The organism is Huintestinicola butyrica, from assembly GCF_025567215.1.
Classification (GTDB): domain Bacteria; phylum Bacillota; class Clostridia; order Oscillospirales; family Ruminococcaceae; genus Huintestinicola; species Huintestinicola butyrica.
Window position 1 is genome coordinate 183,408 of record NZ_JAOQKB010000003.1, and the last position, 57,671, is coordinate 241,078.

Annotated in this window: 47 protein-coding genes, 1 tRNA gene and 1 pseudogene (2 of these 49 cut by a window edge); 46 read left to right on the top strand and 3 right to left on the bottom strand. The window is 41.3% G+C overall.

What is annotated here, in order from left to right:
* The 41 genes and pseudogenes from OCV68_RS04975 to OCV68_RS05175 form a co-directional block, all read left to right on the top strand.
* Positions 1 to 266 carry the 3' portion of a TnpV protein gene (locus OCV68_RS04975; RefSeq protein ID WP_262571187.1) on the top strand. The gene continues 64 nt to the left of window position 1, outside the view, so the window shows 266 of its 330 coding nt (coding positions 65–330); its start codon lies beyond the left edge, outside the window; it ends in the stop codon at positions 264 to 266.
* Positions 266 to 1,054 carry a ParA family protein gene (locus tag OCV68_RS04980; RefSeq protein ID WP_262571189.1) on the top strand — a complete coding sequence of 263 codons (789 nt, stop codon included), beginning with the start codon at positions 266 to 268 and terminating at the stop codon, positions 1,052 to 1,054. Before OCV68_RS04975 ends, OCV68_RS04980 begins: the two co-directional genes overlap by 1 nt.
* Positions 1,055 to 1,089: 35 nt before the next feature.
* Positions 1,090 to 2,625 (top strand): ParB N-terminal domain-containing protein, encoded by a 1,536-nt coding sequence (locus tag OCV68_RS04985; protein ID WP_262571190.1) that lies wholly within the window; start codon positions 1,090 to 1,092, stop codon positions 2,623 to 2,625.
* A gap of 94 nt (positions 2,626 to 2,719) precedes the next feature.
* Positions 2,720 to 3,664 (top strand): hypothetical protein, encoded by a 945-nt coding sequence (locus OCV68_RS04990; protein WP_262571191.1) that lies wholly within the window; start codon positions 2,720 to 2,722, stop codon positions 3,662 to 3,664.
* A gap of 249 nt (positions 3,665 to 3,913) precedes the next feature.
* Positions 3,914 to 4,837: a hypothetical protein gene (locus OCV68_RS04995; protein ID WP_022473985.1), complete on the top strand. Its 924-nt coding sequence runs from the start codon at positions 3,914 to 3,916 to the stop codon at positions 4,835 to 4,837.
* Between the two features lie 5 nt (positions 4,838 to 4,842).
* A complete protein-coding gene (locus tag OCV68_RS05000; RefSeq protein WP_262571194.1) occupies positions 4,843 to 7,059 on the top strand; it encodes a DUF3801 domain-containing protein in 2,217 nt (738 codons plus the stop codon).
* A gap of 3 nt (positions 7,060 to 7,062) precedes the next feature.
* On the top strand, positions 7,063 to 7,671 hold the full coding sequence (locus tag OCV68_RS05005) for a hypothetical protein (RefSeq protein WP_262571196.1): 609 nt from the start codon (positions 7,063 to 7,065) through the stop codon (positions 7,669 to 7,671).
* A gap of 5 nt (positions 7,672 to 7,676) precedes the next feature.
* Positions 7,677 to 10,670 carry a type IV secretory system conjugative DNA transfer family protein gene (locus OCV68_RS05010; protein WP_262571199.1) on the top strand — a complete coding sequence of 998 codons (2,994 nt, stop codon included), beginning with the start codon at positions 7,677 to 7,679 and terminating at the stop codon, positions 10,668 to 10,670.
* Positions 10,667 to 11,065 (top strand): TnpV protein, encoded by a 399-nt coding sequence (locus OCV68_RS05015; protein WP_195308976.1) that lies wholly within the window; start codon positions 10,667 to 10,669, stop codon positions 11,063 to 11,065. Before OCV68_RS05010 ends, OCV68_RS05015 begins: the two co-directional genes overlap by 4 nt.
* Positions 11,066 to 11,347: a DUF6809 family protein gene (locus tag OCV68_RS05020; RefSeq protein WP_195308977.1), complete on the top strand. Its 282-nt coding sequence runs from the start codon at positions 11,066 to 11,068 to the stop codon at positions 11,345 to 11,347.
* Between the two features lie 122 nt (positions 11,348 to 11,469).
* Positions 11,470 to 11,748, top strand: a complete 279-nt coding sequence (locus tag OCV68_RS05025; protein WP_070101529.1) for a hypothetical protein — start codon at positions 11,470 to 11,472, stop codon at positions 11,746 to 11,748.
* Positions 11,741 to 12,031 carry a hypothetical protein gene (locus OCV68_RS05030; RefSeq protein ID WP_055163289.1) on the top strand — a complete coding sequence of 97 codons (291 nt, stop codon included), beginning with the start codon at positions 11,741 to 11,743 and terminating at the stop codon, positions 12,029 to 12,031. The genes OCV68_RS05025 and OCV68_RS05030 overlap by 8 nt, the downstream gene beginning before the upstream one ends.
* A gap of 216 nt (positions 12,032 to 12,247) precedes the next feature.
* Positions 12,248 to 12,496, top strand: a complete 249-nt coding sequence (locus OCV68_RS05035) for a helix-turn-helix domain-containing protein (protein ID WP_055163290.1) — start codon at positions 12,248 to 12,250, stop codon at positions 12,494 to 12,496.
* The gene (locus OCV68_RS05040) at positions 12,496 to 13,164 is read left to right on the top strand and encodes a response regulator transcription factor (protein WP_055163291.1); all 669 of its coding nucleotides are present in this window, start codon (positions 12,496 to 12,498) and stop codon (positions 13,162 to 13,164) included. The genes OCV68_RS05035 and OCV68_RS05040 overlap by 1 nt, the downstream gene beginning before the upstream one ends.
* A gap of 1 nt (position 13,165) precedes the next feature.
* Positions 13,166 to 14,173, top strand: coding sequence for a sensor histidine kinase (locus OCV68_RS05045; RefSeq protein WP_195308978.1), 1,008 nt, complete (start codon positions 13,166 to 13,168; stop codon positions 14,171 to 14,173).
* A gap of 100 nt (positions 14,174 to 14,273) precedes the next feature.
* On the top strand, positions 14,274 to 14,954 hold the full coding sequence (locus OCV68_RS05050) for an ABC transporter ATP-binding protein (protein ID WP_055163293.1): 681 nt from the start codon (positions 14,274 to 14,276) through the stop codon (positions 14,952 to 14,954).
* A complete protein-coding gene (locus OCV68_RS05055) occupies positions 14,954 to 17,458 on the top strand; it encodes an ABC transporter permease (protein WP_195308979.1) in 2,505 nt (834 codons plus the stop codon). The genes OCV68_RS05050 and OCV68_RS05055 overlap by 1 nt, the downstream gene beginning before the upstream one ends.
* Before the next feature lie 42 nt (positions 17,459 to 17,500).
* Positions 17,501 to 17,863 carry a hypothetical protein gene (locus OCV68_RS05060; RefSeq protein ID WP_195308980.1) on the top strand — a complete coding sequence of 121 codons (363 nt, stop codon included), beginning with the start codon at positions 17,501 to 17,503 and terminating at the stop codon, positions 17,861 to 17,863.
* 210 nt (positions 17,864 to 18,073) lie between these two features.
* Entirely contained in the window at positions 18,074 to 18,307 is a 234-nt protein-coding gene (locus tag OCV68_RS05065; RefSeq protein ID WP_262571203.1) for a hypothetical protein, read from the top strand.
* Positions 18,308 to 18,325: 18 nt separating this feature from the next.
* Positions 18,326 to 19,561: a serine/arginine repetitive matrix protein 2 gene (locus OCV68_RS05070; RefSeq protein WP_195308981.1), complete on the top strand. Its 1,236-nt coding sequence runs from the start codon at positions 18,326 to 18,328 to the stop codon at positions 19,559 to 19,561.
* 60 nt (positions 19,562 to 19,621) lie between these two features.
* Positions 19,622 to 20,242, top strand: coding sequence for a CHC2 zinc finger domain-containing protein (locus OCV68_RS05075; protein ID WP_195308982.1), 621 nt, complete (start codon positions 19,622 to 19,624; stop codon positions 20,240 to 20,242).
* Between the two features lie 16 nt (positions 20,243 to 20,258).
* Complete coding sequence (locus OCV68_RS05080; protein ID WP_227884716.1) at positions 20,259 to 21,524, top strand: virulence-associated E family protein; 1,266 nt, start codon at positions 20,259 to 20,261, stop codon at positions 21,522 to 21,524.
* Between the two features lie 252 nt (positions 21,525 to 21,776).
* Positions 21,777 to 21,965: a transposon-encoded TnpW family protein gene (locus OCV68_RS05085; protein ID WP_195308984.1), complete on the top strand. Its 189-nt coding sequence runs from the start codon at positions 21,777 to 21,779 to the stop codon at positions 21,963 to 21,965.
* Between the two features lie 39 nt (positions 21,966 to 22,004).
* Positions 22,005 to 22,955: pseudogene (locus OCV68_RS05090) on the top strand (VirD4-like conjugal transfer protein, CD1115 family); the annotation flags it as partial.
* A 38-nt stretch (positions 22,956 to 22,993) separates the two neighbouring features.
* Entirely contained in the window at positions 22,994 to 23,173 is a 180-nt protein-coding gene (locus tag OCV68_RS05095) for a hypothetical protein (RefSeq protein WP_262571209.1), read from the top strand.
* Positions 23,174 to 23,307: 134 nt separating this feature from the next.
* The gene (locus OCV68_RS05100) at positions 23,308 to 23,688 is read left to right on the top strand and encodes a hypothetical protein (RefSeq protein WP_262571211.1); all 381 of its coding nucleotides are present in this window, start codon (positions 23,308 to 23,310) and stop codon (positions 23,686 to 23,688) included.
* Between the two features lie 67 nt (positions 23,689 to 23,755).
* The gene (locus OCV68_RS05105) at positions 23,756 to 24,583 is read left to right on the top strand and encodes a hypothetical protein (protein ID WP_262571212.1); all 828 of its coding nucleotides are present in this window, start codon (positions 23,756 to 23,758) and stop codon (positions 24,581 to 24,583) included.
* A 13-nt stretch (positions 24,584 to 24,596) separates the two neighbouring features.
* Positions 24,597 to 25,004, top strand: coding sequence for a PrgI family protein (locus OCV68_RS05110; protein WP_262571214.1), 408 nt, complete (start codon positions 24,597 to 24,599; stop codon positions 25,002 to 25,004).
* A complete protein-coding gene (locus tag OCV68_RS05115) occupies positions 25,004 to 27,886 on the top strand; it encodes a VirB4-like conjugal transfer ATPase, CD1110 family (RefSeq protein WP_262571215.1) in 2,883 nt (960 codons plus the stop codon). The genes OCV68_RS05110 and OCV68_RS05115 overlap by 1 nt, the downstream gene beginning before the upstream one ends.
* Before the next feature lie 18 nt (positions 27,887 to 27,904).
* A complete protein-coding gene (locus OCV68_RS05120) occupies positions 27,905 to 30,895 on the top strand; it encodes a hypothetical protein (protein WP_262571217.1) in 2,991 nt (996 codons plus the stop codon).
* Between the two features lie 28 nt (positions 30,896 to 30,923).
* Positions 30,924 to 31,253 (top strand): hypothetical protein, encoded by a 330-nt coding sequence (locus OCV68_RS05125; protein WP_262571219.1) that lies wholly within the window; start codon positions 30,924 to 30,926, stop codon positions 31,251 to 31,253.
* Between the two features lie 13 nt (positions 31,254 to 31,266).
* Entirely contained in the window at positions 31,267 to 33,597 is a 2,331-nt protein-coding gene (locus OCV68_RS05130; RefSeq protein WP_262571221.1) for a DNA topoisomerase, read from the top strand.
* A 92-nt stretch (positions 33,598 to 33,689) separates the two neighbouring features.
* Entirely contained in the window at positions 33,690 to 35,156 is a 1,467-nt protein-coding gene (locus OCV68_RS05135) for a hypothetical protein (protein WP_262571223.1), read from the top strand.
* Between the two features lie 7 nt (positions 35,157 to 35,163).
* The gene (locus OCV68_RS05140; RefSeq protein ID WP_022475387.1) at positions 35,164 to 35,475 is read left to right on the top strand and encodes a hypothetical protein; all 312 of its coding nucleotides are present in this window, start codon (positions 35,164 to 35,166) and stop codon (positions 35,473 to 35,475) included.
* Between the two features lie 36 nt (positions 35,476 to 35,511).
* Positions 35,512 to 37,977: a diguanylate cyclase gene (locus OCV68_RS05145; protein WP_262571226.1), complete on the top strand. Its 2,466-nt coding sequence runs from the start codon at positions 35,512 to 35,514 to the stop codon at positions 37,975 to 37,977.
* A 66-nt stretch (positions 37,978 to 38,043) separates the two neighbouring features.
* Positions 38,044 to 39,288, top strand: coding sequence for a DUF3991 and TOPRIM domain-containing protein (locus tag OCV68_RS05150; protein ID WP_262571228.1), 1,245 nt, complete (start codon positions 38,044 to 38,046; stop codon positions 39,286 to 39,288).
* 16 nt (positions 39,289 to 39,304) lie between these two features.
* Positions 39,305 to 39,532 carry a hypothetical protein gene (locus OCV68_RS05155; protein ID WP_022473967.1) on the top strand — a complete coding sequence of 76 codons (228 nt, stop codon included), beginning with the start codon at positions 39,305 to 39,307 and terminating at the stop codon, positions 39,530 to 39,532.
* Positions 39,533 to 39,534: 2 nt separating this feature from the next.
* Positions 39,535 to 39,846, top strand: a complete 312-nt coding sequence (locus tag OCV68_RS05160; protein ID WP_262571230.1) for a hypothetical protein — start codon at positions 39,535 to 39,537, stop codon at positions 39,844 to 39,846.
* Positions 39,843 to 40,256, top strand: a complete 414-nt coding sequence (locus OCV68_RS05165) for a single-stranded DNA-binding protein (protein ID WP_262571232.1) — start codon at positions 39,843 to 39,845, stop codon at positions 40,254 to 40,256. Before OCV68_RS05160 ends, OCV68_RS05165 begins: the two co-directional genes overlap by 4 nt.
* Before the next feature lie 31 nt (positions 40,257 to 40,287).
* Positions 40,288 to 48,870, top strand: a complete 8,583-nt coding sequence (locus OCV68_RS05170; RefSeq protein WP_262571234.1) for a DUF6908 domain-containing protein — start codon at positions 40,288 to 40,290, stop codon at positions 48,868 to 48,870.
* A 320-nt stretch (positions 48,871 to 49,190) separates the two neighbouring features.
* A complete protein-coding gene (locus OCV68_RS05175; RefSeq protein WP_262571236.1) occupies positions 49,191 to 50,171 on the top strand; it encodes a tyrosine-type recombinase/integrase in 981 nt (326 codons plus the stop codon).
* Positions 50,172 to 50,217: 46 nt separating this feature from the next.
* Here OCV68_RS05175 and OCV68_RS05180 read toward each other — a convergent pair whose 3' ends face one another.
* From OCV68_RS05180 to OCV68_RS05190, 3 genes are all read right to left on the bottom strand, one after another.
* Positions 50,218 to 50,856 carry a DUF5710 domain-containing protein gene (locus OCV68_RS05180; protein WP_262571238.1) on the bottom strand — a complete coding sequence of 213 codons (639 nt, stop codon included), beginning with the start codon at positions 50,854 to 50,856 and terminating at the stop codon, positions 50,218 to 50,220.
* 414 nt (positions 50,857 to 51,270) lie between these two features.
* Positions 51,271 to 51,347, bottom strand: a tRNA-Met gene (locus OCV68_RS05185).
* Positions 51,348 to 51,486: 139 nt separating this feature from the next.
* On the bottom strand, positions 51,487 to 52,359 hold the full coding sequence (locus tag OCV68_RS05190) for a transglutaminase domain-containing protein (protein WP_262571240.1): 873 nt from the start codon (positions 52,357 to 52,359) through the stop codon (positions 51,487 to 51,489).
* A gap of 360 nt (positions 52,360 to 52,719) precedes the next feature.
* Between OCV68_RS05190 and OCV68_RS05195 the strand changes: the two genes are divergently transcribed.
* The 5 genes from OCV68_RS05195 to nusG all read left to right on the top strand — a co-directional run.
* A complete protein-coding gene (locus tag OCV68_RS05195) occupies positions 52,720 to 54,471 on the top strand; it encodes a 1-deoxy-D-xylulose-5-phosphate synthase (RefSeq protein WP_262571242.1) in 1,752 nt (583 codons plus the stop codon).
* A gap of 49 nt (positions 54,472 to 54,520) precedes the next feature.
* On the top strand, positions 54,521 to 55,858 hold the full coding sequence (locus tag OCV68_RS05200; RefSeq protein WP_262571244.1) for a family 43 glycosylhydrolase: 1,338 nt from the start codon (positions 54,521 to 54,523) through the stop codon (positions 55,856 to 55,858).
* A gap of 1,027 nt (positions 55,859 to 56,885) precedes the next feature.
* A complete protein-coding gene (gene rpmG / locus OCV68_RS05205; RefSeq protein ID WP_022473984.1) occupies positions 56,886 to 57,035 on the top strand; it encodes a 50S ribosomal protein L33 in 150 nt (49 codons plus the stop codon).
* A gap of 13 nt (positions 57,036 to 57,048) precedes the next feature.
* The gene (gene secE, locus OCV68_RS05210) at positions 57,049 to 57,315 is read left to right on the top strand and encodes a preprotein translocase subunit SecE (protein WP_022473983.1); all 267 of its coding nucleotides are present in this window, start codon (positions 57,049 to 57,051) and stop codon (positions 57,313 to 57,315) included.
* Between the two features lie 47 nt (positions 57,316 to 57,362).
* Positions 57,363 to 57,671 carry the 5' portion of a transcription termination/antitermination protein NusG gene (nusG, locus tag OCV68_RS05215; protein ID WP_022473982.1) on the top strand. It continues 228 nt past the right edge of the window, so the window shows 309 of its 537 coding nt (coding positions 1–309); its start codon is at positions 57,363 to 57,365; the stop codon falls past the right edge of the window.

A 57,671-nucleotide genomic window follows, 5' to 3' on the forward strand; every position in this document is an offset into this window, starting at 1 on the left:
TCAAGGACCACTTTCCCGCAGCATACCAGCGTATGCAGATGGATGGAACTCTTGAGGAGCATCTTGCATATACGCAGGAAAGCGTAAGCAATTACGTTGATATATGCGCCGAACGCTATAAGCAGACTGAAGAATACAAGCAGGCGGAAGCTGCTGATCCGATGGAAGCAATGAGATTGTTTAATATGACCGTTCTTGAAGCGGAGGAAGCTGCTTACAGATCATGGATAGCAATAGACGCATATGAAGAGGAGGACGATGAATAATGAAGATCATAGCTATCGCCAATCAGAAAGGCGGAGTAGGCAAAACCACAACAGCGGTGAATCTTGGCACTGCTCTTGAGCTTTCGGGAAAAAGGGTGCTTCTCATTGACCTTGATCCGCAGGCTAATATGTCTGCATATCTCGGATTTGAGGACGATGACAAAGCGACTATGAGTGACCTCGTAATGACAACGGCGAATAACTTTACGATGGGCGCTCAGAAGCGTGAAATGCCCTCTATGGACGAATGCGTTCGATACAGTGAGATCAATAAGGTACATTTCATTCCTTCTGATATAGGTTTGGCATATGCCGATGCGTGTATGATGCAGGCGGCTCAAAGGGAAAGCGTACTGAAATTCATTCTTTCAGACAAGGCTATACAGGAATATGACTATGTTATAATCGACTGTCTCCCCTCTCTCGGAATACTGCTCATCAATGCCCTTACTGCTTCAGACGGTGTGATAATTCCTGTTCAGACACAGAAATTTGCACTTGACGGACTGGATATGCTCAGTGAGATATATAATCAGGTAAAGGAAACTATCAATCCAAAGCTTGATATAACCGGAGTTCTTGCCACAATGGCTGATAACACAAATATTAGCCGCTCGGTTGTTGAGAAGCTTACAGAACGGTACGGCAATAAGATGTTTTGCACACAGATACATAAGTCGGTCGAAGCAGCCAACAGCTCAGAACGTATGAAGTCTCTTTGCCTGAACAAGACAAAGCTTGGAGAGGAATACAAGGCGCTTGCTACCGAAATAATGAGCCGAACATAAATATTCCCCACTGGGGAATAACAGGAGGCGATAAAATGCAGACATACATCTGTAAATGCGGAAAAACCTTTGAAAAGCCAACAACCGCTGATACCACAGGATATGTGCTTCAAGATTTCTCTCCGCAGCACGAATGCTACGGCTGTCCGTATATTGTTACAGTGAGAGACTGGGTTACACAGAAAATTACCAAACAGGAATGCAGGGCTACGCCTAAAATACAATACCGCTCATTTACGGATATAGGTACTGATGATAAAGATTTTAGGACTTGCTATCTTTATTCTCTTGACCTTGTATTTGTTAAAAGAGTCCTTAACTTTGTAAACAGCCTTGAAGGAGCTGAGAACCATAATCACACCATTCCTGATACATGGCGTGCAGCTGATTTTGAAAACAGCGGTCTGGCAAAATTCTTTATCAGCTTTCAGAAAAACAAGAAAGGAACTGCCGCACGGAGAGAAGTGATGCAGACGTTCTTCAATGCAGACGGTTTTCGTAAGAATACTTCAGAAGAAGACGAAAAAAATATCATTTTACAGCGTATCGAAATCGCCAAGGAAAATGCACAGGGCAGATGTGAGCCAGAAAAAACGGAGGAAAAGATTATGAAATTTGATGTTACGAGTATGCTTTCAAGCATACCTGCTACAGCGAAAACACTGTCTGTACAGGAAATTCCCATTGATTTGCTTGTCCCCTACGGCAAACATCCATTTACACTTTATACGGGCGAAAGACTTGACGATATGGTGCAGTCCGTTAAAAGCAATGGCATACTTACGCCTATTATAGTGCGTGATGCGGCAGGAAAGTATGAGATTTTGGCAGGACATAACCGCACCAATGCTGCAAAGATTGCAGGGCTTACAACTGTTCCTGCCGTTGTAAAAACCAATCTCAGCGATGAAGATGCCGAGATGTATGTTATCGAAACCAATCTCATGCAGCGTGGATTTAAGGATCTGTGTACATCAGAGCAGGCGGCTGTAGTAGCACTCAGACACTCAAAAATGTTTGATGAAGATAAGCTTAAAGCTATTCATGATGAGCTTGGAGCTATGGAAGCAGGAGCAGAAAAGTCAAAGGCAGACAGCAAGCTTGCTATGGTAGGTGAAGAATACGGTTTGTCGAAAAACACTATCGCTCGTCTTATCAGAGTTAATAAGCTGATCTCCGCCTGCGACAAATATAAAATCGCTATTGATACTAACAGGCTATCTGTCAGAGCAGCTTGTGAGCTATCATATATCAGATCCGTAACAGCCCTTAATGCCATATTTGAAAAGTATAAAGAGTTTGTTGTGATTGACAACATCTGGAATGATGTTGTCAAAATTGACATAAAGCTTGCGGCACAACTCAGAGATATTTTCGAAGGCTTTGACGACACACAGAAAGCTGCCGAGCTTGCTCTAAGAGCGATACAGAAAGTTGAAAAGCCCTCAAGGCCTAAATCATATAAGCTTTCGGCAGACACTTATAGCAAATATTTCAATGACAATGACACCGAGGAGCACATAAATTCGGTTATCCAAGCTGCACTGGAACAGTATTTCCGTGAGAAATAAGTTGACAGTGAAATAATGATATGGTATAATGTTTAAGATATAATCAATATCTTAGCTGACAATGCTACAAGATTCCAGAGTAAGGAGAACATCTATGACTAAAACAAAATTTATTGCAGTAGCAGCTGCTGTGTTACTGACCACCATGGCAACTGCCTGCGGAGACCAAAAAGCCAATACAGATACATCTTCATCTGCTGTAACTACTTCATCAGTATCAGAGTTGGAGAACACGGAAGCAACTCCCAAAGACATCACAGCAATAGATCCGTTTGACGGGTTAAATGTTGTCTTTAATGGTGATAATGGCAGCGGAACGGTGGAAATGGAATATACCGGTAATAATGCTTTTATTCGGGATAATGTAAGATTCCATTGCGATTCTCCGAACTCGACAAAACTTTCTAACGGAGATGTAATTTCTGTTTCAGCACGCTGTACTCCAAAAGATCTGCAGGAAAACAACCTGGAATTATCTTCCACGGAAAAGGAATATACAGTAACTGAACTTGGCGGATTCGTTGAAGTGCCGGATGGATATGATTTCTCAGAAATAGATGCCATTATGGAAGATGGATTCTTAAGAGGCAAATGGGAAAATATGTGCGGCATAGGAAAGCTCATCAATGATGTATCTGATTCAGATAAAATAAAATGGCAGATAAATGACCGATCGTACTCCTTATATGAGAAAAAATTATATCTCAAAAATAATAACCCAGTTCCAAATTACTATTATATTTTTTATAAATTGGACTTTGAGTGTGAAAAGGTAGATGGTTACTATGTAGATAACCCTGATTCAGAATACGATTATGGAGATATCGTGCATTGGAAGGGTCTTGCAGTTGTACAGCTTGCATCTTTATATGCGGATAATCATTCATTGACCGTTAAATCCAATTTTGAAAATGATATCAACTCTTTAGACAGCCAGATAATTTATTTTTGTAAAGATGAAACTGCATTAGAAGACAAAATAAACGAAGAGATGAGCAATTATCAAAAAAAATTCGATGCTGTTTATGATGTAAAGTAATATGTTTTATCATTGGACTGCTGCATTTCAATATGAAGTGCAGCATTTTTTTATTGTTTTTTTCTAATTCAAAAAATCGCAATAGCAATAGAATGTTTACATAACTTTTACAATTATAAAAAAGGCAACTTTTTTGTCTCTTTTTGTCCGTTTTGGAATGATTTTGACTTATATTGGCATATTTTATCCGATTTGTCTTTTTTTTAAATGTGATATAATATAAATACACAAATTTGGAGGAAAAAAGCCATGAAAATAAAATTAGTTGCTTGCATATGTTGTGCTGCATTGTCGCTTACTGCTTGCATTGGCAGTAACGAAAATGTGTCCGAACAATCTGATTTATCATCGGAAGCAATTCAATCTACACTTGCAGAAACGGAGACCCCCGTATATGAATTTACCGAAAGCGACAAACTGGTAGCAAAATGGTTTTCGGAATATATCACTGATCCGGAAAGCTTTGCTGATATAACCGACTATCAATATTATGCACGCACTCTTAACCTGGAGAAAGATTACTTTCTTTCTTCTGATTTATGGCAGGTGTATTATAATCCTGAGATAAATCTTAACCGTGATATCGACTGCAAAGATGTTTATCTTATACGCATAGACCCTAATAAGCTAATGGATATCTATTCTGCCAGAATGGGAATGTCAGTAGATGAACTCTGCAAGGGGTTATCGGTAACTAAAGAGCAATTATATTATAATTGGGGATTTATGCCTTCCTCTATTGATTACGAAACAAAGCATAATAACGGCGAAGTTACGTACTCTGAAAAAGAATCAGAAATATTCGGGGCATTTAATGGCGAAAACCGTGTTAATGTGATGAAAACACATCTTCTCGAAGTGAGCTATGATGGGGATATATCTTATAGCAGTAATGTTTCAGATCGGCTGAAAATAAAGCGAAGAGATATGCTTCACGCATATTCAGATGATAATTATTTATACAGTTCTTACAGTGATAATGAAAAGTCAGCACAAATCACAGTAAACGGCATCGGAATACGTGCAGTTATTCCGCTTACCATTCCAAATGCCTGGAACAACGCAGAAACGGATCAGGCAATTACTCCTATGATAAATGTTTCGCCTTATGCTTACGGTTGTACAGATGCAGATATTATCCCTATTACTGATTATTTGAATATGGAGGATTGACTTAAATGATAGGTGAAGATGCAGTAAACAGCACTACGGCTATGCTTGAAAAACTTATGCAGATTATCCTTGAGATAATCAGAATGCAAAGAGACAGCCAGAGATATAATTCCCGTGAAGCAGCTAAATCATCTAAAGAGAATGCCAAACAGCCAAAAATAAAATTTGGCGAGATGAAAAAAACAGAATATAAAAAAATGCTCAATGCAGGAGATAAAATGCACCGAATTGAGGTTGATAAAAATCAGCTTGAAGGGCTGAATAAAATAGCCAAGGAGATAGGTGCCAAATACTGGGTTATGAGTACAGAAGGTAATACAGCTTCGGTAATTGTTCCAGAAAAGTTTTTTGTTCAAATGCAGGGAGCATTGGAGGAAGCTACCAAGTTACAGCTTACTAAATCGCCTCAGTCACTTGCTGTACATAATGGTGCAGAAATCATATCAGCTGAGGATATTGATATGGCTAAGGCAGTGCTTAGTTATCATGACATTCCGGCGGCAACCTTTAAAACCGATGGCGGCTACATGAATATTGTATCATCTGATTTTGACGGACAATATAAAGCGGCCATGCAGGAGATTTCAAGGCTGAAAGATGAGCTGAAAAATATTGATATTACAGTATTTGAGCAGACAATGCCATTTGAATATATAAATAAGCTTGACACAAAAATTATTGAAGCCACTCAGGAAATGGCACAATATATTAAATTAAATGTCCCTGAGGCAGAGCTGCTCAGGACAGAAAGCGGAGAAATTGCCGTTAAATATCCTGCTGCATCAGAAGCACAAATACAGAATTGCATAACAAACTATTCTAACGACATAGCAGCTGCACAGGACTATCAGGCTGTGATAATTGATAATACCATCAATATAAATCGGGATAAGCTGCTCATCAGCGAAAATACATCTGAATATTTTACAAGAGTGCCAAATACAGCAGGACAGGACTACATAAAAATAGCTAAAGACGATTCCACTCTGACCGATGGCAAAACCATATCTGCCAAGATAGATTATGATAAAACATATCAGATATTTGATAAAGACGGCAATCTTAAATCCGAATTGCCCGGTAGAGATCTTGCCGCAAAATATAATACAAAAAGTCGGTCTGCCAACAAGAAAACTGATATCAGGCGCTATAACAATGATTCGCTTGATCGAATTGAAGTATATAACGCCAAAGAAAATAAGCTTGTCAGAATCGGAATAGAAAATGTCGATGTGGTACGCAAAAATTTGCTTGATTGCGGGATAAGTCCATTTGCGGCCGAAAAACTTCTGGCAGATATAGATAATTCACTTTCAGATGATTATAAAGCCGTATTCAAATATAATCCGCCTTCTATACAGAACAGTTTCAGTGAAATAAAAAGCGATATGCTTGAACAGTATAAGGTGGCTGAAAAAATCAGCTCTGCTCAGCTGGTTGATGGCTTCAATGATACATTAGGTAAAAAATGCTGTGTTTTTGATAAAAGAACAAATGAATATATTCTCGTTCCCGCACAGGAAAATCGTTTAAAAGCAGCGCTGGCACAGATGGGCTACGATGTTTTACAGACAAATGTAATAGTCTCGGAGGCACAAAAATCTTACTCTCCAAGCGGAGCTACTCTTGAACGTGAAGATATTCACGCACAGAGTTTTGAGACCGGAAATGCGGAAGTCAGTGCATATAAGTTCTGTAACGATGAGCATGGAATTATACTCATTAAGCAAGAGATTACTGATACTGACGTATCTATAAAATATGCCGATATAAATAAGGATACTACACGTCCTGAAATTGAAAAAGCATTAAAGTCCGAATTTCATATGCAGGATGCGGCATCTATCGCAGAATTGCTGAACTGTATGGAAAAGGAACAGCTTATTTCCAAGGCAGTTTCCACCATTACTAAAGACGGCTTTGAGATCTCCCAGGTATCATCAGATTATTTGAAAATATCAAAGGATAGCTCCACTTTAATGCTGGATAAAAACAAGGTCGATATTAAGCAGCTTTCCAATGCGTTTGGAATAACAGAAAAACAGGCTGAGAAGCTTAGTAACAGTCTCAGTAAATCATTGAAAGCTGCCGATAGAAAAGAGAAAAGTCAGACCCTTAATGAGCTCAAAAAAGCTGCTAAAACGGCTTATGAGAATATCAATGCAGAGAAAAAAAACAATGCAGCAGAAAAAAATGTTTCAGTCGAAATTGACAGGAGATAAGCTATGTCAGAAAGTAAAAAAGGTTTTCCTCAAAAGAAAAAAGCATCTGATTTTATAATTTATGCTGTTATTGCAATAGTTCTTGCGGCTGTCGGTGTATGGGGCGGCTATGTTTTGCAGGAAACAGCCAATATGAAGGGCGAGGTAAATTTTCAAAAAGCATTAGACCGATCCGGAGACTATATGAATTTGAATAGCTTTCTTTTTGCTATTATATCAGCTTTGACAGATAACGGCATAGCAAAAAAAGGCGGAATGTATGGAGGAATGGCAGGACTTCTCGTTTTTACTTATCAGTTATCCAAAACCCCGAAGCGTTTTCACCGAAAAGGTGAGGAACACGGTTCGGCACGATGGGGAACTGATAAAGAAAAACTTATAGGCGGAGATGCAAATGATTTTTATAATAATGTCATTCTTGCTGATGATGTTTTCATTGTAGTAGATAGAAAAAAACGAGATATGAATGCACTGTCCCCTAAAAAGCGAAAAGCAGCAGAGCAAAAAAAAGAGCAGGAAAAAAAGCAGAATGAAATCAGACTTGCTAAACTGAAAGAAAATATAGAAGCTTATCGGCTTGAAAATTCCCCAGTGGGGAATGACAAGGAGTGATTGAAATGAGTGCTGCATATGAGATAAAAAATGGCAGACTGATACGTTGCAATATTTCTTCGGAAACTGTTGAAATTCCTGAAAATGTTAAAGCAATAGGCAAATTTGTTTTTGCTTTGAACGAAACCGTTAAAAATGTGATTTTACCTTCCAAATGTACTCACATCGACAAGGCTGCATTCTTCGGCTGCAAAAACCTTGAAAATGTGTCAGCTGAATACGTAGTATCTATTGGAGAATCAGCATTTGAGGAATGCAGCAAGTTGGAAAACATTTCCGTAGGCAGATGTCTTAAAAATATCGGCAAGTATGCTTTTGAAAAATGTTTTTTAATGAATATGATAGGTGCAAATGACAGCTATGCCGCAGAGTATGCCTATAAAAATGATATATTTTTTTATATATCAGGCAATGATGTAAGAGAAAATGAAGTAATGTCAATTGCCGATGTGGCAAAGATGAAAAAAGCAACTGAAAAGATAAAGCCGATGCTTAGTCTAAATACGCTTATTTTAGGCGGAACAGGAACAGGAAAGTCACGATTTTTCGTAAAGCCGAATCTGTTGCAATGCAATACTTCATATGTTGTTACTGATCCTTCCGCTGAACTGGTCGAATCCTGCGGTAAAATGCTAAAAAAAATGGGCTATGAAGTCAAAGTGTTTAATATAGACCATATGGAAAACAGCTGTAATTATAACCCTTTTCATTATATCAGGGACTATAACGGCAATATTGATGACAATGCTGTTATCAAAATGATAAAGACTTTTATGATGAATACCAAGGGCGATGGGGGCGGCGAGCAATTTTGGGAAGATTGTACGCAGATGCTTCTTTCTGCTATATGTTTTCTTCTCGTAGAAACAGCCACGGAAGAACAGCAGAATTTTTCCAATGTTCTTGATCTCATTCATAAGGCAAAGGTAATTGAAGGTAAGGAAGAGGAAAAGTCGGAGCTTGATCTGATGTTTGACAAGCGAAAAGAAGATGCACCAAATGCCTTATCTGTTCAGTATTATGATGAGTTTAAGCAGGCAGCAGGTGTTGTATGCTTTAAGAGACTTATTCATCACGATATGAGTAAGTCTCTTAAAACATATAAGGCTACAAAGCAGAAAGGAGACCCCATGAGCAAACAGAAAATAACCGCCCTATACGAGCGTTTGAGCCGTGACGATGAACTGCAAGGCGAGAGTAATTCCATATCCAATCAGAAAAAATTATTGGAGGAATACGCCGCACAGCAAGGCTTCACAAACTGTGTCCACTTTACGGACGATGGAATAAGCGGAACTTGTTTCGATAGACCCGGCTTTCTGGATATGATGCGGCAAGTCGAAGCCGGAAATGTGGACTATCTGTGCATTAAGGACATGAGCCGTCTGGGGCGTGACTATCTCAAAGTCGGTCAGATTATGGAGATTTTACGCCAGAGAGGTGTCCGTCTCATTGCCATCAATGACGGTGTGGACAGTGCCAGAGGGGACGATGATTTTACCCCTTTTCGTAACATCATGAACGAATACTACGCACGAGACACAAGCCGCAAAATCAAGTCCACTTTCAAGACCAAAGGCATGACAGGCAAGCATCTGACAGGGACGGTCATTTACGGTTATCTCTGGAATGAGACAAGAGACCAATGGATTGTTGATGAATATGCCGCCGAGGTTGTCAAGCGTATTTTTGCTATGACGATTGACGGCTACGGACCGTATCAGATTGCAAAGAAGCTGTCCGAGGACAAGATACTCATTCCCTCTGCCTACCTTGCACAGCATAACGAGGGCGTGAACAAAAACAAGACTTTCAAGGATGTGTACGGTTGGGGTTCTTCCACTATCGTCAATCTGTTGGACAAGCGTGAATATCTCGGTCATACCGTCAATTTCAAGACCCGAAAGCATTTCAAGGACAAGAAAAGCCATTATGTGCCGGAGGACGAATGGACGATTTTCGAGAATACTCATGAAGCCATTATCAGCCAAGAGACTTTCGACCTTGCACAGAAAATCCGAAGCAAGGTCAGACGATACCCCGATGGATGGGGCGAAGCTGCTCCTCTCACAGGCTTGCTCTACTGTGCCGATTGCGGCGGCAAGATGTATGTCCACCGCACTAACAACGGCAAGCGTATCTCTCAATACACTTGCTCACAGTACACAAAAGTCCCTTGTGGAACGCTCTGCAAGACACAGCACCGTATCAATGAAGATGTGGTATTGTCTCTTGTCTCCGATATGCTCCGAGCCATAGCCGAGTATGCAAAGCATGACCGAGCCGAGTTTGTCCGAGTGGTACAAGAAGCACAGTCCAGTCAGCAGACAAGCGAGGTCAAGAAGCAACGCACAAGGCTTGCTACGTCAAAACAGCGTGTTTCGGAACTGGAAGTTTTGCTCTGTAAAATCTATGAGGATAATGTATTGGGCAAACTCCCCGATGCCAGATATGCCGTTCTGGATGCACAGTACGCAAAGGAACAGGCGGCACTTACCGCCGAGATTGCAACACTTGAAAAGGCTGTCGGAGATTATGAGAAGCATGAGAAATCCGCAGACCGCTTTATCACTCTGATTGACAAGTATCAGAACTTCGACAAGCTGACAAATACCATGCTCAACGAGTTTGTCGATAAAATCCTTGTCCATGAGCGTGCCAGAAAAGGCAGTCGAGAGACTACGCAAGAGGTTGAAATCTTCTTTAACTTTGTCGGGCGTTTCGTCCCTCCGGCATTTGCTGAAGTGGAGCTTACGCCGGAAGAATTAGAGGAAATCCGCAAGCGAGAGGAACGCAAGGACAAACTTCATCAGAACTACTTGAAGCGTAAAGCCAGCGGTGCCCAGAAGCGTTATGAGGACAAAATCAAGGCGGCGAAGAAAGCCGAGATGGACGAAAAGAAAAATGCCATTCGAGCCGAGGACATTGCAAGGGGTGTGTTTATCCCTGTCAGCAATCTTCCGAAGCGAGAGCCACAGAAAGGAGCTATCACAGCATGAACGAACTGAAACCGAGAATCCACGAAAACGGCATTGACTATATCCTTGTGGGAGATTACTATGTGCCGGATTTGAAGCTGCCGGAGGAAAAGCGACCTATCGGGCATTGGGGCAGACTTCACAAAGCCTATTTGCAGAATTACCGCCCCGCCGTTTATAACGAGCTTGTTTTGTCCTGTCGGCTTCATTCTGTCCTTGCAGATCTGAACGAACAGGCAAATGACCGCTTCTCTCTGATTATGGAGCAGATGGCAAGAGCCGAGGGCGTGACCGAGCAGATGAAAGCAGATAATCAGATGTTGTGGGTGCAGTCCATGAACTCCATCCGCAACCGAGCCGAGGAAATCATCAAGCACGAAATGATTTACTGCCATTATAGCGGAGGGGGTGATTAAATGATTATGGAAGCGATTTTCGGCGGCGATATGTACCCATTGGAGAACATTGTACCGCAACAGGACGGCTACAAGGCAGAGGTCAAAGCCATTGCCGGCCTTATGGACGAACTGGCGAACAAGTTTTCAAAAGCCGACTTTTCCAAAGTGGAGGAACTTCATCAGCGAATGACGATTGTTCAGCAGTATGAAAGCACCGAGCATTTTAAATGTGGACTGTCCACAGGCTTGCTACTTATGAAAGAAGCCTATGAATATCCGCTCAACCCCAAAGAGGACTAAAAAAGTAAGGTCTGAACCCGACAATTTAATACCGTAATTCAAGCGGCAAGTGTTTCGTTCTTCGTGAAATGCTTGTCGCTTTTATTAACCTTAAATCTTAATCTTTCAAGGAGGAACCCACTATGAATATGAACATCAATGAAAAGAAAGCTCTTTACGCTTTTGGCTGTCCGAATCGAGAAGCGACCGTTCAACGCTTGCGTCTTGTGGCTGCACTTGCTCCCGACCCTGCGGCTAAGAAGCTGTTTTTCGCTCTGGCAGTCAAGTTGAATGACAAGGACTGTGACCGTTGGTATCGCTGTTTCTTCTACAACATGAGGGTGGAAATGGAACGCTTTGCTCACCACAAGTATGTGCCGGACAGCTATCCTGTTCCGATTATGGAGGGGCTTTATGAGTAAGCTGACGAAGTATGAGAAAGAAACAATCGTCCTGTTTAATGAAGCAGACGAAGAAGCTCATATCCAGACTTACAATGCCGGACTTCGGAAACGCCTTGAAGCGTTCAGCAAGAAGTACCCCGACCTCTGCCGTTTGGATATGAGTATGGGGCAAGGCGGTGTGTCCTATTGGATTGACAAGTCCAGATTGTCTATCCGCTTTCAGCCGCCCATGAGCGAGGAACGCAGACGAAAAGCAAGCGAATTGGCGAAGCAAAACGGTTTTAACGGTCAGAACGGATAATGTAGCTTTTCGGGTCTGTTTGCGGTCAAAATGTCGGGTCTGTACCCGATGTTTTGACTGTTACATATCGTCAAGGTATAAAGTCCTTACCTACCCCAAAAAGGAAAAGTATGCGTTACGGAGCTAATATGAACTACGAATTTACCGCAAGAGCGTTGATTTATTCACACTTGCGTGATATAATAATAGAATATGTAAGCACAAGGAGGGTAAGCTATGGCGGTAACATATAAAAAGTTGTTTCATTTAATGATTGACAAGGGTATGAGCAATGCGGAATTGATGGAACAGGCAGGTTTTAGTGCCAACATCATAACCCGATTGAAACGAGATAATTACCTTTCCCTTGACACCATCGAAAAGATATGCAACACACTCCATTGCGGAGTTGATGATATTCTTGAATTTATACCTAACGAAAAAGGCAATGATGCCAGAAATCCTTTCAGCAAGGAGAATACATGATGAGTAAATTATTATTAGTGGAGGATGACCAAAGTATCGTATCCTCATTATCGGACTATTTAGGAAATGAAGGGTTCAAAATCGAAAGTGCTTCCGGGCAAAAAGAAGCAATAGAAAAATTGGATAACGACCAATACGATATAGCCTTGGTGGATATTCAATTATCAAATGGAAATGGCTTTTCTGTTTGTTCTGCAATTAAAGAAAGAGGAACTATGCCGGTTATTTTCTTAACGGCGTCTGATGATGAATATAGTGTTGTGGCAGGACTGGACATGGGAGCTGACGATTATATCAGTAAACCATTTAGACCAAGGGAGCTTCTTTCAAGGATCAACAGCGTATTAAGGAGAACTAAGAACACGCAAAACATTATCAGCTACCATGACTTAGTTGTGGACACAAATCAAGCAACCGTGGTAAAAAACGGAACAGAGATTTTATTGTCTGCTATGGAATATAAGTTGCTGTTAGTCTTTTTGCGTAACAAAGGTATTGTCCTTTCTCGCAGAAGATTGTTGGAGCTTTTATGGGACACTACCGGAGAGTTTATCAATGATAATACGCTGACTGTTTACATGAAAAGGCTGCGTGACAAAATTGAAACCAATCCGCAGGAGCCGGAAATCATAATTACTGTTCGTGGGCTTGGCTATAAGGTGGGTTGATATGGACTTTATCAGAAATAAAGAAGTGAAAAGGCAAATTGTTGTCAGCAGTATTCTTATTCTATTTTGGGGCGGCATTGGCATTATCGTTGATAGCAAAGCTGTGTGGATTGTTCTGTCGGCTATCATTTCATCAAGTGCAGTTTCCCTCTTTTTTACATATCAGAGATACAAGAAAATTGCTGATTTTAGTTTGCATATTGATAGGCTGCTGCATGGAGATGAAACGATTTCTTTTGAGCAGTTTCAAGAAGGCGAATTATCTGTTTTACATGATGAAATATCTAAGATGACAAGACGACTTATTGAACAGGCAGAAGCTCTGAAAATGGAGAAAGGTAATTTGGCGAATGCTTTAGCCGATATTTCACATCAATTAAAAACACCTTTGACATCGCTGAATATCCTAAATGCTTCTCTGTGTAATGAGGAACTGACTGACGAAGAAAGGTATGAGCTGATCCGCAAACAGACTATGCTCTTATCAAGAATGGAGTGGCTGATAGCCACACTTCTGAAAATATCCAAGCTGGATGCAGGAACGATTACTCTAAAGCCACAGGAGATATACTTAAAAGATGTGGTAGAAAAAGCAATTCGTCCTCTGGAGATTGCGGCAGAATTAAAAATGCAGACAATCACGCAAGTGATTCCGGCAGAACTGAAACTTGCTCTTGATGCTGATTGGACTGCTGAAGCCTTGGGGAATGTAATTAAAAACTGTATCGAACATTCACCAGAGAGCAGCAGTATTGAAATCAAGGCAATAGAAAGACCTCTTTTGACACAGATCATTATAGCGGATAATGGAGCAGGTTTTCGGAAAAAGGATATACCGCATCTATTTGACCGATTTTATCAAGGAAGTGGCTCTACAATCGGTAATGCCGGTTTGGGGTTGGCTCTGGCAAAAACAATCATCGTCAACCAGGGCGGCGTCATCCAGGCGAAAAACCGGAAGTCAGGCGGTGCAGAATTTGAAATCTGCTTTTATCGGGGGACTGCTTAATGCAGACCCTTTTTAAGTGACATTTTTGTAATGAAAAAGTAATGAAGCAGTCACTTGGCTTTGCTATACTGAATTGCAAAAATATATGGAGGAACTTTTTATGGAAATATTAAGAGTAGAGAATATCTGCAAAACCTATGAAATGGACAATGCTCCTGTCCATGCTTTGTCAGATGTTTCTTTTTCCGTCGATAAAGGAGAGTTTGTTGCAATCATTGGAGCATCTGGGTCTGGCAAGTCTACCCTGTTGCACATTTTAGGTGGTGTTGACAGACCAACTTCGGGAAAAGTATTTGTGGATGGACAGGATGTTTATGAGCAAAACGAAGATGAATTGGCTGTATTCAGAAGAAGGCAGGTTGGGCTTGTCTATCAGTTTTATAATCTGATCCCGGTTTTGACTGTCGAGGAAAATATCACGCTGCCGATTCGATTGGATGGGCGTAAAATCAATAAGGAGCGTTTGAAAGAACTGCTATCCACGCTCAAACTGGTAAAGCGTAGAAAGCACCTGCCAAGTCAGTTATCCGGCGGTCAACAACAAAGAGTGGCAATCGGACGAGCGTTGATTAACGCACCTGCGATTATCCTTGCGGACGAGCCGACGGGAAATCTGGACACGGAGAACACAAGGGATATTATGAAACTTCTGCGTGAATCCAATGAAGTCTATCGCCAGACAATGATCCTGATTACCCATGACCGTGAAATCGCAATGCAGGCAGACCGTATTCTGGAAATTCAGGATGGCAGACTTGTGAGGGATGAGGTGATACGCTGATGAATATGATTTTCACGCTTACACTCAGGAATCTGCTGTCGAATAAAAAGCGTACCCTACTCACACTTTTAACCATTCTTTTGTCAATCAGTATGATAACCGCTATTCTCTGTGGGGGATGGTCGTTGGTTGATTTTTTGAAAGAGAAAGAAAAAGTGTATGGTGGCGATTATGACTACTACATGGAGGATTTGACTTGGGAGCAGGTTCAAGAGCTATATAGTCAAAACAATGTAGGCGAGGTTTCGCTTCTCCGCTTTGCCGGAAACAGTTTTTACGGGGAGAAATCCAACAGTACAATGCTCTCCGTTGGCGAGATTGACGAGAACTTTACCCAAAGATTTTCGTTAAATCAGTATTTGCTTGCGGGGCGTTTCCCGCAAGATGAAAATGAGCTTGTTATTTCAGAATCTTTTTTGAAGAAAAACAATATGAACACAGAGATTGGAGATACGATTTCTTTAACCCTTGGTTCAAGAATTTGGGATGAATATAATGCCCAGCTTTCCGGACTGACAAATTATAGGGGCGAAGAAGAAAGTTTCGTTCCAACGAAAGAGAAAGCGTATGTAGTTGTTGGTATTCTGTCAGATGTGAATGACTCAAAAATCGCAGCAAACTATAATGCCTTTGCAGGCGTTGACAAAACGGCATCCGATTTTGCTGCGTATGTCAAGGCAAAGAATTTATCCAATTCGATCTATACAGAAGCCGAAGAAGTGGCTGCGGCAGTAGACAGTCATGTAGCAAAGTTTCATTCTGAACTGTTAGTCTATCATGGAATTACCGGCGGCAAAGGAGCTGCCAAACTGATTGCTTTGGTAGTCATGGTCATTTGCCTTTTGATGGCTGCATCCGCTTCAATGATCAGCAACGCCCTCTCCATTTCCTTGCAGGAACGAATTAAGCAGATGGGAATGTTATCCAGTATTGGAGCCACAAAAGGGCAAAAACGCCTTAGTGTATATTTAGAAGCCTTTCTTTTGGGTGTGGTAAGCATACCTTTGGGATTGGTTGTCGGCATACTGCTGTCTGCTCTGTTGTTAAGTGTGGTCAGGGCAGCTTTTGGAGAAACATTCACTTTTAGCATTGTAGAACTGTCCTTAAAGGTAAACGGACTTATCCTGCTCGTCAGCGGATTATCCGGCATTGCTTCTTTGTACTTCGGAAGCAGAAAGCCTGTGAAGCAAGCTGCTAAAATTACAGTTATTGAAGCTATCCGCCAGTCTAACAATGCGGTATCAAAAAAGAAATTCCGTGATGGAAAAATCGTTTCTTTGGTTTTTGGCATTTATGGTTCGCTGGCAGCTAAAAATATTAAGCGTAATCCAAAACGCTTCCGAGCAATTACTGGCTCTATTTTCTTGTCGGTGGTAATTGCCCTTTCCTTATACAGTTTGTCTGATTTTATGCTTTATCAGACATCCTTGGACATGAAGGAGGACGGTTCCTGTTATACTGATGTGATTTCGACGATTCAATACAAAGATATTCCTACCGCAATCGGGGCATTATCGGATGAAAATATCACTGCGGATGTTTCCTATTCTTTTCAGCGATATATGACTGCTGAATTTTCGCAGGAACAAATCAATCCTGATATGCAGGGATATTTTATCAATGGTACGAAAGCAGAGGTATATGTCGTAGGACTGGACGAAGAACATTTTACTTCCTTTTGTGAGGAAAATGGCTTTCATATTATGACTGGCAGCTCCAATCGTGGAATCCTGCTCAATCAGACAATGGGATATTATAATGCGGGTCAAAATCGAGTGATTGCAGGCTCCCCGTTTCTTATTGAACCGGGAACTGAAATCATTCCGTTGGGGGCATCCGAGGATGCCTTGCCGATTATCGTGGAAGAAATCGTTTCAGATGAAAATGCAAATATCCAATCCATGTTTGTGAGAGATCGAGCTGTCCTCATTGTGCCTTTAAGTTATTTTAACTGGCTGATAGATGATAACGCCTATGTGGAAATGAGAATACAGACAGCACAGCATAAAGAAGCAATGGACTGTCTGGCTGACAGAGGATTTCCGCAAACTGTGGACATTGCAGCCGCAACGAATAATTCCAGACAGGTATATACGATTGCAAAACTGGTAATCTGCCTGTTCTCGATCCTGATGACGGTTATTATCAGTTTGAATGTTTGCAACACTATCTCAAATACAATTCATTTGAGAAGAAGCGAATTTGCTGTTCTGCGTTCTGTTGGTATGACTGCCAAAGGATTGAAATGTACGCTATTGCTTGAAGCTGTTTTGTACGGCGTAAAAGCATTGGTTCTTGCGTTGCCTGTGAGCTTTTTGATTCATTGTGCCATCTACTACTTCATATCGTCGGGTATGACACCATTTGCTTTTTATATCAACGGTGGTATTTATGCTCTTGCAGTTCTGGCGGTCGGTGCTATGGTATGTATCGCTATGCTGTTTGCTGTCAGAAGCGTATCAAAGGTGGAAATTGTAGAGGAACTGAAATTGAGCAATATGTAATCATTCAATCTAACAAAGCAACTGAAACGGAGGTAATAGAAATTGCGTAAAAAGAAACTGGTAAAGAGAGTTGCAGGCATTGCTTTGACTGTTGGTGTAGTTATACTTGCCATTGTATGTGTCGGTAAAGTAAATCGCATTCAGAACGAAAAAGATATTATTGGCACATGGAAGGATACAAATGCGGAGGAGGTATTTACCTTTCAAGAGAACGGGGAACTTGCTGTGAGTAAAGATATGCCCGATTCGGGTCTGTCCTGCGGTAACGCATCTTATGGTTTTTCTTACTCGGATATAATCTGCGTGACACAGGGAGATAACAGCGTGGAATTTGAGATAGAAGTAGATCATGACGAATTGACAATCTTCTTTATGGGGCAAGAATACTTAGCGTTAGAAAGGTAATGGTAGAAACTCTCTTGTTTCGTAAAAACTGAATAGAATGAACAAACCAAAGGCGACTAACCGTAAAAAGTTGGTCGCTTTTGCTTTGCTCATTTGCAAAGCGGATGTGTCGGAAACGGCATATCCGAAAAGTGGAGAAATCCGATTTGACGAAATCGGGCTTCTCCATTTTTTTGTGAAAGTCTCCGATGGAGAGTTTCGCAAAAACCGATGGACTGCGAATGTCGGCAGCTGACGATGTGGAGCAGTTTATCGGGCAGGAGTACAGAGGGCGGCAAGCCCTTTGTGCATGGGTACAGGGAATGCAATATCCCTGTGCAGGTCAAGGGCGGCAGCCTTGCCCAGTTAAGTGGCGTTTCGCCACTTAGTACTGGGTATTACTTGTCGCAAAATTGCAGCAAGGATGCAGCTTCGCTGCCCCTTTCCCCTGCGGGGAAAATCTGAACGGAGGTTAGAAATGGTTTGAAATTAACAAGACACAACGGTCGCTCCGGCAAGCATGGCACTTACAACCCGAAGCACAATGACCGCACTTTTGATGTGAGCAACAGCGAACACATTGACGAAGAACGAGCCAAGCACAATGTCTATTGGGACTGCTTCAACGGCTATCGCACCTTTGCAGAGAAGCAAGTCCAGAGCGAGCTTGCAGACACTTTTGAGGAAGTGGAGGAACTGTTCTACTCCGCAAAATACGGTGCTTATGTCGAAGCACAGAACGCCAGAAACGATAAGAACAGGCACTCGGAACGCAACCGCACCACAACGGATTTGCTCAAAGACAAAAGGACTTGTCCAGAGGAAACTATCTATCAGATCGGAAAGATGGGCGACCATGTTCCGCCGGATGTTCTGCTGAAAGTCGTGACGGATTTCTTTGTGGAGATGGAACGGCGTTTCGGCTCTCATGTTCACATTCTGGATTGGGCATTACATCTGGATGAAGCGACACCGCACATTCAAGAACGCCATGTGTTTGACTGTGAAAACAAATACGGCGAGATTTGCCCACAACAGGAAAAGGCACTTGAAGAATTAGGTTTTGAACTGCCAGACCCCACCAAGAAGCAAGGCAGACACAACAACCGAAAAATGACTTTCGATTCTGCCTGTCGTGCAATGCTCTTTGATATTGCAAAAAAGCATGGTCTGCATTTGGAGCAAGAGCCGGAATACGGAGGACGAGCCTATCTTGAAAAACAGGACTTCATTCTTGCCAAGCAGAAAGAGCAGATGGAGGCACAGGAGCAGAAGTTAGAGGAACTGACTTTGAAAATCGAGGATGTGGAAACGCTGATTGATGATGTTGCCGATATTGCCTATGACAAGGCGGTGGAGGTCGTGACAGATACGGTCAGAGTGGAAACCCACAAGGAGGACATTCGGCTGATTGAGGAAACAAAGATATGGCTTCAATCGCCGGAACGCAAGGCACCAAAGAAAGAGCGTGATTATGCAATCAGCCGTTTGGATGGCGTGATTGGAAAAATCAAAAACGCCATGCAGTCTGCATTGGATAAAATCAAGTCTGCTTTGCTTTCGCCGGAGGTCAAGAAAACGAGCAAAGAGCAGATTAAGGAAAAGGTCAAGCCCTCTATCCTTGCCAGACTTGAAAGAAACAAGGAACTGGCAAAACAGGAAAATGAAGCAAGACGGAGCGAACACCGTCCGCACAAAAAACAGAATATGGAGCTTTAAGGCACTTGCCATTTTCGATTTGAGAATGACAGGTGCTTTTTCCATTTTGGGAGGTTGATAATGAATGTATTTGAAGCAGTAAAGCAGTCGGTCACGACAAGACAGGCGGCAGAGTTTTACGGCTTTCGTGTAAACCGAGCCGGAATGATAGCCTGTCCGTTTCACAATGACCGCACACCGAGCATGAAAGTGGATAAGCGTTTTCATTGTTTCGGCTGCGGTGCGGATGGGGATGCCGTTGACTTTGTTTCCCGACTGTTTGAATTGCCGAGCAAAGAAGCCGCTATGAAACTGGCTGACGATTTCGGTATCGCTTATGACCGAAACGGCAAGCCGTCCATCGTGGCAAAAATCCGAGAGCCTACCGCCAAACAGAAGTTTGAAGCGGAGGAAAAACTGTGTTTTCGTGTGCTGTCCGATTATTTCCATAAGCTCCGAGCGTGGGAAAAGGACTATGCACCGAAGCAGCCGGAGGATGAATGGCATCCGCTATTCACAGAAGCCTTGCAGAGACGGGACTACATCGAATATCTGCTTGACACCATGCTCTACGGAACGCTTGAAGATAGAAAGGCACTTGTAGCCGAGCAAAGAAACGAGGTGATGAAACTTGAACGAAGATTTGCAGACAGCCGCCAGAGAGGAAATTCGAGACCGATTAGAACTGACACAGCAAGGTAAGCCTGCGAATACCGCCATGAACTACAAGACGGTATTTCAGAATGACCCTCTGCTGAAAGGTGCTATCCGCAAAAATCTGTTGACGGAACGCACCGACATTGTAAAGCCGCTTGGTTGGTATCGTGAAAGCTCCACTCTGACCGATGTGGATATTAAATATCTGCTTCTCTACTTTGAAGAACACTACGGCTTGACGGTTGAGAAGAAAATCGAGGATGCCGCATTGGTTATAGCCAACGAAAACCGCTATCATCCTGTCTGTGATTTTCTGAACGGCTTGGAGTGGGACGGACAGGAACGCATACGCTTTTGTCTGCACCGCTTTCTTGGGTCGGATGCCGATGATTACACCTACGAAGCCTTGAAGCTGTTTCTGCTTGGTGCAATCAGCCGAGCCTTTAAGCCGGGATGCAAGTTTGAAGTCATGCTCTGCCTTGTCGGAGGGCAAGGAGCCGGAAAGTCCTCTTTCTTCCGTCTGCTTGCGGTCAAGGACGATTGGTTTACCGATGACCTTAAAAAGCTGGACGATGAAAATGTGTACCGCAAAATGCAGGGGCATTGGATAATCGAGATGTCAGAGATGATAGCCACCGCCAATGCAAAGAGCATTGAGGAAATCAAGTCCTTTTTGAGCAGACAGAAAGAGACATACAAAGTCCCCTATGAGACACATCCGGCAGACCGCAAGCGACAATGCGTGTTCGGGGGTTCGTCAAATACTCTGGACTTCCTACCCCTTGACCGCACAGGCAACCGCCGTTTCGTGCCGGTCATGGTTTACCCCGAAAGAGCCGAGGTGCATATCCTCGACAATGAGGAAGAATCCAGAGCCTACATTCATCAGATGTGGGCAGAAGCAATGGCGATCTACCGAAGCGGAGACTTCAAGCTGCGGTTTAGCCCGACAATGAATGAGTATCTGAAAGCCCATCAAAGGGAGTTTATGCCGGAGGACACCAAAGCCGGACAGATACTTGATTATCTGGACAGCTACAAAGGAAATGCGGTCTGCTCCAAACAGCTTTACCGAGAAGCATTGGGGCATGAGTATGACGAGCCGAAGCAATGGGAACTGCGAGAGATAAACGACATTATGAACAATGTTGTCAAAGGTTGGAAGTCTTTCAGCAATCCGAGACACTTTCCGAAGCCGTATCTTCGTCAGAAAGGTTGGGAGCGTGAGTTGCCCGACAACGGAGAAGCTGACAACGGGGACGGAAAATTTATTCCTCTCTCCGATGCGGAGCTTAAACAGATGGAGCTGCCGGAGGGATGGCGATAGAAAATTGCTATCCTGTTGTCGGCTTGTTGCCGAGCCGGTTGTCAATCCCGTTGTCGGGCAAAATCCGAAAAAGCCTTGTCCAGACTGGACTTTTCTCTCTCTGACAACCATGACAACCAAGATTTCAAAGAAAAAGTAAATAGTAAGTAATAAGAGCCGCCCGATAAGATAAAAGGTTTTTCAATGTCCGTTGTCAGGACTTCGTTGTCAGCCTTTCCTTGTCGGGCATTTTTCATTCATAGGAGGTATTGAATGACAGAAAACAGAAACACAGCAGCACAGACCACCGCACAGCACACCGCACCCACCGTCAGAAAGCAGATAAACGGCACGACCTATATTGTCCGTGTCCACTTCAACGAGAACGCCAGAGAGACGATGGAGGACAAAATCAAGCGACTGCTTCGCAACGAGATTCAGCAAAATGTAACTTGTTTGTGAATTTGATGAAAAAGTCCTTGACTTTTCGTCTCTGGAAAAACAATGCAGTCTATCCTTATTTCAACTACAACAAGGCTTCAGTGCTTTAAGCTTGAAAAAGTCCGTAACCTGACGTGCATGGACAACATAGAGCTTGATACGGTCGGTGACAGAAAAACTGCGCTGTTTATTATTATACCTTCAACAGATAATACATATACGTTTCTTGCGGCGATGATGTATAGACAGCTTTTTGATAGTCTTTACAGGCGTGCAATATCAAAATATCACGGACGTTTGCCGTATCACGTCAGGTTCCTTCTTGATGAATTCGCAAACTGCGGTAAAATACCCGATTTTGAAATGATTATTGCGACCTGTCGAAAGTTTGAGATATCTGTACAGCTCATTTTGCAGAATCTCTCGCAGCTGAAAAGACTTTACGAGAAGTCCTGGGAAGAAATACCGGGTAACTGCGATACAACCATATTTCTTGGCGGTAAAGATCAGGCTAATAACGAATACATTATGAAAGAGCTTGGCAAGGAAACAATAGATACAATGAATATAAACAAAACTAAGTCCAAACAGGGATCTACATCGTATAACGATGGCATTATGGGTAGAGACCTAATGACACTTGATGAGTTAGCCACTATGCCCAATAACGAATGCCTTGTCCTTATCCGAGGATTCAGACCATTCAGGACAAACAAATATGATATCGTAAATCATCCTCGATATTATATGCTTAAAGATGCTAACCCTGAAAGAAATTCCTTTTATCTCGAACAGGAAATCCATACAGCTGAAGAACCTGAAATAATCGACCTGTCAGAATATATTGACGATAACTCTACTATTGAGAATGAAAGTTATAATGTTACAATAAATCTTATTTCATCAGATAGTGATATAATCGTACCTATATCTGAGATCAACAAGGATGTAAGTCCTGAAATCAATTCCTTGTTTAAAGATGTTTCGGGAATATATTCAAAGACAGCCTAATTTCCCAAAGGGGAATTGGTCAGAAAGGAAACTCTATCATGAAACTTGAACTTGATGACAGGGAAAAACTAAAGATATGTGATGATATTTTTGATATCTTAAATCACGGCGGAGAAGTAATTATCAGAAAGCGCAGCAAAAACGGCGAGAAATATCTCGAAATCGCAGAGCAAAAAATTACATTAAAAAGCAAGATGATAACAGCTAATAAAATTTAATAGGCATATCCGAATGGGGATATGGAACAGCTGATGGAGCTAAACGGTATAGTGATATATCGTTTAGCTCCATTTTTTATTTAGCATATCATCGGGAAACCGAATGATATAAAAAATTTAGGAGGGTGTTCAAAATGAACAGAATTGAAAAGATTGAAGATGCTGCAACAACAGCAGGAGCAAAGGCAATGGTAAAGGCCACTAACTGTGTGGGAAAGCTTATGACCAAGAGGACTGGCAAAATTCTTGTAACTTTGCCTCTTGCGTTATCTCTCATGGCTGTAACCGTATTTGCAGACGGTGGATCTAACGGAGGAGCAGAAGGAACCATCAATACGATCATCGGCTTGCTCAAAACATGGATCCCCCGTCTTGGTGCGCTGTTAGTCGTTGTCGGCGGCATTCAGCTTGGAATCGGCTTTAAGGACGACGATCAAACCGGTAAAACACGTGGTATGCAGTGCATGATCGGCGGTGCTATCGTAGCAGCTATTGGCGCATCGGTATCGTTCTGATGAATCCCTACTCTCGGCGCAGGCAAAATATCTTGCCTGCGCTATAAGTTGGTTGCGAGGTGAATTTATGGAAATATTTAAAGATAATGCCTTAGCATATGCTGATTTGATAAGTTCTATCATTAACAGCTTTAAGGAAATTATTCTTAACATACTTGGTATCAATATATATGATGCCAATATTGTTACAACCGGAATAGAATCTGCTGCGCTTTCTCTTGCAGGACTTTTTCTTGCAATGGAAATGATATCAATGATATCTGAATTCAGATTTGAACGCATTGAAGATGCTATACGATTATGGATAAAATTGCTATTCGCCAAAATTATAATAGAAAACTCTTCAAATATTATAGGCAGCATTTATGACCTTTTCAAAGGACTTGGTGTGGTAAGTATTGATGATGGCTTTTCCAAAATAAGCGGAAGTATAGGAAACATCACAGAAGCAGCTATTGCACCGAACAAAGGGTTATTGGGTGAAGGATATATCTTTTCGTGTATCGTCTTATTGATAGTGACTCTTGTAGTCTCCGCTCTGCTTATAATGCTTACCATAGAAATAATGGGAATAGTATTTGAAATTGGAATACATCAGGCAATAGGCCCTATTGCAATATCTACTTTATGCAACTCAACGGCCCGATCCACAGGAATTGCGTTTATAAAATCCTATGCAGCTGTCTGCTTACAGACAACTGTCATTGGAGCAATCTTTACCGTATATGTTAAATTCGCAGATGATTTTATTGTAAGTGATTTATCAGAAAAAATAGCAAACGTAGGGGCATTTGGAATTATGTTTAGGTTCTTATCTCCTGTTCTGAGCCTTGCTGTACTATGTATAACTGTAAAAAAATCCGGCGATTTGACCAAACGAATGTTTGGAGCTTAATGGAGGGACACATATGGGTGTAATGAAAAGAAAAATTCCTGCGGAAATAACCTCATTTAAAGAAAAATTTTTCTTCGGATTAACAGTAAGGCAGCTTATATGCGGCGCAGGAATATTGGCTCTGGCCATACCCACAGGAATATTCGGAAGTAAATTTTTCACGCAGGATACTGTTGGATGGATCATTTTAATTGAAGTTGTTCCTCTTGCCGCCATCGGTTGGTTTAATTACAACGATATGCCCATCGAAGTTATCGGCAAAAAGGCTATAAGATATTACGTAGAATCTCAAAAGAGAAAACTAAAATTTAAGCCTTCTGAAGTCAAACTGCATGAAACTCTCATAGATATTGAATATTCTGAGTTATCCAATGAACGTTCGGAAGAGCTGAAAAGATTAAAAGGAAAGAGGTCAAAATAATGGATAGTCCTGAAATTATTGCAACTACCCCTACTTCCGAATTTATAACTTCATTTTCTGATGTGTCAAGCAGCGTATCTGCATTATCAGAAGAAAATAATGAAGTTACTGTTAGCACACAAGAATTTACAAGCGAAATCTCAGCAGAAACCCTTGCTGCTGAAACGTTAATTTCCGAAGTAATATCCGAATCTGAAACGACCAATACAGTCATTGAAACACTTCCGGCTGAAACAACAGTAATCGGCACAACTTCCGTGACCGCTTCCGAAAGATATTCCACATCTGTTTCCAATGACAAGGTCAGCGCTGGATTTTTTGATAATACGAACATTATAACTGCTTTTGCACTTGCGATAGCAGGTACAGCTGCAATAGCATTATTACATAAATCAAATAGAAAAAGGCATTCTCCGGAATACGAACCCCAAAACGCCAAAGAACGAGACAAGGCTCGTATCAATGAACGCAATGCTATAAAAAAGGCTAAAGCAAAAAAAGAAAAAGAGCAGTCAGGCGGTAAGAAAAAACTTAAAATTTCTCGTACCGTGTCAGAGACCATACCTTACAAGAAAATACTTGATAATGATATATGGCTTCTCTCCGAGCACATATATTCAAAGGTGTACACAATCGATGACATAAACTACAATATGGGCGATGAGGTGCAGCAGAATGATATGCTTGAAAACTACTGCACTTTTCTCAACACCTTAGATGATACGGTTGATTGTCAGATTTCAGTATGGAACAGCACCATCAACATTAAGGATTATGAAAGTAAGATACTTGTTAAGAGAGCCAATGATGGATATGATGATGTCCGCCAGGAATACAACGATAAGGTCTTGCATGAAAATCTTTCCAAAGGTCAAAATGCCATCAGAAAACAAATATTCATTACTATGACAATAAAAGCTCCGGACAATGAGGTGGCACAGCGCAAATTCAACACTATTGATCTTGAAACAAAAAACAGCTTTGAACGTATTGGAAATACCAATCTTCGTTCTCTTTCAAACCAGGAACGTATTGAACTTCTTAAAGATGTTTTCGTTGGAGCAGATGTAGCTATTCCAAAGCTTACTAAGGAGGACATCGACAGGGGACTTGATAAGGTATATTGTGCGCCTGACTATTTTGAATTCAAATCCGATTATTTTATGTTCGGAGAATTTTATGCCAAATGCGTATTTATAAAGGAGTATCCTTCAACTGCCAATGATAATATTCTCAACGATTTGATTGCATCAAATATTCAGATGCTTGTTACTACAAATGTTTTTGCACATGACACGGCGGAAGCACGTAAACTTGTACAGCGACAGATAACGGCGATTGAAACCAATATGGCACAGCGAGAAAGTGCAGCAGCTAAGGCAGGCAATTTCTCGGCACAAATGCCGGTTAAATTCCGTAATCAGATAGAGAGCTATAAAGGCCTGTATGATATGCTTACCGTCAATGATCAGAAGCTCTTTAGCGTTGCGACTATTATTATGGTTATGGCTAAGGACTATGACAAGCTGAAAACAAATATGGAAGTAGTAGCCTCTGCCCTCAAGAGAAATGGCTGTATGTACGGTGAGATGAAATGGCAGCAAGAAGACGGAATGTGTGATGTTCTGCCCATCGGAACACAGCGTAAGTTTGAATGGAGCAGATCGCTGCCTACAGAAAGCATCGGAATCTTTGTTCCTTTCAATGTCAAGGATGTACAGCAGGAAGGCGGCATTTATTACGGATTAAATAAGCTTTCCAATAACCTTATTTCTTTCAAGCGTATAGAATCCTTAATAAACCCTGCCGGATTTATTTTAGGTTGTCCCGGTTCAGGAAAATCCTTTGCTGCCAAGCGTGAAATGCTTGCCGTGTTTCTAACCGACCCAAGAGCCAATATCATAATAATTGACCCTGAGCGAGAATACCCCTCAATAGTAAATATGTTTGGCGGCACTTCAATAAAAATATCTACCGGCTCAACCAATTATGTAAATCCATTTGATTTTGATACAGCCCTGCTTGAAGATGATGACATAGATGTTATTTGTGATAAATGTCAGCTCATAACCTCGTTTATATCCATTATGAACCCCAACCGAAGCCTTACGCCGCAGGAAGTGTCCTTCATTGACCGCTGTGTCCGACTTGCTTATGTTAAGTCGGGATACTTAAAAACATTGGACAAAGCGGATATGCCTACATTAGGAACATTTCGTGATGTAATGCGGAATGAGACGGAAGACGTTGATGAAAAGATGAAGCAGGATCTCCTTATCACGCTTGAGATGTATGTTGATGGTTCAGCCAAATATTTCAATAATCAGACAAATATCGAAGCGGACAACCGTCTTATTTCGTATGACATCAAGGATCTTTCCGGTGTACTGAAAACACAGGCTATGCTTTTGGTGCTGGATAATGTATGGAATCGGCTTTCAGCCAACAGGGATAAGGGCGTACCAACGTGGATATACATTGATGAAATTCACGTTCTTTTCAGAGATCCGTACTGCTTGCAGTTTATCAGAGACTTGTACAAACGTGCAAGAAAATACGGCGGCGTGCTTACCGGTATTACTCAGAACGTTGAAGATCTGCTGAGAGATGATGACTGCCGCACCATGCTGTCAAATTCTGAATACCTTATGCTTCTCAAGCAGTCTCCTGCTGACAGTATAAAATTGCAGGAGACTTTACACTTCACAGACAGTGAACTGTTTTATGTAAATAATATCGGCGCCGGCGAGGGTCTTATGGTTCTTGGCTCAAAAGATAAGATTCCTTTTTGGGATAAATTCCCTAAAGATACTAAGCTTTATAAATCAATGTCCACATCGTTCTCGGAGACGCAGGCTCTTATGGATCAAAAGGAATTATAAAGGAAGGAACTTGTATATATGGATAAAAATGTCCACCTTACTGATAAAAATGAACGTGCAAGGAAAATATACAGGGTAAAAATGATGCCTGGAAAGCAACGGCATTTGAAGGCTAAAGAAGAACAATCCTCTTTTTCAGTTTCTCAGCCTTTATCATCTAAATTGCCCGAAGACAAGAAACATAATACGCAAATGCAGTTCAGTACATATCAGAAAAAGGCCGCTGAAATCAACGAAAAAATCAAAACCGATATACAAGTTAATATCGAAACCTCTAAACGGCAGGCTGCTGTATCTAATCAAAGCAAAAATACAGCAGCACAGGCCAATAGTATGGCGAAAGAAGCAGCATCAAGGCTTGAAAACAAGCTAAAAGCCGATGTTGCCATAAACAGAAAATCCCCGGGTGATAATTCAAATTCCCCAGTGGGGAATAAAAATAAAGGCGTATCCAAATCACAAAAATCAAGATTTTATCTGAACGCTCATCAGAAAGAAAGAGCTTATCGTATTAAGCCTGATAATGAAGCAAGGAAGCGCTTCCAAAAGGCTGCTCAGAATACTGACAAAGAATATATAAGGCTCAACACAGCCATTGGTAAGCAATATTATAAAATTTACAAATACCGGGAAGCTCAAAAAAGACTTGACAATAACTCATCTGTTTTGCCTTCTGACATTATCAATGTAGCAGAAAATATTGTCGATGTTTCTTCCAAGGTAACTAATGCCGTAAATAAAAACAGTACCGGAGAAGCTGTCGCTTCTCTTGCAGCTGTACCCACAGAAATTGCTGCAAAGAAGATAATTGAAAAGGCTGCGCAAAAGCATAAATCTATTGAAAAATTAGAACATATTGCCGGTGCCGCAGCCAGTGTTGCATCCGGCGTTGATTCTCAGGACAGTGTTGGGGCTGCCACATCTGCCGCAATTACTTCTGTCCCCAAATATTACGTGTCCCAAAAGGTTACTAAAACTATAAAAAAGGGACTTGATGATCATTACAAAAACAGCCAGGAAATTAAACGTGATAAGCTTAGAGCCAAACAAAGGCAGGCTGCTCAAAGAGCAGAACAGCTGAAAAGAGAACAGGCTCAGCGTCAAATAAAAATAAATATATACAAGACAGAACATGGTATCACATCAAGCGGAAACAGCGCCGCTCAAAATATACGGGCAATTATAAACTCAGGGAAAAATGCAGCCAAAAAGGCGGCAATCGCAAAATCATCATCAGTTATTGTCGCAGCGGCAGTCAGCTTATTGGTCCCGATAATTTGCGTTATTGTTGTAGTGGTAATACTCGTTGCCCTATTTGCATGGATGTCACCGCATACAACAGAATTGTACAACGATACCACTGGCGAGTATGAATTGGTGGAACTGAAAGAACAGAAAGAAATACTTCAGGGATATATAAAGTACATACAGCAATATTTTGATAAAAAGCAGCTGGAGATACTGGAGATTGTTGATTTTCAATTCGGCGGGTTTGAACCTGACGAATATGATTATGACAACCCCAAAATAACAATGTCGCATCTGTATCAGGATAAAATTTATGTAATATCCTCTAAAAAGGTGATAGTGGGTATTGGAGGAGCCTCCGATCCGGTAGAGGTTACTACTCCCCTATATACAGAAAGCTATTACAAAAAATATCCTGATGGTGTATATAAAACCACGCCGGAAAATGCTGAAATGACATATACCATTATGGACACTACATTTCCGCTTGAAGAAATGCTGAATAAATGGTCATTGGGATATGATGGCAAAGCAACAGAGCGCACGCCATACTTTCAATCGCACTATACGCTTGATACTCCTACATTATATAGTGGAATGGATATAACTAACCTGGTTATACATCAATATGATGGTGCACGATTAGTACGGCAAGCATCTGCCACAGAGTGGGTAGCGGAATACGCCGAACTGTATGCCAGAGCATTCAAGGAAATGAATAATGGAGATGGAGCAAATCCCAACACAACCACCGAATTCAGAGACTTTGTTGTCATTTCCAAGGGGTGTACTCCAAACCCACCTGCTGAGGATCCTACTACACTCAGCCGTATGGATAATCATATATGGGCACTTAATCAGGTGACTGAAAAATATATAAAGCTGTCCGACTACTGCGATATGGAATCCATTATCGCAATGGCAGCAGTAAAAAAATGGGGAGACATTACAGCAGCAGATTTTGACTCTTCAACCTATGATTTTAACATAAATACGTCTGATCTTGATACTGTCCTACAGCAGATATATACGTTTGATTACAGTTATCAATATGGCAAATGCCCCGAACGGGACTGCCATCGTGACACTACTCCAAGTGGATTTACATACAGTTGTAACAAAACGCACCAGATCCTAAGAGGACAGGTCAACAACTGGGAATATATCTATGATAACGATCATGGCGATATATCATTTGTAAAAAACAAGCTTGGAATTTCAGGCGATAAAGCGGACATTTATAATGCCTACAAGGAATTTATCTCGAATGTCTTAGGAGATACAAGCACAAAGCTTGATGATTACGAGACCTCTTTAGTTGCACAACGCAGGCTGGAAGCATTGTACGAAGCTGAACACGGCCCCAGACCTGCGATTCCGAAAAACATACATCACACTATCTACAAGGACTATTACGTTAATAATGATGGCTCTACTGACCCTAATCAGCACTATTTCATACGATTGGCATGGGATAAAGTCAAGGAAGCAAATTCGTACATAGTTTATGAGTATGATGTACGAAACGATAAGTATATACGCTGTGCAGGCACTACGACAGATATGGGATTATCTATTGATGTCGGAACGCTGATGACATATACCACGTATTTTGAAAATGGCGTGCAAAAGTCAAAGTACGAATATAGAGCAGCCACTAAGAATTACCTGATACTTGCAGTCAACGATAATGGCTACAGCAAATACGATGCCGCAGATGTTTATACTGTCACAATCGTCCCGGATGGTATGACACCATAAACCATAAGAAAGCGAGGTAGAAAACAAAATGGGAAAATTTACGGATTGGCTGAAAGTGCAAATAAAGAACCCGAAGTTTTATATAAAGCTTTTTGCTGTTATCTTAACATTTGGGATACTGCTAATGCCTAAAAATACGACATTTCAAAGTGCAGAAAGCGATTCTTCGGAAACAACCTCTTCATCCGAAGCCGAACAGCAATCAGATACGCCTGAAGATCCTGAAAACAAGGAAAATACCGAAAAAAAGCATGAATTTCATATAGGAACAACTAATATCATAGGCCTTGCAGGCGGAATTATTGCTCTTGCAGCAGTTAAGTATAAGGAACATAATTTCATTAACAATCGTAAATAATAGGAGGAGAAAAATGGCTGTACATAAACTGATAATCGCCGAAAAGCCCAGCGTTGCAGAAGCGATAGCACATACGGTGGGTGCAAGGGATAAAGTATATGCAAAGGAAAGCAAAAATTTTTGCTATGAAGGAAACGGATACTACGTTGCCAATGCGGCAGGTCATCTTTATTGTGTCGGTAAGCCCGAAGATTATGGATATAAGGAATGGAATATAGACACCCTGCCTTTCTTTCCTGAACTTTCTGTACACGAGACCGAAGATAAACAGGGCCTGCGAAATATGCTTACACTGCTTATGGCAAGGGAGGACGTTTCAGAAATAATCTGTGCAACAGATGCCGGACGTGAAGGCGAGCTTATCTTCCGCCATATCTATGAGGCTAATCACTGCACCAAGCCCGTCAAGCGCTTGTGGTGCAATTCAGTGACAGATGAAGCCATAAGGGCGGGGCTTAATTCGCTCAAACCAATGTCGGATTATGACAATATGTACACGGCTGCACTTACACGGGAAAAGCTTGACTGGTATATCGGAATAAATTTGTCTCGCCTTTATGGCATTATGGATAAATACAGCCACAAAATAGGCAGAGTCAAAACCCCTTTGCTCAGTATCATTGTACAGAGAGATGAAGAGATAGAAAATTTCATTTCCAAAACAAGTTACAGGCTTGTGATTTCAAACGGTGCTGTATCACGGGAGGTGTTTGACGATAAGTCTGCGGCGGAGGAAATGCTTCATAACAGCTCAGGAAAGCTTGTAAATGTCATATCCGCAGAAACAAAAGAAAAGACTGAAAATCGTCCTGAACTTTACAACCTGGCTGCATTGCAGATGGATGCAAATGATATGATCGGGCTTACAGCCGCCGAAACGCTTGAAATAGCACAGAAGCTTTATGAAAAGAAGCTTATCACATATCCGAGAACAGACAGCAGATATATTTCGGACGACCTTATACCTGATGTGAAAAAATTCATAAAGCTTATCAGCGAATCCGGCAAATACTCGGACAGAGCCAAAACTCTTTTGGATAAGGGACTTAATCTTGACAGCAGGATTGTTGATAACACAAAAATCAGCGATCATCACGCTTTACTTCCTACACTTAACGCTGCGCAGGATATATCTCTTTCAGAGAATGAGAGCAAGGTGCTCGATATTATAATCAATCGTCTGCTTATGGGTGTAGATTCAAAATACAGATATACAGAAACATCATATGAATTCTGGTGTGAAGATATTACATATGACCTTGTATTTCGTAAAGCTGTTGATATGGGTTGGAAAGCATATTGTCCCAATGCTGAAAATGATAATGTTCAGAGCATTCGATATGAAGAGGGCAGCAGCTTTGAAGCGGAGTTGTCATTGAAAGAATGTGTTTCTCAGCCAAAGAAACATTTTACTGATACCACACTCATATCAGTTATGGAAAATATTGATAACCGAATTGACGATAAAAGCCTTAAGGCTGCGGTAAGCGGTAAGGGTATCGGAACGTCTGCAACCCGTGCGGCGATCATAGAAGACCTTATTGCGGCGGATTATATATCCCGAAAAGGCAAACAGGTAATTTCAACTCAGTTCGGGCGTGAATTTATCGCATCAATTCCTGACAATCTTAAGTCTGTTGAACGCACAGCAGAATGGGAACAGTATTTTGATGATATCCAGTCTAAGGGAAAATCTCCTGAACAGCTCGAAGCAGATGTGAAAGCCTTTATCAAAACCACAGTTATTTACGAAAAGAGCAGCGGAAGAAAGCCATTATCACACACTAATCCCAATGCACCTGAACGCAAAGCTCTTGGCATTTGCCCCCGATGCGGAAAAAATATTTATGAGGGTAAACTCAATTTTTACTGTGAAGGCGGCAGGGACTGCGGCTTCTCTCTTTGGAAAAGAAATAACAATGTCACAACTGAGATAACAGCTGAAAAAGCCAGAAAGCTTTTATCCGGCGAAGCAGTTCCGCTAAAAGCAGTAAGCAAGGAGGGCGAAGAATACACTGCATCGTACAAGTTAGAAGATAAAGGAAAATATATAGATCTTGTCCGTCAAAAAGCAGAAAAGCTTCCAATAGGAAAATGCCCCAGATGCGGAAAAAACATTTATGAGGGTAAACTCAATTTTTACTGTGAAAGTGGTAAAGACGGCTGCGGATTTACTCTTTGGAAAGAAGATAAATTCAATGGCATTACAATATCAGCTAAAAATGCTGAAGAACTTCTTACAAAAGGTAGTTCTAAAATAAAAAAGAAAACTCTTGACGGAACCGAAACAGCTGAGTATAAGCTAAAGGATACAGGCAAATACATCAATCTTGTCAAGGGTTAATAAAAGCTGAACAGCGATAAACTGTTCAGCAATTATCTGCATAAAAAAGCGGCAAAATATTAACATACATTTAAAGATAGGAGGAATCCGCTTTGGGAGTATATCGTGATTATATATCTGATGACACTGATATGCAGACCATGCTTTTTCGGTATTCCATAATGGTTGATGTCTTTAATGCACATCTGCCAGCGGAACTCAAGTGTCAGTATCATTTATCAGATGATCTGAAAAAGAAAATACTGAGGCAGCCGTATTCCGAACAGAATGACAGGTTGATTTTGCTGTTCGGAATGGGCATCATCGGAGAAGCAACCCTTAAAGAGCTTGTACTTCACAATAAAACTGATTTTCTTTCAGATGTTATAAAGCTTGAAGACAGGGTACGAACTGATGAAGATAAGAACGAATCCGAAAGGCTCTCATATGAAACCCTGGAGCAAATCATTTTACTTTGTGCCAACTCTCAAAAATTTGATGAGTTTTCTCCTTTGCCCTTTGAGCAGGCAGAAAAGCTTATATCAAACAGTCATATCTTCATTGAAAATGGCTTTGTAAAGTGTGATAAAGATATGGCTATGCTCGTAAATGAATCCGGAGGGCAAATGGGATATTATGACGAGAACAGCGACAGTATTTTTATCGAAAAACCTGAATATGTTGCCGCTGCCCTCGCTGATAATTATGATGTTTCTTCGGAAACTGCTCCTATTGTAACCGACTATAAAGCCCTTTTATGTTATTCATATGTTTATGATCTGCTCTATGGCAGGGAGTTTATAAAGTATGCCTGCGATAACCATATTCCCTACGATGAAAATTACGCTGCTGCATATGAGAAATATCTGAAAAAGATAAAACTCACATTCAATATTAAGGCATATACGAAAAAGCGCAATATTTGTGGTAACAAGGTCAATTATTTCGATTATGCCTTTAATACAGTGGAAAACAATGAGCTTGTGCAGACCGCTTTAAATGCCGATGAGGCATATTCCGCAGAAATTGTGCTTGATGTCAATGAAAACTACACTGATGCAGAATTAACAGTCAAGGCACTGAACAAATATAAAAATTCCAGGCAGCTTCTTGATAAAACTGTTATCGAGATAATGCACGGAAACAATATACTTCTCTATATTTACGACAATGGTAATTTCACAGCTATTGACAGTACATCATTCAGGAACCAGTTATTTGACTTCGATAAAATTTGGAGCGTCATACAACTGTGCTCACGTGATGGAAGTCTCAAACGTGTTAATAACACAATTACCATTCCTCAGAAATATCTCGATGAAATCGAACCAAATCAGAGGGAATATGCTGAACGTATGATATCCGAGCAATATTCACGAATGCTCAGAAATAGAAGGGTTAACCCACTTGTACAATCGTTGAATGATCTTAAAGTGGCTGCCGAACAGAATATGGAGGCTATTCAAAAGGAAAAGGCGGAAAAAGCAGCACTTAAGGCGGCTGCCCTTCAGGCAAGAGCAGGAAGAAAGCCCGGCATATCATTAAATGAAAATTCAGAATCAGAAAATAATGGAGGTTAAAAGAACTATGAAAGTATTTATTTATGGATTTAACAGGAATGCAGAAATATGTATTTACGGAATATCCGGCGAGGAAGAAACTGAAAAGTTTCTTACAAAGTTTTTTGCTGACAAAGGGTTATATCTGTTGTCAGAGGAAGAAAGAAAAAAATATAACACCGATGCCGAATATGCGGTCAGCAAAGAAAGCTATGAAGCTCTGGCTCAGAACATTGAGCGCATACAGGCAGCGCTTGATGCAATCGCTGATGATGTTATCAAAACAGAATGCGACCCGAATGAGGTTTACCAGATAGATGGGAAATGCTATGTAGTATAAAAAAATTCCCCATTGGGGAATTTGGAAAGGTTAGATATGCCATTAACTCATTCTGAAAATGAGAAAATCATTCAAAATAATATTGATGATCTATCATTTCAAAAAAGAATTGATTTATATATCAATGGACAATTGAAAGTTTTTGAAACCATATCATTAGGAAAATTTAATCTTCTTAAAGCGGTTGGAGCGAAAACTGACGAACTTACTGTGAATCAAAATGTAATACGAAATAGTATTTTACCAGAGCATTCAAGAACTGCTCATCATACATCGGGTCATAACATCACAATAGACGTAATTAAAAATTTGCCTGAATTTATAAGGAATCCCATATTAGTTATGAGGGGTAATCATCCAAATACTATTACATTAATCACAGAAATAAAAAATCAAGACAATCAGAACATTATTGTTCCAATTGCCTTAGATTTAAGAAGTACCGATAGCATAGTAAACAAAATATCAAGTATTTACGGAAAAAATAACATAGAAAACTATTTGAATAAGAAACTTGACAAAATTATTGCTTATGACAAAGAAAAAACAGATAAACTGTTCACGACTATAGGATACCAATTATCCAAAACGACTTCAGTTATCTGCTTTGATAATAGTATAGCATACTCAATGAAAAATGTCAAGTATCCGATTGAAAAAAAGGAGGATAAAACTTTGAATGAACAGGAAATGATGGCTCAGATTGAAGCCAAGCTTCGTCAGGAATTTGAGATGAAGTTTCAGAAAATGGAGCAGAAATTTGCAAGCCTTGAAGATCAGGTGCAGACAATAAACAAGTTTATGGCTGCTATGACTGAGGCGCAGGATCTAAGCAAAACTATGGCTGAAATCGAAAGTGTCACAAAGCAGATTACCGAATGCGACAAAGCAGCTTTTTACTGTTATGACAGGTTTACGGACAAGTTCTTTGCTCAGGGCAACGATTATCGTGAATGGCAGGAAGGACAGGCGGCAGAGAGCCTTAAAACTGCATTTGATATCAAGCAGATAATGTACGAAGGAGATAAGACCATTATCCCTATAGTATCATCTGATGGCGGTGCTCTTGGTGTAATTACTGCTGAAAAGGAAAATGGACTTTCGGAAAAGGAAATTGAGTTCTTCAAGCCTAACAGTCAGATAGTCAATACCATAGAGCTTGCCTTGAAAAAAGAGTTCGAGCATCAGGGCAGAATCACCGATGAGCTTACTCATCTCAAAAACAGACAGGGACTTAATGAATATGCGGCTGATACTATTTGCGGCAGAATAAACGATAATCTCCCCGTGAACATTGTAATGTGCGATATTGACCATTTCAAAAGCGTTAATGATACATACGGACATGATGCAGGAGACACTGTATTGCGAGATGTGGCAGCAATACTTCAGGAAGGCACACGCACCGGCTCCGATTGTGCTTTCAGATTTGGCGGCGAAGAAATGATACTTATTCTTAACTGCGAACCTGAAAAGGCTTACGAAATAGCAGAACGTCTGCGAATTTCCGTAGAAAATTCCGAACACACTGTAACAGCAGCTGATGGGCAGGAAAAGAATATAAGTGTAACTATTTCTATGGGAGTATATCAGATGGCTCCTGAAATAGAAATGACACCTGACAATGCAAGAGCTGTTTTTGATGCAGAATTTAAATGCGCTGACGAATTGGTCTATAATGCAAAGGAAACTGGCAGAAACAAGGTCGTTACCACTGCCGACATTATGGACAAGGTCATCGCACAGAGAGAAAAATCAGCTGAACAGGGTGAAAAATCAGTACATACCCCTCACAAGAATTATAAGATATTCGGCACTATTTCATATAAAGATATTGTCGATAAAAAGCGGATAAACGGAATAACTGCCGAACATATTGATTCTCTTACTGACAGCCTGAAAAAATCAGGCATAGACTTTTCCGGTATAAAAGATGAGACTACCGGGAAATATTCTGTTTCGGTTGACGGCTGGGACAACCTTAAAGCAGCGAGAAACATATACAACAGTATAAAATCACAATCTACTGCCAAGGAAGCGCTCACCAGTAATATAGAATATCAGCTTAATTTGCGTAAGGACTTTGGATATCTTACTCAAAACCAGTATGATACGCTTATGTCCGAAAAAAATGACATAAGAGATACTTATATCAGCAAATTTGGCGAAGAATTTGACAGTACTAAGCTGGATAAAGTGATCAGCGAAATAGTCAGTGAATGTTGCCCGCTGGCTAAAGAAGTATCAGAAAAATTACAGTCACTTTCTGAAACAGAAAAAGATGAGATATTAAAAGCTCATGCTGATTTTGAAGCAACTGCTGATGAGTTTGATGAGGAAGAACTTCTTTCATACTCATTAAGTCAGGCAATCACCGATGAACGTAAAAGCACTAAGGAATTTTGTGCCGAATTAAAAGAAATAAATAATTGGGCTACTAAGGTAGAGCAAACAGCTGCTGAAAGAAGCCGCAATGATAACGAGCATGAGCAAATCAAGTAAAACAACTTTTCAGATAGCTTATATAACAGAATTCCCCATTGGGGAATAAAGAAAGAAGGTTGAAAAATGGGCGAATACAAGCGCTATACGGACGAGCAAATTGAACAGGCAAAAAACGCCGACCTGGTCGAGTTTGTGCGTTCACATGGATTTGATTGTGAAACAGTGGGAAAGGAAATTCACGTTAAGGGTTACGGCGGATTGTACATAAATCCCCAGAAAAACTTATTTACAATTTTTTCTCAGAGTAAGGCAGATGGTTCACCTGAAGGCGGAAAAGGGCCGTTGGCATTTTGCCAGAAAGTAATGGGAATGTCGTTTAAAGATGCTATGCAGTCTATTGTTGGTGATGCTGCGGAAGTAAAGCAATTCGTCCCCAAGAATACTGTCCCTCAGAAAGAACATCGGGAATTTATTATGCCCCAAAAATCGGATAACTGCAAGAAGGTATTTGCATATCTTATCAATCAACGCCGGATTGACCCGAAAATAATAAGCGATTTTGTAAATCAGGGAGTATTGTATCAGGGATATGCTCAATTCGGTCAGAACGTCGATGCTCCAAAGCACGAAAATGCTATCTTTCTGCATCTGAATGAAAATGGCGAGCCTTGCGGCGCCGATGTTCAGGGTATATATTCAGGCACAAGATTTAAAGGCATAGTCCCTCATGATGATACAGATAACGGATTTGTATATATCAAAGGAAATGCCAATACGGTTGATACTGTTTATCTTTTCGAAGCCCCTATTGACTTGATGTCATTTGTGGAGCTGCACCCTGAAATAGAAAATGCAAAGTTCGTTTCAATGGGTGGGCTGAAGCCCACAATCGCTATGCACTACATTGAAAGCAATATGACTGTTATATCGTGCGTTGATAATGATTGTGCCGGTCAGAAATTCAATGATAAGATCCTGAAAGAAAAAATGCAGGATTCGCTTTCTATGGCAGGCGGTTCCGATATAGACAAACGAACATTCACCGACCGGGAACCTCCGATAGAATACATAATTGCTGATATAAACGGTAAGCAGTGCAGCTTTTTCCTTTCGGCAGATGATTTCAAAGATGCAAAAAATTCAAAAGCGGAGATTGCGCAATCCTCTTTTATTTGGGCAAACCGCAGCAATTTCCGGGTGAATCGTGAATGTGCCGAAGCCGGAGTAAAGGACTTTAATGACCTTTTAAAGCTTACAAAAAGCGGGAATTTTGCGCAAGAGGTGAAAAAGGTTACTGAATGGTCAGAAAAAGCACAGGAAAAAGCACAAATGCGCTCACAGGAACGGAGTGCGGTTATAAGTAAATAGATGTGGAGGTAATTCAATGTCACAGTCCAAAAAAGAAAATCTGCATAAAAAGATATATTACCCAGACTGTCGGGCGTATCCATCAAAAGATGCTGTGCTTGCTGATATGAAAAAGCGCAGAGATCGGCTCAGACAGCTTGTCGGATACGCTGAAAAGGAACTTGATACACTTAAATCCGCAGAATCGTTTATTTCTGCAAGAATATGCGATATCGAAAATGATATAAGGAAAGGGAAAATATAATTATGGAACAGAAGAAGTCATCAGAAAAGGTCAACAAGCTTGCAGCGCTTAAGGCAGAACAGACAAAAAGGCTTGCGGCAGTTGCGGCAGCGGAAGCAAAGGCAAAGGCTATTGCCGAAAAGATTGAAGCAGAAGAACGCAAGCAGCACGAAAAGGAAGTCAAGGAACTTGATACACTCTGCAAAAAGAATAAGATATCCTATAAGCAGATAATATCTTTTTGCAAGTGCATTTCTGAAAAAGGCTTTACTGTCAATGACATCATATCACTTATCAGTGATGATAACAAACCCAAGGAGGAAAAATCAGAATGAGAAACGTTGTAATACTTACAGGCAGACTTACGGTGGACCCCGAACTTCGGCAGACTCCTGCCGGCAAATTCGTATGCAGCTTCAATATTGCCGTTCAGCGTGACAAATCACCCGAAGAAACTGATTTTATCAAGGTTGAAGCTTGGAATAATACAGCTCAGTTTTGCTCGAAATATATCCACAAGGGCCAGCTTGTAGATATTTTGGGCACACTTCGCAGCAGTAAGTGGGAAGATGCCAATAAGTCCGTACACAATGAAAGGACTGTATTGATAAAAGAAATTTCATTTGCCCCTACAAATAATCGTAAGCCACAGAAAAGCGAGCAAAAGAGTGATTTTAACAATCCATTTGCTTCACATGAAATGGAAGATTTTACTGAGGTCGATACTGACGATCTTCCATACTGATTCCCCAAAACGTTGACAGGAGGCATAAGATATGAATAATATCATAGGAAATACCCCTTACCGTAATATTCAGAACAAAAAATATATTGACAGCACAGCCGAATATATCGGAAAGCTTGCGGATTTTCTTGATAAGGAGCAAATCCCATATTCGGGACGAATAAGCGATTATAAAGCCACTATTACAGTAAGCGGCGATGAAAATTTCAAAAGAGCAAGCGAAATCCTCGATAAGATAAAGGCGGAAAATCCCCGCCGATTTATCGGAAACACTCAGTACAAGTATATAAGAGACAAACGCATAATTTCAATGGACGCTGATGTCGTTGATAAAATAGCTGCACGTCTCGATTCTGAGCATATAATGTACTCAGGCATTGTTGAAGGTGAAAAGGGCAGAATTACGGTCAGCGGCTCAGAAATCGAAGCTTTGGTTAAGGGCTATATTGAGCAGGAAAGAAACGGCTATGCAAAGGTTTCCTTTGAAATATCCCTTACATCTGATGCTTTTGATGAGATTTATTATTTAAGTGATAAAAGCGGAAACGCATATTATGATACTGACGGCGTTGTACCTACATTCAATTACGTTGATGATGCAGCGGAATATGCCAAGGCACATAACATTTCTATCTCCACTGATGAAGCTCAGATAAATCAGTGGAGAGAAATTGAACGTGCTGACAAGATAAGACACGATAATGCAAAGCTTGTTACCTCGTTTCCAAGAATGGGCAACGATTATCCTGACCATTTTACATACAATTCAGATGGAAACAGTTTTGAGTGGATATATTATAATCCTGATGGCAACTTTGGTGAAGGAGAATTTGTATGCAAAGCTATATATGAACAGGATATCATCGCTGCATATAATGCCAAAATCAGTGCAGCTGACGAAACAACAGGCAGGAATGAATTTATATATTCTCTTTTCAGTTCTTGTGAGGAATATATAATAAGCTCTGACACAGAAGCGTTTACATCTGCGGCAAGAAACTATATAAACAAGCCCGAAAACACACTTGAATTTTATGGTATTGCCGAGAACAGCAGCAATATCACAGCTGTTGACAGACTGATTTCTGCACTGGAAGAAAAAAGTTCTGCTGTCCGTTCCGCCGAAGAAAGCCGCAATAATTCTGTTATCAATGAACAGAGTGATAATATCGCTATCGAAGGACATATCGGAACTTGGTATGTCATTGACAGTGATATTATAGACGGCAAAAAGATGTATCTTCTTGAAAATGAAATATACGGCGATGAATCAGCCTGCATCATAGTTGATGAATATAAAAACGTTATTATGGCTGACGTGTGGAACGGCTTTGAAGAATACTATGATAAAAATTCCCCAGTGGGGAACATCGTTCACGATGACAATCTCAGCTTATCCGAAAGGCTGTATAATATTGCCAGTCAGGAGCTTGAAGAATATGAAAACAGCCTTGATACTGCCGAAAAAGCAAAAGCAGCGGCATATGAGCTGACTGTTAAGCGTGATATATTGGCTTATATTGAATTTGACCTTTCCTCTGATATTGCTGATCCTGATGTACAATCTGCTATAGAAAATCTTATTAAAACAGGTTCTCCGCTTTCGGTATATTATAACGAGTGGCTGAAAAATGAATATGACAATCGTATGGAAGCTGTACGAATGACTGCGGCAGATGTTCATAGAACGGAGATACAGCATAAAGAAGAACGTACAACAGAATTTCCTGCGGCTACTCCCTCAAAAATCGCTCTTATTACCGTTCATCAGTATGATTCACAATACACGAAATCTATCGAATATCTTTCTCTTTCTGATGCTATAAGGCAGATGAATGAATTGAAGTACACTGCTTTCTCGGAAATGGGTGAGCAGATCAGCGCTCCACGTGCAGCAGAGATTGAACAGGGAAATGATAAATGGGTATATAGCCTTGAATTTGACCTTGATTACAATACGGTAATGATTTACACATCTACTGATGACTATATCAATATAGGAATTGAAGAGGCATTGAGCATAGTCAGCAATCACAGCGAAGAAGAAATTATTTCAGAACTCAAAAAGGTTGCTGAAAAGAAAGAAAAACAGGCTCTCGAAAGATCCGTTGAAGAAGGCATTATCGGCTCAATGGGATATTCCATTGATGAAATGGATAAGGCTTTTGAAGCAGAAAACAGCAGAACAGACTATGGCAATAAACTCGCAGACAATGGAGTATTCATTGGTAATTCTGAAAAGGAAATTGAAAATTCCCCAGTGGGGAACTATGATGAAGAACTTAAAAAAGCGGCTGAATATCTCAAAGCTTACAATGAGAGAGAATTTGATATTTCTCCCGATGATGAGCCTTTTACAGCAGATAATCTCAATCATATTGGTTTGGGATATACAGAACTCGGTGACAATGCCGATTATAGCTTTGAAGTTGAAGCAGACCTTGAAAAGTATGAGGTGCGGTATTTTCTTGACGAAAAGCTTGTAAAAACGGATAAATATAATTCTTTGAAAGAAATGAATGAACAGGAGCTTTCAAATCTTGAGTTTGACTATTTTGTCAGCGAAGGAAATGAGATGCTGGATAAAATGATTGAATCAGGTGAAATGATTATTCCTGATGTGAAAAAAACAGATGTACAGAAAATAACAAATGAAAAAAGCAGCTATATGATCGTTGATGATGTTCGTCACGCTATCAACGAGCTTTACAACGGCACGGCAGCAGAAGCGTATGACTGGGAAAGCTATCATTCAGCTTTTATGTCTGTTCTCAATGCCAATGTTCTTAATGATATTTCTTTACCGCTGTACAAATCGGCAGCCGAAAAAATTCTCCTTGCTGCTCAGGCTGATTTGGGAATGATTACTGACAATGAGTATAAAAATGCCCTTTCCTGCCTTGATATGGTCCTTAAAAATGGTCAAATGCTTGAAAATCCCAAGGAGCAGGAGATTGAGCAGTTTTCATTCTTTAGTGCCAAAAATCATTATGTTTCAATGGACGAAATAAATCCGTCAAAACATAGAGATGCCGAAAATGACAATTCTCCTAAGCCTGAAAACAAGGAAAGCACTGCTTTAAAAAGCGACTATACCATAAACGAAAGCAATTATGGGGATTTTGGCGGAGATAAGACACGCTGTCAGAACAATATCGCTGCTATACGCCTTTTGAAACAGGTGGAGAGTGAAAAGCGCAGTGCTACCCCCGAAGAACAGCAGATACTTGCAAAATATATTGGTTGGGGTGGCTTGGCAAATGCTTTTGATAGCAGCAAGAACGACTGGAGTAAAGAATATGCGGAGCTGAAAAGGCTTCTCACGCCGAAAGAATATGCTTCTGCAAGGGCATCAACACTCAATGCACACTTTACAAGCTATACAGTCATAAACTCGATTTACTCTGCTCTTGAAAATATGGGATTTAAGGGTGGAAAGATTCTTGAACCGGCACTCGGAACGGGAAATTTTTTCGGTTCTATGCCCGAAGAAATGCGTAATAACTCCAAGCTTTCAGGTGTTGAGTTTGACAGCATAACAGGACGTATTGCAAAGCTTCTTTATCCCTCTGCAAATATTCAGATAAAGGGCTATGAAAATACAACTTTTGAAAACAACAGCTTTGACATTGCGGTCAGCAATGTGCCGTTTGGCAGCTATAAAGTCAATGACAAGGACTATAATAATCAGAATATGTATATTCACGATTATTTCTTTGCCAAAACCCTCGATAAAGTCCGCCCCGGAGGAATAGTAGCATTTGTGACCTCAAAGGGTACGCTTGACAAGGAAAGCCCCGAGGTCAGAAAGTATCTTGCCGAACGAGCAGAGCTGCTCGGTGCGATACGTCTGCCGAATACAGCGTTTAAGCAGAACGCAGGAACAGAAGTCACATCTGATATTATTTTCCTGCAAAAGCGAGAAAAGCCTGTCAGCGTAGAGCAGAACACACCTGAATGGGTATTCAAGGATATCCTTGAAAATGGGATTGCTGTAAACAAATACTTTGCTGACCACCCTGAAATGATACTTGGTGAAATGGTGGAGGGCAATAAGCTGTACGGAAATCAAGCCAATGCCACTATGTGTGTTCCGATTGAAGGTGCGGACCTTAAAGAACAGCTTGCTGTTGCAATTCAAAATATTAAAGGTGAATACAACGAAGCTGTCAAATTATCTGAACGTGAAAATGCTTCTCACCTTGATACAGTACCCTGTCCTCCTGATGCTCCGAAGTACGGTTATGTCATTTCTGATGATACACTTTACTATCACGAAGCAGGAGACACTATGGAACGTGTAAATGATGAGAAAAACATTGACCGTATCAAAGCTATGACACAGCTCAGGGACAGTGTTCACGAGCTGCTTGACTTACAGATAAACAACTACAACGGCGAAAATGAGGTCAAGATATCTGATGCACAAAATAAACTCAGCAAAGACTATGATGATTTTGTTGAGCTTTTTGGTCGGATCGGACAGGCTGAAAACAAAAAAGCATTTGCAAATGATAACAGCTATCATCTTATAAAAAGTCTTGAAAAGACTGATAACAGCGGAAATTTCATTGGAAAAGCTGATATATTCAGTAAAAAGACCATAAATCCGCAGATTGTAATAGATCATTGCAATAATGCACAGGACGCACTTATTCTTTCGCTTTCAGAAAAAATGCGTGTTGATATGGATTATATGTCGATGCTTACCGACAAATCCGAAAGCGAACTTGTAGCAGAACTTGGAGACAAGATTTATCAGAATCCTCAGAAAAATATGCGCTGGGAAAGTGCTGATGAATATCTTACAGGCAATATCAGAGCTAAGCTTGCAGCTGCTGAAGAAGCAGGACTTGAACGCAATATTGAAGCCCTCAGAGCTGTTATGCCGCAGCGCATAGAAGCTGCTGATATATCTGTCAAGCTTGGTTCAGCATGGATAGATCCTGAATATATACGGCAGTTTATACTTGAAACACTTAAACCTGATTTTCAGACACGCAACAGCATTGAGGTGATATATTCCGAGGCCACTGACAAATGGAAAGTCGAAGGTTATCAGCATAGTTATGGCAATACTCTTGCCACTGAGACTTACGGTACTTCCGATATGAATGCGTATGAAATAATCGAAGTGTCACTAAATATGAAAAAGGCAGAAATCAGAGAACGTGTAAAAGATGAAAATGGCATTGAAATCAAAGATGAAAAGGGCCGATATGTTTTAGCTGTAAATCAGGATAAAACAATGGTAGTTCAGTCTAAACAGGACGAGCTGAAAAAGAAATTTAAGGATTGGATTTTTGCAACCCCTGAACGCAGAGAAAAACTTACCAATCTCTATAATGAGAAATTCAATTCCGTAAGGCTCAGAGAATATGATGGCTCACACCTGAACTTTGTTGGAATGAACTCAAATATAGCTCTTAAACCTCATCAGAAAAATGCAGTTGCACGCAGCCTTTACAGCAATGGAAATACTCTCATTGCCCATGAGGTCGGTGCCGGCAAAACATTTGAAATGGTTGCTATAGCAATGGAGGGCAAGCGGCTCGGACTTCACAGCAAACCACTTATAACTGCTCCAAATGCACTTACAGAACAGTGGGGCGATGCTTTCCGCACTCTTTACCCAAATTCAAACGTACTTGTGGCAACAGAGAAAGACTTCAAGCCTGAAAATCGAAGAGATCTTTTTGCAAAAATCGCAACAGGTGACTGGGATGCTGTGATAATCGGGCATTCTCAGTTTGATATGATACATCTATCCCGTGAACGAGAGCTTGAGACACTTTACAGCGAAGTAGATAAGCTTGAAGCGGCACTTGATGAAATCAGTGCAACATCAAATAAAGGATCATATTCCGTAAAGCAAGTAGAACGTGCTATAAAATCTTATACAGATAAAATCCAAAAGCTCCTTGAAAAAACTCCTAAAGAAGATATGCTTTGCTTTGAGCAGCTTGGTATCGACAAAATTTTTGTTGATGAATCCCAGGCATACAAAAACCTCGATACTCCTACAAAAATGCAGAATGTATCAGGTATAGGCAGCGGCGGTTCGGGCAGATCTATGCAGCTTCTGATGAAGTGCCGATATCTTGACGAAGTGACAGGCGGCAAGGGCGTAATTTTTGCCAGCGGAACGCCTATAAGTAACTCAATGTCCGAAATGTACACACTTATGCGGTACTTACAGGCTGATAAGCTCAGGGAGCTTGGAATAAACAGTTTTGACCGTTGGGCATCTATTTTCGGTGAAACAACCACATCAATGGAACTGTCACCCGAAGCAAACGGCAAGTATCAGATGAAAACACGTTTTGCCAAATTTCAAAATCTGCCCGAACTGATGAACATATTCAAAGAATGTGCCGATATTAAAACGGCAGCAACATTGAATCTTGACAGACCTGATTTTGAAATGCACAATATCAATGTTCCTGCAACAAAAATGCAGTCAAAGATGATAAAGAACCTTGGGGAACGTGCAAAGCTTATCCGTGCAGGAGCAGTGGATCCTACCGAGGATAATATGTGCAAGCTTACTGTTGACGGCAGAAAGATAGGACTTGACCAAAGGTGTATGAATCCATCACTGCCTGATGACCCAAATTCTAAGGTAAATGTGTGCATAAACAATGTTTTTGATATTTGGAAGCAGACGGCTGAAAAGAAAAGCACTCAGCTCATATTCTGCGACCTTGCAACACCACAGGCTGCTGTTAATGAAAATACATATACATTGTATCGAAAGGACACTAAAGGCGAATATGCACCTGTTTACAGTGCAAAGCTCGGTCAGAAAGATACGGCTGATAAGATTTTCAAAAAGCTTACCGGCAGTAAACCACCTAAGAATTTCAAAGCAGGAGGTGTATTTGATGAAGATATCATAATGATTCACACTGTGGATTATGACACAATGACTGCAAGCAATAGTGCTGTAATAGCTTCAAGCGGAAAAATCTCAGAAATTCCTGAGGAGACGTGGTCAAAGCTGCACCATTCTCCTACCGAAGCCTTTGAATCTGAGCGTAAATTCTGTGTTTATGATGATATCAAGCAAAAGCTTGTGGCGAAAGGTGTTCCCGAAAAGGAAATAGCTTTTATCCACGATGCGGATACAACCGAAGAAAAGCAAAAGCTTTTTGCAAAGATGAATAAGGGCGAAATCCGTGTAATGATAGGCTCTACACAGAAATGCGGTGCGGGAATGAATGCACAGGAGCGAATGATAGCTCTGCACGACCTTGACGCACCGATGCGCCCATCGGATATGGAGCAGCGCCACGGACGAATTATCCGGCAGGGCAACACTAACACTAAAGTTGATATTTATCGCTACACGACCGACAAGACATTCGATGCTTACCTATATCAGATGCTTGAAAACAAGCAGAAGTTTATCAGTCAGATTATGACCGATAAGTCTCCGGTTCGTTCCTGCGAGGACGTGGACGAAATTGCGCTTGATTATGCAGAAGTAAAGGCCCTCTGCGCAGGCAATCCCCTTATCAAGGAGAAAATTGATCTCGAAACTGAAATAACCAAGCTTAATGTATTAAAGTCCTCTTTCCTTTCCCAGAAATACGCTGTTCAGGATAAAGCATATACCATACTTCCACGGGAAAAGTCGGTTAAGGAGACTTATATTGACAAGCTGAAAAAAGATGTGGAGTTTGCTGAAAAAGAACAGCCTTTACAGAATGAGGACGGTAAGAACTATTATCCCGTCACTGTGGGAGATAAGAAGTATCACGAAAAAGATGCGGCAGGAGAAGCTATACGTCAGGCTATTCTTGATAATAAGGATATATTGCAGGGTAAAGAAGTACATATCGGTTCTTACCGTGGCTTCGAAATGACTGCTTTCCTCGATGTTTTCAGTAAGAAAATCAAAGTAAATCTGCAAGGTGCAACAAATCATTACGGTGAGCTTAATATGGATATAAACGTAAAGGCCGGTGGTAATATTATCAGGCTTGATAACGTAATTAACAGTATTGGCATTACCCTGATGAAAGAGGAGGAGGGACTACAGGCGATATGTGCAGACATTGAGCAAGCAAAAGCTGCTGCCGATGCTGTATTTCCTCAGGAGCAGGAGCTTGCAGCCAAAGAAAAAAGACTTGAAGAAGTCAATGCACAGCTTGCTTCTATCAAGGTTAACACACAGGACAGAAGCTCTGAGCTTTACGCTGCGCTTGTAGATATATGCCCGGCTCTTCAATACAGCAAAGAATTCCACTGCAAGTATGAAGCAGGAGAGGGAATAGAACCTCTTTGTATTGAGCGAAATGGTGATGTTGTATTTGTCGCACACACCTATACTCAGAACGGCGATCTGATGTACGATCCTGCAATAGAATTTTATTTTGATAGTAAAAATCAGAAAGCTGAAGCTCTTTCCTATGAATTAAGCGGAATGGGAATGTATCAGGACTTCCGTGACGGAAATCTGCCGAATGAAAAAGCAGATGTTGAGGAAATGGCGCTTGAGACAATGTTCCCGAATATCAAGGATTATAACTATAAGCTTGTTGATACTGACCTTGATGCTGAGATTGATGAAAATGAGAGGTGTATGGCTGAAAAAGAAATGAGCAGATAATTTAAAATAAAAGCATCCAAAGCAACGTGTTTTGGATGCTTTTATTTTTATCATTCGGATTCAATATGTCATTTTGTCCACATTCCGATTTTCCGCATATGGCTATTTAAAACTCAGAAAGTCCACATTCTGATTTACCGCATATGGCTATTCAGAGTGCAGAAAGCCCACATTCCGATTTTCCGCATATGGCTATTCAGAGTGCAGAAAGCCCACATTCTGATTTTCTGAATGTGGATAATTTAATTTTGAAAAGGTGAATATTTTGTGATATAATCTTAAAGTCTGCGAACATTGACGGAACAGGAAAGGATAGAAATATGAATTATTTTCTGAAAAAAGATATGACATTTAAAGAGTGGCTGATATACTGGTTTGAGACATACTCCAGACGAACTGTAAAGCGTTCTACAGCAGTTTCCTATAATGGATATATAAACGGACATATCATTCCTGAAATTGGCTCATACACGCTGTCAGAGCTTAATACGGATATCTTGCAGCGTTTTATAAATGCTCAGTCTGATAACGGCAGTCTGAAAGGCGGTGGTTTATCTCCCAAAACATTACAGAATATAAATCGAATGATACATAAATCTCTGGACAAAGCAATCGAGCTTGAGCTTATTCCCAAAAATTATGCATCTTTTGTTGAGATACCCAGTGTAGAAGAAGTCGAGATGAGAGTGCTCACCGTTAATGAGCAGAATTTGCTTGAAGCTGAGCTGTCGAGGAGCAGCGAGAAGCTTGCCTTTGGTGTTTATCTCAGTTTGACCCTTGGAATCAGACTCGGAGAAGTTTTGGGACTTCGTTGGTCTGATATTGACACACGAAAGGGGATAATACACATACGTCGCACAGCGAATCGCCTTCCAAGGATTGACGGAAAAGGAACAGAGATTGTTGTGGGTACACCAAAATCCAAAAAATCAGTAAGAGACATTCCAATCAACGAGAAATACTGTGAAAAGCTCTTGGAGCATTGGGCAAATACAAGTGTAATAATGCGAAAGCCGCCCGATAAAAATGACTACTTGTTCCGTTCATCTATCGGAGGGCCTGCTGAACCTAAGACTATGCAGGAAACTTTTAAGCGGATAACCAAAGAAGCAGGCATAGATGATGCTAATTTCCATTCGTTGCGGCATACATTTGCGACCAGAGCCATCGAAAAAGGAGCCGATGTAAAGACACTTAGCGTTATCCTCGGTCATTCAAGCGTGAATATTACGCTAAACCGCTATGCCCACGTTCTTGACGAACAGAAAAGAAAAACAATGAATATGCTCCTCGGAGAATAAAAAATCACAGAGCAGGACTGTTCCACTGCTCTGTGATACGCAGACATTATAGTTTTAATTCGGTCGTTTCTCCGAACTCTTTAATTAAAAAATCATATGTTCCAAATGATATATCGACATAATCTAAAACAAGGTCATATTCTAAAGGAATTTTATATAGTCTTAATTTTGCTGCATCAGATTCATTGTAAATCCAAAAAGGGCTATCCACTTCGTGAAATAAAAAATAATCCCCTTGTAAGATATCACAATTATCACAGCAGTTTGCTAAATATGTATATCCTGCAAATTTTGAATATCTTTCCTTATAATTAAAATTATTTTGAAGATATGCTAAAATCTTATCGGGAATGGGAGCAATGTGTGAAGCTATATGAACTTCTCCACCCTTATTATAATATACCCCACTATCCTCATCTTCAGAAAAATGGAAATAGCTTTCTATTCCATAGCCAATAACTCGTGTATTGCCTTTGCATTTATAACAGGTCTGTTCTGCTTCAACAATATATAGATGGTTACATAAAATCCAGAAATCATCGGATGCTGAAATCCACCTTTTAAATTTGTAGTAGTTTTTTTCACTTGGAACATACCATTTCTTTAAATCATTATTCCACCAAGCCCCTAAAGCCTTAGCTTGATCTTTTTCAGCATAAGGAACATTTAACAATACAGCCATCATTTCTACCCCTAAATAAAAAAAGGACTATGCTTTTAAGCAATAATCCTAATACTTGATGCCGCAGACCAGACTTGAACCATCTTGAACCGGTACGGAAGTTAATCCGAGGGCTTTTAAACCCCTTGTATCTGCTAATTCCACCACTGTGGCTAAAAAAACGCTTGACAATTAAAAAGATATGTAGTATAATGTAATGGATAAAACAAATGCACCCACACGTTGAAAGCAGTCTGCAAACTACTTTCAACGCATCATCAAACAGATTAACACAAAATCTGAATGACTTAGTGAATGCCATTTATTATCCTGAACTTAATTATACAGGATTATAATACATTTGTCAAGCTGTTCAAGCGAAAATCTGTTTGGTAAAAAGTGCAGATTTTCAGATGTTTGAACAGCTTGATTTTTATTTGGTTGCGGAGGCAGGATTTGAACCTACGACCTTCGGGTTATGAGCCCGACGAGCTACCGAGCTGCTCCACTCCGCGATATTTTAAGCACTTTACCTGAGTGCTTAATTATTATAGCACAATAATACTCACTTGTCAATACCTTTTTGAAAAAAATTTTTTCAACGCAAAAAATACCATATACTATATAAATATGCGCCCTGTCTGACCTTATATCTCAGCCGCCGTAGCAGATATGTTCGCTGCGGTCTATCCTGTGTTCTATGCTCATTTCTCCGAAGCCGAAAAGGGCATAAAATGGCTTGATGTTGTCGCCGCCGCTTACGATGCCGTTTTCCACGCCCAGGTCGGATATCCATGTGCAGTCCACATAATACCACTGACCGTCCAGCGCAACAGCGTTCCATGTGTGGTTTGCGGGAGCTTCCGCCAGCTGTGCTCTGCTGTAGCCCTCGCTGGAGGAGCCGCCTTTAAGGTAAAGGCAATATATCCCCTGGCTGTGGCACAGCGCCGAATAAAAATTGGCAAAGCCGCCGCAGGTGGTTTTCATTCCGTTGTTCAGTATGGCCTCAAGAGATATTATGCTCAGATCTGCGGAATTATGCGCCGCATCATGATCATATGCGATATTCTGCCCCGTCCACATCGCAAGGGCATATGCCTTGCTGTAATCATCGGTGCAGCCGTCGCATACGGAATCGGATATGGCTTTTATCTGCATCATTATCTCAGCCGCAGTTTCATCATTGCCGCTTTCGGTGATATAGAGCCTGCAAAGCTCGGGGTCGGGGACTGTGTGGTTAAGGGTAAGGTACTCGTTTATGTCGATAACGCTCTCGATAGGCTCAAAAGTGCCGTATGGCGTGGTATATTCGCTTTTGTCGTTTATGACCTGAGCAGGAGCATATGCCGCAAAGCACTTTTCCTTTGCCCTTGTCTGCTTTGCCTCATAGACCGCTTCACGGTCGGAAGGATACACCTCGGGGGTTCTGTTTACATAAACAATGGCAGCAGAAATGGCTGCGGCTGTGAGAAGCAGCGCAATAACAGCAATTATTAAGTTAAGATTGCTTTTTTTGATCTGCTTCATTTTTAAACCTTTCTGCATAATTTCATTTGCTATACTAAGGATCTGTCATAAGTTGCAATAATTTTTGATAAATACCTATGATTATTCTACACGGCAAATATTATTTCAATATGAATATGCTGAGTAGTTTTTGGAAAATTAAGCTTAACAAGCCTATTTCCTGCGCTGTTGCACAAAATATCATCTTTCGGGAACAAATAAGCTATTGTACATATATGCTTTTTAAGTTATAATTATAGCAATGTAAATTTTCTTCCGCACCCCTTGACTTAAAGTCGGCTTTAAGTATTACAATATTATACAAGGGCATGATATATCGTGCTGTACTATAACAATGTAATTTAAACAGGAGGAAAATTTATGCTGCTTGAAAAGATCAACAAACCTTCGGATATCAAAACCTTTACCGCTGACGAGCTTAACACCCTTGCGGGCGAGATGAGAGATGCACTTCTCTTCAAACTCAGCAAGCACGGCGGTCACTGCGGCCCCAATCTGGGCATGGTGGAAGCTGTAATTGCTCTGCACTATGTTTTCGACTCACCTGTTGATAAAATGGTGTTCGATGTGTCTCACCAGAGCTATTGCCACAAGATGCTCACAGGAAGAAAGGACGCTTTCCTTTACGCTGACCATCTGGACGATGTTTCGGGATATACCGAGCCTTCCGAGAGCGAGCACGACTTCTTTACCATCGGTCACACCTCCACTTCCATAAGCCTGGCAAGCGGTCTTGCAAAAGCCCGTGACCTTAAAGGTGAAAAGGGCAATGTTATCGCAGTTATCGGCGACGGCTCACTCAGCGGCGGAGAGGCTATGGAAGGTCTCGACTTTGCAGGCGAGATGAAGGGCAATTTCATCATCGTTGTAAATGACAATGATATGTCCATTGCCGAAAATCACGGCGGTATCTACAAAAACCTCAGGCTGCTGAGAGAAACCAAGGGAAAGAGCGAACGCAATCTTTTCCGTGCAATGGGTCTTGACTATGTTTTCGTTGAGAACGGCAATGACATTCCCTCGCTTATTGATGCGTTCAGATGCGTTAAGGACAGCACAATTCCTGTTGTAGTCCACATCGTTACCGAAAAGGGCAGAGGATACGCTCCCGCTGTGGCAAACAAGGAGCAGTGGCACTGGTGTATGCCCTTTGACCCCGAGACAGGCAAGCCCCTTTTCACCGCTGACGGTGAGGATTACGGCACAATAACCGCTGACTTCCTTATGAAAAAGATGAAAGCGGACAAGTCCGTATGCGCCATAACCTCGGGCACTCCCATGGTAATGGGCTTTGATGCCCAAAAGCGCAAAGAGGCAGGCAGCCAGTTCATCGACGTGGGCATTGCCGAGGAGCACGCCGTTGCTCTTGCATCGGGAATTGCCGCAAACGGCGGAAAGCCCTTCTACGGCGTTTACAGCTCATTCGTTCAGCGCACCTATGACCAGATGTCCCAGGACCTCTGCATCAACAACAATCCCGCTGCTATTGCAGTGTTTGCTGCTTCCGTTTACGGAATGAGCGATGTAACTCACCTTGGAATTTTTGATATCCCAATGCTGTCAAATATCCCGAACCTTGTATATCTTGCTCCCGTTACCAAGGAAGATTATCTTGCCATGATAGACTGGGCTGTTGAGCAGAACGAACACCCCGTTGCAGTCCGTGTTCCCGCAAGCGTTATCTCCGACGGAAAGCCTGTAGCAAAGGATTTCAGCAAGCTCAACAAGTATGAAGTCACCGAGCAGGGCAGCAGTGTGGCAATAATCGCACTGGGCAGCTTCTACGGTCTCGGTCAGCAGGCAGCAAAGGCTATTGAGAGCAGAACAGGCAAAAAGCCCACTCTCATAAATCCCTATTTTATCACAGGCACAGACGATGAACTGCTGGAAAAGCTGGAAGCAGACCACTCCGTTGTTATCACTCTGGAGGACGGTATCCTGAACGGCGGCTTCGGCGAGAAGATTGCACGCTTCTACGGCAATTCCGATATGAAGGTGCTGTGCTACGGTCTCAGGAAAGAATTTCTCGACAGATATGACGCAGGTGAGGTAATGAAAGCAAACCGCCTCACTCCCGATCAGATCGCCGAGGACGTTATAAATACACTTTAAAATTCAGTATGGCGGAGTAACCGTCCTGCTGACGAAAGGACGGTTTCTTATGTCAAATCCATACCTTCCCAAGTGGGAATATATCCCCGACGGCGAGCCGAGAGTTTTCGGCGACCGCATATACGTTTACGGCTCCCACGACAACGCAGGCTCGGACAGCTTCTGCGACTATGTGCTCAAATGCTGGAGCGCTCCCCTTAACGATCTGTCAAAATGGACATGCCACGGCGAGATATTCCGCACAAAAGCCGAGAAAGACCGTCCTGCCAATACCGACTGGACAGGGGAGAACAATCAGCTTTTTGCTCCCGATGTTGTGGAAAAGGACGGCAAGTACTATTTATATGCCTATATCATCAACGCCACAGGCTGCGTAGGCGTAAGCGACCGTCCCGAGGGGCCTTTCAAGCTCCTGAGCAAATATAAATACACTGTTCCCGATGAGATATGCTGTAACGGCTGGTTCATCGACCCGGGCGTGCTTGTTGACGACGACGGCAGAGTATATATCTACTGCGGCTTTGAACGCTCCTTTATGGCGGAAGTTTCCCAGAATATGTACGAGATAAGCGGCGATACCGTTATCGAGCACATTATCCCCATAGTTCCCGACAAGGAGCATGGCTTTGCGGAAGAGGAAAGCCTGTTCTTTGAGGCCTGCTCGCCGAGAAAAATAAACGGCACATATTATCTCATCTATTCACCAAAGCGGGGAAGCCGCCTTGCATATGCCACCTCCGATAAACCCACAGGCCCGTTCACATACCGTGGCTATATCGTGGATAACGGCGTTGACTACCCAGGCGGAAATGACCACGGCTCCGTTGCCTGCATAAACGGTCAGTGGTACATATTCTACCACAGAATGACCAACGGCACTATAATGTCAAGGCGTGGCTGCGTGGAAAGAATCGAAATTCTCCCCGACGGCACTATCCCGCCCGTGGAAATGACCTCTCTCGGATTTGAAGAGACACTCAATCCTTATGAGATAACTCCCGCTGATATTGCCTGCGTACTTAAAGGCGGCGCAACCATCATCGAAAAGAATGTGTTTGAGAGGGTCATAATCAATATCACAGACGGCTGCGAAATAGGCTACAAATATTATGATTTCGGCGATGACTTTACGGGAAAAAATATGGAATTTTCAGCTGATATCATCGGCTGCGGCTGTGACTGCACCGTTCACATCTTTGCGGACGACGAGGAGATAGGCTCCTTTGATGTGGGCAGAAACGGCGGAATCATCACCTGCCCCGTAAAATGCGTAACGGGAAGGCACGCTGTATATTTAAAGGTATCATCACCCTACAGCGGCTGGACAGGGGAGTATTTCAAGGCAAGAGATCTGTTCAATCTCCGCTCATTTGTGTTTATGAAATAAAAGCTCAGCAGACTATTAAAAGAGCCGGCACAAATAAACACAAAGGTAAAAAGTTTAGTCCACCTTTTCAAAGGTGGCAGGGGTCAAGGGGGCGGCGCCACCTTGTCGCTGTCCGCAGACAGCGACATCCGTTCGTTTGCGGTAAGAATAATCAAACCGACAGCGGACAAATAAGAAAATCCATAAAGCCGCCTGCACCGAAAATTCAAAGTCTCACAAATGATAATAATATCTCAAATAAACTAAAAACTTTATTATGCAGGCGGCTTGAAACTGAAAGATGTTCCGTCAGGAACGGCGATTTCAGTTTCCGCCGATAGGCGCAGGTACGGACATATCTGCATACCATTTTAATCTGTCCGTACCTAATGCAAAGGAGACACCACCAGGTGGGAAGTATTAACCAAAGGTTAATTAAACTAAAGCAAGGGCAAAAAACGGCTTTCCCCGTGCCGCTTGTCGTCACATATTGCCGCTTCGGCACATATTCCCCCTGATGGTTTCTCCGTGCATTTGCAAAAGGCAAGCACTCACTCTTCCTTACACCCCTATTCCCATCCGTTTTTTATCCCCCTACATTTTGCTTGCCGCCGTGTCCGAACCCCGTTCATCTATTTGCACTCACTTATATAGCCACGTTTACGGACTTTGCTTCACCCCGTTCTTTTATTTGCTGTTCTTTTTTTATATGAGAGCAATTTTATAAATGTGTGCTTTTACCGCCGTGTATTTCATTTGTGGATTGGCTGACAGTTTTTCCTCAACATCGACCTAAAGATATACTATATAAAATACAAAATAACATGACATGAAAAAATTCCCGTGGATTTTGTCCCACAAGCGGGGGAAAATTTGAAAAAAGGGCTTGACAAAACGATTTCTATATGTTATGATAAAAATACCTCTTTATGGGGTTTATTTTTTTGCGCTTATTTTTGGCGCACCCCCATGGACGGGCATTCCGTCAGAGAGGGAGGCAGTGGAAAGAATTTGTCTTTCCTAAACAGTATTAACAGGAGGTGCCGATATGAGAGTAAAGGTAACATTGGCTTGCACAGAGTGCAAACAGCGCAACTACAACACAAAGAAAAACAAGAAGAACGATCCCGACAGACTTGAGATGAACAAGTACTGCAAGTTCTGCAAGAAGCATACTCTTCACAGAGAAACTAAGTAAGGGGCTGATTTGAATGGCAGATAAGAAGTCCGCAGCAAAAGCAGAAACCAAGCCTGCCAAGAAGCCTCAGGCAAAAACAGTCAAAAAGCCTAACAAAGTTGTAAAGTACTTTAAGGATCTCAAGAGTGAGTTCAAGAAGGTCGTTTGGCCTTCCAAGAAAACTGTCGTTAACAACACCTCAGTCGTTCTTGTTGCAATGATATTCAGCGGTCTGGCTATCTGGGGAATCGACTCAGCATTCGCAGCCGCACTCAAGGGTCTTCTTAATCTGGTAGGCTGATTTTCTGAAAACGGTTTTCAAAAATACTACAAAGGATGGTTGAAAATATGTCAGAGGCAGCAAAATGGTACGTTATTCACACCTACTCGGGATACGAAAACAAGGTTGCTCAGACGATCCTTAAGGTTGTGGAAAACCGTAAGCTTCACGATCTCATTCCCGAAGTCAGAGTTCCTACCGAAATGGTAATGGAAAAGAATGACAAGGACGAAATGCGTGAGGTGGAGCGCAAAATTTTCCCCGGCTATGTTCTGGTGAAAATGATCCTTACCGATGACAGCTGGTATGTTGTAAGAAATACACGAGGCGTTACGGGCTTTGTCGGCCCCGGAAGCAAGCCTGTTCCTCTCAGCGAG

Bases quoted from the DNA above. Each gene is read 5' to 3' on its own strand.
- OCV68_RS05180 (WP_262571238.1), bottom strand. From the start codon at position 50,856: ATGATGGCTGTATTGTTAAATGTTCCTTATGCTGAAAAAGATCAAGCT.
- OCV68_RS05160 (WP_262571230.1), top strand. From the start codon at position 39,535: ATGGAACAGAAGAAGTCATCAGAAAAGGTCAACAAGCTTGCAGCGCTT.
- OCV68_RS05190 (WP_262571240.1), bottom strand. From the start codon at position 52,359: ATGAAGCAGATCAAAAAAAGCAATCTTAACTTAATAATTGCTGTTATT.
- OCV68_RS05105 (WP_262571212.1), top strand. From the start codon at position 23,756: ATGGAAATATTTAAAGATAATGCCTTAGCATATGCTGATTTGATAAGT.
- OCV68_RS04995 (WP_022473985.1), top strand. From the start codon at position 3,914: ATGAAAATAAAATTAGTTGCTTGCATATGTTGTGCTGCATTGTCGCTT.
- OCV68_RS05065 (WP_262571203.1), top strand. From the start codon at position 18,074: ATGGACTGCGAATGTCGGCAGCTGACGATGTGGAGCAGTTTATCGGGC.
- OCV68_RS05140 (WP_022475387.1), top strand. From the start codon at position 35,164: ATGAAAGTATTTATTTATGGATTTAACAGGAATGCAGAAATATGTATT.
- OCV68_RS05120 (WP_262571217.1), top strand. From the start codon at position 27,905: ATGGATAAAAATGTCCACCTTACTGATAAAAATGAACGTGCAAGGAAA.
- OCV68_RS05175 (WP_262571236.1), top strand. From the start codon at position 49,191: ATGAATTATTTTCTGAAAAAAGATATGACATTTAAAGAGTGGCTGATA.
- OCV68_RS05000 (WP_262571194.1), top strand. From the start codon at position 4,843: ATGATAGGTGAAGATGCAGTAAACAGCACTACGGCTATGCTTGAAAAA.
- OCV68_RS05145 (WP_262571226.1), top strand. From the start codon at position 35,512: ATGCCATTAACTCATTCTGAAAATGAGAAAATCATTCAAAATAATATT.
- OCV68_RS05005 (WP_262571196.1), top strand. From the start codon at position 7,063: ATGTCAGAAAGTAAAAAAGGTTTTCCTCAAAAGAAAAAAGCATCTGAT.
- OCV68_RS05130 (WP_262571221.1), top strand. From the start codon at position 31,267: ATGGCTGTACATAAACTGATAATCGCCGAAAAGCCCAGCGTTGCAGAA.
- OCV68_RS05150 (WP_262571228.1), top strand. From the start codon at position 38,044: ATGGGCGAATACAAGCGCTATACGGACGAGCAAATTGAACAGGCAAAA.
- secE (WP_022473983.1), top strand. From the start codon at position 57,049: ATGGCAGATAAGAAGTCCGCAGCAAAAGCAGAAACCAAGCCTGCCAAG.
- OCV68_RS05100 (WP_262571211.1), top strand. From the start codon at position 23,308: ATGAACAGAATTGAAAAGATTGAAGATGCTGCAACAACAGCAGGAGCA.
- OCV68_RS05025 (WP_070101529.1), top strand. From the start codon at position 11,470: ATGAATATGAACATCAATGAAAAGAAAGCTCTTTACGCTTTTGGCTGT.
- OCV68_RS05010 (WP_262571199.1), top strand. From the start codon at position 7,677: ATGAGTGCTGCATATGAGATAAAAAATGGCAGACTGATACGTTGCAAT.
- OCV68_RS05110 (WP_262571214.1), top strand. From the start codon at position 24,597: ATGGGTGTAATGAAAAGAAAAATTCCTGCGGAAATAACCTCATTTAAA.
- OCV68_RS04985 (WP_262571190.1), top strand. From the start codon at position 1,090: ATGCAGACATACATCTGTAAATGCGGAAAAACCTTTGAAAAGCCAACA.
- OCV68_RS05170 (WP_262571234.1), top strand. From the start codon at position 40,288: ATGAATAATATCATAGGAAATACCCCTTACCGTAATATTCAGAACAAA.
- OCV68_RS05095 (WP_262571209.1), top strand. From the start codon at position 22,994: ATGAAACTTGAACTTGATGACAGGGAAAAACTAAAGATATGTGATGAT.
- OCV68_RS05055 (WP_195308979.1), top strand. From the start codon at position 14,954: ATGAATATGATTTTCACGCTTACACTCAGGAATCTGCTGTCGAATAAA.
- OCV68_RS05155 (WP_022473967.1), top strand. From the start codon at position 39,305: ATGTCACAGTCCAAAAAAGAAAATCTGCATAAAAAGATATATTACCCA.
- rpmG (WP_022473984.1), top strand. From the start codon at position 56,886: ATGAGAGTAAAGGTAACATTGGCTTGCACAGAGTGCAAACAGCGCAAC.
- OCV68_RS05045 (WP_195308978.1), top strand. From the start codon at position 13,166: ATGGACTTTATCAGAAATAAAGAAGTGAAAAGGCAAATTGTTGTCAGC.
- OCV68_RS05040 (WP_055163291.1), top strand. From the start codon at position 12,496: ATGAGTAAATTATTATTAGTGGAGGATGACCAAAGTATCGTATCCTCA.
- OCV68_RS05125 (WP_262571219.1), top strand. From the start codon at position 30,924: ATGGGAAAATTTACGGATTGGCTGAAAGTGCAAATAAAGAACCCGAAG.
- OCV68_RS04990 (WP_262571191.1), top strand. From the start codon at position 2,720: ATGACTAAAACAAAATTTATTGCAGTAGCAGCTGCTGTGTTACTGACC.
- OCV68_RS05050 (WP_055163293.1), top strand. From the start codon at position 14,274: ATGGAAATATTAAGAGTAGAGAATATCTGCAAAACCTATGAAATGGAC.
- OCV68_RS05035 (WP_055163290.1), top strand. From the start codon at position 12,248: ATGGCGGTAACATATAAAAAGTTGTTTCATTTAATGATTGACAAGGGT.
- OCV68_RS05195 (WP_262571242.1), top strand. From the start codon at position 52,720: ATGCTGCTTGAAAAGATCAACAAACCTTCGGATATCAAAACCTTTACC.
- OCV68_RS05030 (WP_055163289.1), top strand. From the start codon at position 11,741: ATGAGTAAGCTGACGAAGTATGAGAAAGAAACAATCGTCCTGTTTAAT.
- OCV68_RS05080 (WP_227884716.1), top strand. From the start codon at position 20,259: ATGAACTACAAGACGGTATTTCAGAATGACCCTCTGCTGAAAGGTGCT.
- OCV68_RS05165 (WP_262571232.1), top strand. From the start codon at position 39,843: ATGAGAAACGTTGTAATACTTACAGGCAGACTTACGGTGGACCCCGAA.
- OCV68_RS05200 (WP_262571244.1), top strand. From the start codon at position 54,521: ATGTCAAATCCATACCTTCCCAAGTGGGAATATATCCCCGACGGCGAG.
- OCV68_RS05115 (WP_262571215.1), top strand. From the start codon at position 25,004: ATGGATAGTCCTGAAATTATTGCAACTACCCCTACTTCCGAATTTATA.
- OCV68_RS05020 (WP_195308977.1), top strand. From the start codon at position 11,066: ATGATTATGGAAGCGATTTTCGGCGGCGATATGTACCCATTGGAGAAC.
- OCV68_RS05085 (WP_195308984.1), top strand. From the start codon at position 21,777: ATGACAGAAAACAGAAACACAGCAGCACAGACCACCGCACAGCACACC.
- OCV68_RS05075 (WP_195308982.1), top strand. From the start codon at position 19,622: ATGAATGTATTTGAAGCAGTAAAGCAGTCGGTCACGACAAGACAGGCG.
- OCV68_RS05015 (WP_195308976.1), top strand. From the start codon at position 10,667: ATGAACGAACTGAAACCGAGAATCCACGAAAACGGCATTGACTATATC.
- OCV68_RS04980 (WP_262571189.1), top strand. From the start codon at position 266: ATGAAGATCATAGCTATCGCCAATCAGAAAGGCGGAGTAGGCAAAACC.